The organism is Blastococcus sp. TF02-09, from assembly GCF_003319105.1.
Lineage (GTDB): Bacteria > Actinomycetota > Actinomycetes > Mycobacteriales > Geodermatophilaceae > Blastococcus.
Genome location: NZ_QOHH01000011.1, coordinates 1 through 54,967, shown reverse-complemented (window position 1 = coordinate 54,967; position 54,967 = coordinate 1). Strand labels below are relative to the sequence as shown.

At 74.0% G+C, this 54,967-nt stretch carries 62 protein-coding genes and 1 pseudogene (1 of these 63 cut by a window edge); 32 read left to right on the top strand and 31 right to left on the bottom strand.

The genetic code is table 11. The features are described 5' to 3' along the window. From DQ239_RS16120 to DQ239_RS16095, 6 genes are all read right to left on the bottom strand, one after another. Positions 1-21, bottom strand: partial view of an MBL fold metallo-hydrolase gene (locus tag DQ239_RS16120; protein WP_113835438.1) — the beginning only. 723 nt of this gene lie to the left of the window's left edge; the window shows 21 of its 744 coding nt (coding positions 1-21); it begins with the start codon at positions 19-21; its stop codon lies beyond the left edge, outside the window. Further along, positions 18-842 (bottom strand): glutamate racemase, encoded by an 825-nt coding sequence (gene murI / locus DQ239_RS16115; protein ID WP_113835437.1) that lies wholly within the window; start codon positions 840-842, stop codon positions 18-20. The genes DQ239_RS16120 and murI overlap by 4 nt, the downstream gene beginning before the upstream one ends. A gap of 13 nt (positions 843-855) precedes the next feature. Next, positions 856-1,596 carry a 3-keto-5-aminohexanoate cleavage protein gene (locus DQ239_RS16110; RefSeq protein ID WP_113835436.1) on the bottom strand — a complete coding sequence of 247 codons (741 nt, stop codon included), beginning with the start codon at positions 1,594-1,596 and terminating at the stop codon, positions 856-858. A 32-nt stretch (positions 1,597-1,628) separates the two neighbouring features. Next, positions 1,629-2,579: a cysteine synthase gene (locus DQ239_RS16105; RefSeq protein WP_113835435.1), complete on the bottom strand. Its 951-nt coding sequence runs from the start codon at positions 2,577-2,579 to the stop codon at positions 1,629-1,631. A 43-nt stretch (positions 2,580-2,622) separates the two neighbouring features. After that, the gene (locus DQ239_RS16100) at positions 2,623-2,901 is read right to left on the bottom strand and encodes a MoaD/ThiS family protein (RefSeq protein WP_091764346.1); all 279 of its coding nucleotides are present in this window, start codon (positions 2,899-2,901) and stop codon (positions 2,623-2,625) included. 172 nt (positions 2,902-3,073) lie between these two features. After that, positions 3,074-3,559 carry a M67 family metallopeptidase gene (locus DQ239_RS16095; RefSeq protein WP_113835434.1) on the bottom strand — a complete coding sequence of 162 codons (486 nt, stop codon included), beginning with the start codon at positions 3,557-3,559 and terminating at the stop codon, positions 3,074-3,076. Between the two features lie 92 nt (positions 3,560-3,651). Here DQ239_RS16095 and DQ239_RS16090 point away from each other — a divergent pair, with 92 nt between their 5' ends. Further along, complete coding sequence (locus DQ239_RS16090; protein ID WP_113835433.1) at positions 3,652-4,005, top strand: hypothetical protein; 354 nt, start codon at positions 3,652-3,654, stop codon at positions 4,003-4,005. Here DQ239_RS16090 and DQ239_RS16085 read toward each other — a convergent pair. Further along, a complete protein-coding gene (locus DQ239_RS16085) occupies positions 3,944-4,444 on the bottom strand; it encodes a DUF2017 family protein (RefSeq protein ID WP_113835432.1) in 501 nt (166 codons plus the stop codon). The genes DQ239_RS16090 and DQ239_RS16085 overlap by 62 nt on opposite strands. After that, entirely contained in the window at positions 4,441-4,737 is a 297-nt protein-coding gene (gene clpS, locus DQ239_RS16080; protein ID WP_113835431.1) for an ATP-dependent Clp protease adapter ClpS, read from the bottom strand. Before clpS ends, DQ239_RS16085 begins: the two co-directional genes overlap by 4 nt. 59 nt (positions 4,738-4,796) lie before the next feature. On the opposite strand from clpS, the gene DQ239_RS16075 reads away from it, so the two are divergent. Both DQ239_RS16075 and DQ239_RS16070 read left to right on the top strand, forming a co-directional pair. Beyond that, positions 4,797-6,104, top strand: coding sequence for a nicotinate phosphoribosyltransferase (locus tag DQ239_RS16075; protein ID WP_113835430.1), 1,308 nt, complete (start codon positions 4,797-4,799; stop codon positions 6,102-6,104). Between the two features lie 17 nt (positions 6,105-6,121). Further along, positions 6,122-6,688 (top strand): isochorismatase family protein, encoded by a 567-nt coding sequence (locus DQ239_RS16070; protein ID WP_113835429.1) that lies wholly within the window; start codon positions 6,122-6,124, stop codon positions 6,686-6,688. A gap of 21 nt (positions 6,689-6,709) precedes the next feature. Here the strand turns inward: DQ239_RS16070 and serB are convergent, their stop codons facing one another. From serB to DQ239_RS16050, 4 genes are all read right to left on the bottom strand, one after another. Next, complete coding sequence (gene serB, locus DQ239_RS16065) at positions 6,710-7,954, bottom strand: phosphoserine phosphatase SerB (protein ID WP_113835428.1); 1,245 nt, start codon at positions 7,952-7,954, stop codon at positions 6,710-6,712. 89 nt (positions 7,955-8,043) lie between these two features. After that, positions 8,044-9,801 carry a cytochrome c oxidase subunit I gene (gene ctaD / locus DQ239_RS16060; RefSeq protein ID WP_113835427.1) on the bottom strand — a complete coding sequence of 586 codons (1,758 nt, stop codon included), beginning with the start codon at positions 9,799-9,801 and terminating at the stop codon, positions 8,044-8,046. A gap of 90 nt (positions 9,802-9,891) precedes the next feature. Beyond that, a complete protein-coding gene (locus DQ239_RS16055; protein ID WP_113835426.1) occupies positions 9,892-10,755 on the bottom strand; it encodes a putative RNA methyltransferase in 864 nt (287 codons plus the stop codon). Further along, positions 10,752-11,261, bottom strand: coding sequence for a YfcE family phosphodiesterase (locus tag DQ239_RS16050; RefSeq protein WP_113835425.1), 510 nt, complete (start codon positions 11,259-11,261; stop codon positions 10,752-10,754). The genes DQ239_RS16055 and DQ239_RS16050 overlap by 4 nt, the downstream gene beginning before the upstream one ends. 77 nt (positions 11,262-11,338) lie before the next feature. On the opposite strand from DQ239_RS16050, the gene DQ239_RS16045 reads away from it, so the two are divergent. After that, on the top strand, positions 11,339-12,934 hold the full coding sequence (locus DQ239_RS16045; RefSeq protein ID WP_233489366.1) for an MFS transporter: 1,596 nt from the start codon (positions 11,339-11,341) through the stop codon (positions 12,932-12,934). Positions 12,935-12,981: 47 nt separating this feature from the next. Here DQ239_RS16045 and DQ239_RS16040 read toward each other — a convergent pair whose 3' ends face one another. The 3 genes from DQ239_RS16040 to DQ239_RS21015 form a co-directional block, all read right to left on the bottom strand. Beyond that, positions 12,982-13,944 (bottom strand): cytochrome c oxidase assembly protein, encoded by a 963-nt coding sequence (locus DQ239_RS16040; RefSeq protein WP_233489364.1) that lies wholly within the window; start codon positions 13,942-13,944, stop codon positions 12,982-12,984. A 161-nt stretch (positions 13,945-14,105) separates the two neighbouring features. Continuing rightward, complete coding sequence (locus DQ239_RS16035; RefSeq protein WP_113835424.1) at positions 14,106-15,023, bottom strand: cation diffusion facilitator family transporter; 918 nt, start codon at positions 15,021-15,023, stop codon at positions 14,106-14,108. Positions 15,024-15,130: 107 nt separating this feature from the next. Further along, a complete protein-coding gene (locus DQ239_RS21015; protein ID WP_233489362.1) occupies positions 15,131-16,567 on the bottom strand; it encodes a M23 family metallopeptidase in 1,437 nt (478 codons plus the stop codon). 326 nt (positions 16,568-16,893) lie between these two features. Between DQ239_RS21015 and DQ239_RS16025 the strand changes: the two genes are divergently transcribed. The 3 genes from DQ239_RS16025 (at position 16,894) to DQ239_RS16015 (ending at position 20,350) form a co-directional block, all read left to right on the top strand. Next, positions 16,894-18,036 carry an alcohol dehydrogenase catalytic domain-containing protein gene (locus DQ239_RS16025; protein WP_233489360.1) on the top strand — a complete coding sequence of 381 codons (1,143 nt, stop codon included), beginning with the start codon at positions 16,894-16,896 and terminating at the stop codon, positions 18,034-18,036. 186 nt (positions 18,037-18,222) lie between these two features. Next, complete coding sequence (locus tag DQ239_RS16020) at positions 18,223-19,428, top strand: MFS transporter (protein WP_113835422.1); 1,206 nt, start codon at positions 18,223-18,225, stop codon at positions 19,426-19,428. Between the two features lie 28 nt (positions 19,429-19,456). Next, entirely contained in the window at positions 19,457-20,350 is an 894-nt protein-coding gene (locus DQ239_RS16015) for an oxidoreductase (protein WP_113835421.1), read from the top strand. Positions 20,351-20,353: 3 nt separating this feature from the next. On the opposite strand, the gene DQ239_RS16010 is transcribed toward DQ239_RS16015, so the two are convergent. From DQ239_RS16010 to DQ239_RS15995, 4 genes are all read right to left on the bottom strand, one after another. Next, complete coding sequence (locus DQ239_RS16010; protein ID WP_113835420.1) at positions 20,354-21,673, bottom strand: D-arabinono-1,4-lactone oxidase; 1,320 nt, start codon at positions 21,671-21,673, stop codon at positions 20,354-20,356. Between the two features lie 66 nt (positions 21,674-21,739). Beyond that, positions 21,740-23,386: an ATP-binding cassette domain-containing protein gene (locus tag DQ239_RS16005; protein ID WP_233489358.1), complete on the bottom strand. Its 1,647-nt coding sequence runs from the start codon at positions 23,384-23,386 to the stop codon at positions 21,740-21,742. Between the two features lie 48 nt (positions 23,387-23,434). Beyond that, on the bottom strand, positions 23,435-23,671 hold the full coding sequence (locus DQ239_RS16000; RefSeq protein WP_113835419.1) for a hypothetical protein: 237 nt from the start codon (positions 23,669-23,671) through the stop codon (positions 23,435-23,437). 86 nt (positions 23,672-23,757) lie between these two features. Continuing rightward, positions 23,758-24,195: a DUF1801 domain-containing protein gene (locus DQ239_RS15995; protein WP_113835418.1), complete on the bottom strand. Its 438-nt coding sequence runs from the start codon at positions 24,193-24,195 to the stop codon at positions 23,758-23,760. A 212-nt stretch (positions 24,196-24,407) separates the two neighbouring features. Here DQ239_RS15995 and DQ239_RS15990 point away from each other — a divergent pair, with 212 nt between their 5' ends. After that, the gene (locus tag DQ239_RS15990; RefSeq protein ID WP_113835417.1) at positions 24,408-25,469 is read left to right on the top strand and encodes a winged helix DNA-binding domain-containing protein; all 1,062 of its coding nucleotides are present in this window, start codon (positions 24,408-24,410) and stop codon (positions 25,467-25,469) included. A gap of 42 nt (positions 25,470-25,511) precedes the next feature. Next, positions 25,512-26,087 carry a nitroreductase family protein gene (locus DQ239_RS15985; RefSeq protein WP_113835416.1) on the top strand — a complete coding sequence of 192 codons (576 nt, stop codon included), beginning with the start codon at positions 25,512-25,514 and terminating at the stop codon, positions 26,085-26,087. A 50-nt stretch (positions 26,088-26,137) separates the two neighbouring features. On the opposite strand, the gene DQ239_RS15980 is transcribed toward DQ239_RS15985, so the two are convergent. The 4 genes from DQ239_RS15980 to DQ239_RS15965 all read right to left on the bottom strand — a co-directional run bounded on the left by DQ239_RS15980 (position 26,138) and on the right by DQ239_RS15965 (position 28,834). After that, positions 26,138-26,563, bottom strand: a complete 426-nt coding sequence (locus DQ239_RS15980) for a DCC1-like thiol-disulfide oxidoreductase family protein (protein WP_233489356.1) — start codon at positions 26,561-26,563, stop codon at positions 26,138-26,140. 158 nt (positions 26,564-26,721) lie between these two features. Further along, positions 26,722-27,165, bottom strand: coding sequence for a nitroreductase family deazaflavin-dependent oxidoreductase (locus tag DQ239_RS15975; protein WP_113835414.1), 444 nt, complete (start codon positions 27,163-27,165; stop codon positions 26,722-26,724). Positions 27,166-27,174: 9 nt separating this feature from the next. Further along, positions 27,175-28,428, bottom strand: coding sequence for a glutathionylspermidine synthase family protein (locus DQ239_RS15970; protein ID WP_233489354.1), 1,254 nt, complete (start codon positions 28,426-28,428; stop codon positions 27,175-27,177). Positions 28,429-28,432: 4 nt separating this feature from the next. Then, positions 28,433-28,834, bottom strand: a complete 402-nt coding sequence (locus DQ239_RS15965) for a hypothetical protein (RefSeq protein ID WP_113835413.1) — start codon at positions 28,832-28,834, stop codon at positions 28,433-28,435. Positions 28,835-29,042: 208 nt separating this feature from the next. On the opposite strand from DQ239_RS15965, the gene DQ239_RS15960 reads away from it, so the two are divergent. The 10 genes from DQ239_RS15960 (at position 29,043) to DQ239_RS15920 (ending at position 37,366) form a co-directional block, all read left to right on the top strand. Beyond that, positions 29,043-29,954, top strand: a complete 912-nt coding sequence (locus DQ239_RS15960; protein WP_113835412.1) for a neutral zinc metallopeptidase — start codon at positions 29,043-29,045, stop codon at positions 29,952-29,954. Next, positions 29,951-30,730: an enoyl-CoA hydratase/isomerase family protein gene (locus DQ239_RS15955; RefSeq protein ID WP_113835411.1), complete on the top strand. Its 780-nt coding sequence runs from the start codon at positions 29,951-29,953 to the stop codon at positions 30,728-30,730. The genes DQ239_RS15960 and DQ239_RS15955 overlap by 4 nt, the downstream gene beginning before the upstream one ends. Positions 30,731-30,991: 261 nt before the next feature. Further along, complete coding sequence (locus DQ239_RS15950) at positions 30,992-31,768, top strand: hypothetical protein (protein WP_113835410.1); 777 nt, start codon at positions 30,992-30,994, stop codon at positions 31,766-31,768. A gap of 3 nt (positions 31,769-31,771) precedes the next feature. Further along, positions 31,772-32,308 (top strand): phage holin family protein, encoded by a 537-nt coding sequence (locus DQ239_RS15945; RefSeq protein WP_113835409.1) that lies wholly within the window; start codon positions 31,772-31,774, stop codon positions 32,306-32,308. Between the two features lie 38 nt (positions 32,309-32,346). Beyond that, the gene (locus tag DQ239_RS15940; protein ID WP_113835408.1) at positions 32,347-32,991 is read left to right on the top strand and encodes a DUF3618 domain-containing protein; all 645 of its coding nucleotides are present in this window, start codon (positions 32,347-32,349) and stop codon (positions 32,989-32,991) included. A 162-nt stretch (positions 32,992-33,153) separates the two neighbouring features. Further along, a complete protein-coding gene (locus DQ239_RS15935; protein ID WP_147252146.1) occupies positions 33,154-34,746 on the top strand; it encodes an ATP-binding protein in 1,593 nt (530 codons plus the stop codon). A gap of 227 nt (positions 34,747-34,973) precedes the next feature. After that, complete coding sequence (locus DQ239_RS15930) at positions 34,974-35,567, top strand: TasA family protein (protein WP_113835406.1); 594 nt, start codon at positions 34,974-34,976, stop codon at positions 35,565-35,567. A gap of 28 nt (positions 35,568-35,595) precedes the next feature. Next, positions 35,596-36,228 (top strand): signal peptidase I, encoded by a 633-nt coding sequence (locus DQ239_RS15925; RefSeq protein ID WP_199583065.1) that lies wholly within the window; start codon positions 35,596-35,598, stop codon positions 36,226-36,228. Beyond that, on the top strand, positions 36,225-36,698 hold the full coding sequence (locus DQ239_RS20150; RefSeq protein WP_147252145.1) for a hypothetical protein: 474 nt from the start codon (positions 36,225-36,227) through the stop codon (positions 36,696-36,698). Before DQ239_RS15925 ends, DQ239_RS20150 begins: the two co-directional genes overlap by 4 nt. Beyond that, complete coding sequence (locus DQ239_RS15920; RefSeq protein ID WP_147252144.1) at positions 36,692-37,366, top strand: Hpt domain-containing protein; 675 nt, start codon at positions 36,692-36,694, stop codon at positions 37,364-37,366. The genes DQ239_RS20150 and DQ239_RS15920 overlap by 7 nt, the downstream gene beginning before the upstream one ends. A gap of 60 nt (positions 37,367-37,426) precedes the next feature. Here the strand turns inward: DQ239_RS15920 and DQ239_RS15915 are convergent, their stop codons facing one another. After that, the gene (locus DQ239_RS15915; RefSeq protein WP_233489352.1) at positions 37,427-38,131 is read right to left on the bottom strand and encodes a response regulator transcription factor; all 705 of its coding nucleotides are present in this window, start codon (positions 38,129-38,131) and stop codon (positions 37,427-37,429) included. Between the two features lie 249 nt (positions 38,132-38,380). Here DQ239_RS15915 and DQ239_RS15910 point away from each other — a divergent pair, with 249 nt between their 5' ends. From DQ239_RS15910 to DQ239_RS15890, 5 genes are read left to right on the top strand one after another with little or no spacing between them, the layout of a single operon-like run. Further along, positions 38,381-39,451, top strand: a complete 1,071-nt coding sequence (locus tag DQ239_RS15910; protein ID WP_113835404.1) for a response regulator — start codon at positions 38,381-38,383, stop codon at positions 39,449-39,451. Next, positions 39,444-40,442 carry an ATP-grasp domain-containing protein gene (locus tag DQ239_RS15905; RefSeq protein WP_113835403.1) on the top strand — a complete coding sequence of 333 codons (999 nt, stop codon included), beginning with the start codon at positions 39,444-39,446 and terminating at the stop codon, positions 40,440-40,442. The genes DQ239_RS15910 and DQ239_RS15905 overlap by 8 nt, the downstream gene beginning before the upstream one ends. Next, on the top strand, positions 40,439-41,173 hold the full coding sequence (locus DQ239_RS15900; protein ID WP_113835402.1) for a PHP domain-containing protein: 735 nt from the start codon (positions 40,439-40,441) through the stop codon (positions 41,171-41,173). Before DQ239_RS15905 ends, DQ239_RS15900 begins: the two co-directional genes overlap by 4 nt. Further along, positions 41,170-42,645 (top strand): glycosyltransferase, encoded by a 1,476-nt coding sequence (locus DQ239_RS15895; protein WP_113835401.1) that lies wholly within the window; start codon positions 41,170-41,172, stop codon positions 42,643-42,645. Before DQ239_RS15900 ends, DQ239_RS15895 begins: the two co-directional genes overlap by 4 nt. After that, positions 42,642-42,911, top strand: coding sequence for a hypothetical protein (locus DQ239_RS15890; protein WP_113835400.1), 270 nt, complete (start codon positions 42,642-42,644; stop codon positions 42,909-42,911). Before DQ239_RS15895 ends, DQ239_RS15890 begins: the two co-directional genes overlap by 4 nt. A gap of 98 nt (positions 42,912-43,009) precedes the next feature. Here DQ239_RS15890 and DQ239_RS15885 read toward each other — a convergent pair whose 3' ends face one another. Genes DQ239_RS15885 through DQ239_RS20430 form a run of 5 tightly spaced genes read right to left on the bottom strand, consistent with a single transcriptional unit; the run spans position 43,010 to position 47,468 of the window. After that, complete coding sequence (locus DQ239_RS15885) at positions 43,010-43,519, bottom strand: class I SAM-dependent methyltransferase (RefSeq protein WP_113835399.1); 510 nt, start codon at positions 43,517-43,519, stop codon at positions 43,010-43,012. A 7-nt stretch (positions 43,520-43,526) separates the two neighbouring features. Then, positions 43,527-44,309 carry an isocitrate lyase/phosphoenolpyruvate mutase family protein gene (locus tag DQ239_RS15880; protein ID WP_113835398.1) on the bottom strand — a complete coding sequence of 261 codons (783 nt, stop codon included), beginning with the start codon at positions 44,307-44,309 and terminating at the stop codon, positions 43,527-43,529. A 9-nt stretch (positions 44,310-44,318) separates the two neighbouring features. After that, entirely contained in the window at positions 44,319-45,758 is a 1,440-nt protein-coding gene (locus DQ239_RS15875) for a glycosyltransferase family 2 protein (RefSeq protein ID WP_113835397.1), read from the bottom strand. Then, on the bottom strand, positions 45,748-47,073 hold the full coding sequence (locus DQ239_RS15870) for a HEAT repeat domain-containing protein (protein ID WP_158544861.1): 1,326 nt from the start codon (positions 47,071-47,073) through the stop codon (positions 45,748-45,750). The genes DQ239_RS15875 and DQ239_RS15870 overlap by 11 nt, the downstream gene beginning before the upstream one ends. A gap of 2 nt (positions 47,074-47,075) precedes the next feature. Then, positions 47,076-47,468 (bottom strand): hypothetical protein, encoded by a 393-nt coding sequence (locus DQ239_RS20430; RefSeq protein WP_158544860.1) that lies wholly within the window; start codon positions 47,466-47,468, stop codon positions 47,076-47,078. A gap of 265 nt (positions 47,469-47,733) precedes the next feature. Here DQ239_RS20430 and DQ239_RS15865 point away from each other — a divergent pair, with 265 nt between their 5' ends. The 4 genes from DQ239_RS15865 to DQ239_RS15850 all read left to right on the top strand — a co-directional run bounded on the left by DQ239_RS15865 (position 47,734) and on the right by DQ239_RS15850 (position 49,822). Beyond that, on the top strand, positions 47,734-47,940 hold the full coding sequence (locus tag DQ239_RS15865; RefSeq protein WP_113835395.1) for a (2Fe-2S)-binding protein: 207 nt from the start codon (positions 47,734-47,736) through the stop codon (positions 47,938-47,940). A gap of 7 nt (positions 47,941-47,947) precedes the next feature. Then, a complete protein-coding gene (gene bfr / locus DQ239_RS15860) occupies positions 47,948-48,409 on the top strand; it encodes a bacterioferritin (RefSeq protein WP_233489349.1) in 462 nt (153 codons plus the stop codon). Between the two features lie 171 nt (positions 48,410-48,580). Continuing rightward, positions 48,581-49,516 carry a siderophore-interacting protein gene (locus DQ239_RS15855; RefSeq protein ID WP_113835393.1) on the top strand — a complete coding sequence of 312 codons (936 nt, stop codon included), beginning with the start codon at positions 48,581-48,583 and terminating at the stop codon, positions 49,514-49,516. 60 nt (positions 49,517-49,576) lie between these two features. After that, on the top strand, positions 49,577-49,822 hold the full coding sequence (locus DQ239_RS15850; RefSeq protein WP_113835392.1) for a hypothetical protein: 246 nt from the start codon (positions 49,577-49,579) through the stop codon (positions 49,820-49,822). On the opposite strand, the gene DQ239_RS15845 is transcribed toward DQ239_RS15850, so the two are convergent. Next, positions 49,800-50,564 carry a MerR family transcriptional regulator gene (locus DQ239_RS15845; protein WP_158544859.1) on the bottom strand — a complete coding sequence of 255 codons (765 nt, stop codon included), beginning with the start codon at positions 50,562-50,564 and terminating at the stop codon, positions 49,800-49,802. The genes DQ239_RS15850 and DQ239_RS15845 overlap by 23 nt on opposite strands. 109 nt (positions 50,565-50,673) lie before the next feature. On the opposite strand from DQ239_RS15845, the gene DQ239_RS15840 reads away from it, so the two are divergent. The 4 genes from DQ239_RS15840 to DQ239_RS15825 all read left to right on the top strand — a co-directional run bounded on the left by DQ239_RS15840 (position 50,674) and on the right by DQ239_RS15825 (position 54,774). Continuing rightward, entirely contained in the window at positions 50,674-52,509 is a 1,836-nt protein-coding gene (locus DQ239_RS15840) for a hypothetical protein (RefSeq protein ID WP_113835390.1), read from the top strand. 46 nt (positions 52,510-52,555) lie between these two features. Next, complete coding sequence (locus DQ239_RS15835) at positions 52,556-53,008, top strand: hypothetical protein (RefSeq protein ID WP_113835389.1); 453 nt, start codon at positions 52,556-52,558, stop codon at positions 53,006-53,008. A 4-nt stretch (positions 53,009-53,012) separates the two neighbouring features. Next, complete coding sequence (locus tag DQ239_RS15830; RefSeq protein ID WP_113835388.1) at positions 53,013-54,317, top strand: hypothetical protein; 1,305 nt, start codon at positions 53,013-53,015, stop codon at positions 54,315-54,317. 124 nt (positions 54,318-54,441) lie between these two features. Continuing rightward, positions 54,442-54,774 (top strand): flagellar FlbD family protein, encoded by a 333-nt coding sequence (locus DQ239_RS15825; protein WP_158544858.1) that lies wholly within the window; start codon positions 54,442-54,444, stop codon positions 54,772-54,774. A gap of 33 nt (positions 54,775-54,807) precedes the next feature. Here the strand turns inward: DQ239_RS15825 and DQ239_RS15820 are convergent. Then, a pseudogene (locus DQ239_RS15820) lies at positions 54,808-54,967 on the bottom strand (IS30 family transposase); the annotation flags it as partial.

Below are 54,967 nucleotides of genomic sequence, written 5' to 3'. Positions count from 1 at the left end.
GCCCACGACGGTCAGCTTCATGCCGCCCCCACAGCACCTGCGCGCAGCACCGAGCCCACCTCGGGGCCGAGGAAGCGCCGGCCCAGCCGCGCGAAGGGCTCGGGGTCGCCCGTCGCGAGGAAGGCGTGCTCGGGCGGCGCCGGGTCCTCACGCAGCATCCCGCTGCTGGTCAGCACGCGGTAGACGTCCTTCGCGGTCTCCTCGGCGCTGGAGACCAGCGTGACGTCGTCCCCGAGCACCAGCGAGAGGACGCCGGTCAGCAGCGGGTAGTGCGTGCACCCGAGGACGACGGTGTCGACGCCGGCGGCCAGTAGCGGGTCGAGGTAGGACTGCGCCAGGCCCAGCAGCTGCCGGCCGCTGGTCACCCCGCGCTCGACGAAGTCGACGAAGCTCGGGCACGCGGCGCTGGTGACGGTGAGCCCGGGGACGGCGGCGAAGGCGTCCTCGTAGGCGCCGCTGGTGATCGTGGCCTGGGTGCCGATGACGCCGACCCGACCGCTCCGGGTGGCGGCGGTCGCGCGGCGCACGGCGGGGAGCACGACCTCGACGACGGGGACGCCGTAGCGCTCGCGGGCGTCGCGCAGCGAGGCGGCGCTGGCCGAGTTGCAGGCCACGACCAGCATCTTCACGCCGTCGGCGACCAGGTCGTCCATCACGGCCAGGGAGTGGCGGCGCACCTCGGCGATCGGCAGCGGTCCGTAGGGGCCGTGGGCGGTGTCGCCGATGTAGCGGATCGCCTCGCCCGGCAACTGGTCCAGCACCGCACGGGCGACGGTGAGGCCACCGACGCCCGAGTCGAAGATGCCGATCGGTGCGTCCGCACCCGGCTGCGTCGTCCCCATGTCGCCGGACAGGCTAACCGTCCGTCCCGCCCGCTGCCCGCACGGAGGCGAGGACGGCGGTCGCGGCGCGGACCAGCGCGGCGTTGTCCCGCGCCGGCGAGCCGTCGGGCAGGTGCAGGACGTCCTCCAGCCCGATGCGCGTGTCCAGCCCGCGGCGCAGCGCCAGCCGCAGGGCGGCCCAGCAGCTGGTGCCCTCGCCGTGCAGCAGCACCGGCGGACCGCCGGCGACGGCGGCCAGGAGCCGCTCCGCCTCCGCCTGCGCGCCGGCCTCGTCCAGGCCGTCGGGCAGCTCGAGCAGCACCCGCAGGCACCGGTCGCGGTGCGGCGACGCCTGCCACGCGGCCACCCCCTCGAGGTGCCACAGCCCCGCCTCCACCTGCACGCCGCGGTCCAGCAGTGCCGCGGCGACGTCGTCGGCGCCGTCCTCGTGCCAGTTGACCGATGCGAAGTCCGGCAGATCCGTCCAGGCACGGACGGCGGCGACCCGCGCGTCCGTATCGGGCAGCACCCAGGCGCCGGTGGTCACGCCGACCGGCACGCCGGGCACCGCGGCCCGCACGGCGGAGACGACCGCCGCGACGTCGGCGGCGTGCAGCGAGTCGGCCCCGGCGGCGTCCTTGGGATGCACGTGCAGGGCGCCGGCCCCGGCGGCGACGAGGGACACCGCGTCGCGGGCCACCGCCGCCGGGGTCACCGGCAGAGCGGGGTGGTCACCGGGTCGGCGGGCACCGTTCGGGCAGGCCTGGAGCAGCACGGCCCGCACCCTGCCAGGTCACACCGACAGGATCAGGCCCAGAGCTGGCCCTCGAGGGCGGCCGAGGCCTCCTCGAGGGTGCCGGCGTAGGCGCCGGTGGAGAGGTACTTCCAGCCGCCGTCGCAGACGATGAAGACGATGTCGGCCTTGCGCCCGGCCGCCACCTCCTTGTCGGCGATGCCCAGCGCGGCGTGCAGGATCGCGCCGGTCGAGATGCCGGCGAAGATCCCCTCGCGCTCCACCAGCTGGCGGGTGCGGTGGATCGCGTCGTCCGGGCCCACGGAGAACCGGGAGTCCAGCAGCGAGGCGTCGTACAGCTCGGGGATGAACCCCTCGTCGATGTTGCGCAGGCCGTACACCAGCTCGCCGTAGCGGGGTTCGGCGGCGATCACCTGGATGCCGGGCTTGTGCTCCCGGAAGTAGCGGGAGCAGCCCATCAGCGTGCCCGTCGTCCCGAGCCCGGCGACGAAGTGCGTGATCGAGGGCAGGTCGGCGAGGATCTCCGGTGCCGTGCCCTCGTAGTGCGCCTGCGCGTTCGCCGGGTTGCCGTACTGGTAGAGCATCACCCAGTCGTCGTGCTCGGCGGCGAGCTCCTTGGCCATGGCGACGGCCTGGTTCGAGCCGCCGGCCGCGGGCGAGGAGATGATCTGCGCGCCGTACATCTCCAGCAGCTGACGGCGCTCGATCGAGGTGTTCTCCGGCATCACGCAGATCAGCCGGTAGCCGCGCTGCCGGGCGACCATGGCCAGGGAGATGCCGGTGTTGCCGCTGGTCGGCTCGAGGATCGTCGAGCCGGGCTGCAGCCGCCCCTCCTTCTCGGCCGCCTCGATCATCGTGATCGCCGCGCGGTCCTTGATGGAGCCGGTGGGGTTGTGGTCCTCCAGCTTGGCCCACAGCCGGACGTCGGCGGTCGGCGAGAGGCTGGGCAGCCCGACGAGCGGGGTGCCGCCGAGCGAGTCGACGAGCGAGGCGAATCGGGCCATGGGAGCTCTTCCGGACGGAGGGGGCGGGGCGGGCGGGACGGCGTCAGCAGCCGCCCGCGACCGCCGGGAGGATGGTCACCGAGTCGCCGTCCTTGACCTGGGTGTCCAGGGCGCCGGTGAAGCGCACGTCCTCGTCGTTGACGTAGACGTTGACGAAGCGGTGCAGCTTGCCCTCCTCGGTGACGAGGCGGTTCTTCAGACCCGAGTGCTGGGCGTCGAGGTCGTCGATGAGCGCGGCCAGCGTGGCGCCGCTGCCCTCGACGGTCTTGTTGCCGCCGGTGTGCGTGCGCAGGATGGTCGGGATCCGGACCTGGATGGCCATGGCGTGCGTTCTCCTCGGGAGTTCGACGTGTCGTGGGCACGCTGCCGCGACGGGCAGCGGGTGGTGCGTCTGTGGCCCCAACGCCCGGCCGGCGTGGCTGATTCCGCCCGGGACGTGCTGGAACGGTCGCCCCGCGGCGTGCGAAGCGCGTCGTGGGGGGCGAGAGGGTCCTTCAGTCGTAGACGACGGTGGTCGGCGAGTGGCCGAAGAGGTAGGACTCGACGACCTCGACCTCCTCCTCGCTCACCTCGCCGTCGACGATCCGGTAGCTGCGGAACTCGACGTCGTCGCCGGCCAGGCCGGTCTGCTCGGCATGGTGCCGGGTGGAGACGAGGACGTAGTGGGTGCGCGGGTCGGCGGCGGGGCCGGAGGCGTAGCCGATGTCGGTGCGCGACGGGTAGGCCTCGGTCGCGGTGTGCGAGTGGTAGACGACGACCGGCCACTCGTCGCGGTCGTCCATCTCCCGGTACAGCCGCAGCAGGTCGGCGGAGTCGAACTCGTAGAACGTGGGCGACCGCGCGGCGTTCAGCATGGGGAGGAAGCGCTCGGGACGCTCGGTCCCCTCGGGGCCGGCGACCACGCCACAGGCCTCGTCCGGATGGTCCTTCCGGGCGTGGGCCACGATGGCGTCGTAGGTCGCGCGGTCGATGCGCAGCACGGGGGCAGTCTATGCGCGGGCTCCCGGCCCCCTCGCAGGGTCCCGCTCCGAGCGACGGGACGGGGGTCCGCCGTCCGCTACGGTCTCGGTCCGTGTGGGACGAAGCGCTGCTGATCGCCGGGGTCGTGCTGTTCCCGCTGCCCGCACTCGTCCTCGGCGCCCGGGGCCTGTTCCGGCACCGCGGCTACGTCACCGGCGACCCGGGCGACCGCGCCTCGGTCATCGTCCTGGTGGCGCTGCGGACGCTCGTCCTGCTGCTGCTCCTGGCGCTGTCCGCGATCACGCTCGTCTCGTGCGTCGGCGCCTGGGCCAAGGACGTCGAGCTGCACGGCCTGGTCTACGTGTTCTTCACCCTCGACCTGCTGCTCGCGGCGCTGGTGCTGCTCACCTTCGGCCGGAGCGAGCAGCGACCAGCGCGTCGACGAGCGACCCCTGCACGGCGGTGAGCCAGTAGTAGACGGCCAGCTGCTGGTCCTCCTCGCCGGCCACCTCCTCCGGCGGCTCGGTGTCCTCGGTGATGTCCAGCCGGGTGCCCAGGGCCAGGCGCAGGTCGTTGCTCGTGCGCAGCCAGGCAGCGGCCTGGTCGGCGTCCAGGCGCACCTCGCCGCCCTCGGCCGGGAGGGAGGCGCGCACCAGCGCGAGGTCGTCGGCCTTCGCGTCGCGCAGCGAGGACTCGGTCAGCTCGCGGTAGTCGGCGGCGAGCTCGGGGTCGGACCGGTGGCCGTCGGGGAACAGCCGGCCCAGCACGGGGTCGTCACCGACGTCGGTGGTGTCGGCGGTGAGCAGCTGCTCGAGCTGGTCGAGCAGCAGCCCGAGGATCCCGGCCTCGGCCGGTTCCAGCCGGGCGACCAGCTCACCGCTGCGCGCGGCCGCGAACGGCTTCATGAATCCCTCTGGTAGCTGGCCCACAGGCCGTAGGCGTGCAGCCGGCTGGTGTCGTGCTCCATCCGCTCGCGCGGGCCGGAGCTGACGATCGCCCTGCCGTCGTGGTGCACCTGCAGCATCAGCGCGGTCGCCGTCGCCTCGTCGTAGCCGAACAGCTCCTGCAGCACGAAGGTCACGTAGGTCATGAGGTTGACCGGGTCGTTCCAGACGATCGTCACCCACGGACGGTCGAGCTCGCTGCGCTCGTCGCTGGTGGTCTCCGGCGTCCACGTCGGAGCGAGAGGTCCGGCCACGGCTCCACCATAGGACGCCGATCTGCCCCGCTCACGGTGCCCGCCTACGCTTCCCGATCATGGCTGTGGACACCGGGCTGACCCCTCCCCCGGCCCCCGCGCTCTTCACCGACCGGTACGAGCTGACGATGGTCGCGGCGGCGCTGGCCGACGGCACCGCCGACCGGCAGTGCGTCTTCGAGGTCTTCGCCCGACGGCTGCCGCACGGCCGCCGGTACGGCGTGCTGGCCGGCACCGGCCGCCTGCTGGAGGCGCTGCCCCACTTCCGGTTCGGCGACGACGAGATCGCCGCCCTCCGCGCGCAGGGGCTCACCGACGCCCGGCTGCTGGACTGGCTGGCCGACTTCCGCTTCTCCGGTGACATCGACGGCTACGCCGAGGGCGAGCTGTACTTCCCGGGCTCCCCGGTGCTCACCGTGCGGGCCTCCTTCGCCGAGGGCGTGCTGCTGGAAACCCTCGCGCTGTCGGTGCTCAACCACGACAGCGCGATCGCCTCGGCCGCGGCCCGGATGATCTCGGCCGCCTGCGACCGGCCGTGCATCGAGATGGGCTCGCGCCGCACGCACGAGGAGGCCGCGGTCGCCGCCGCCCGCGCCGCCCACCTCGTCGGCTTCGCGACCAGCTCCAACCTGGAGGCCGGCCGGCGGTACGCGGTGCCCACCACGGGCACGAGCGCGCACGCCTTCACGCTCCTGCACGACGACGAGCGGTCGGCGTTCGAGGCCCAGGTGGCAGCACTGGGCACGGGCACCACGCTGCTGGTGGACACCTACGACGTCGAGCAGGGCATCCGGACGGCGGTCGAGGTGGCCGGCCCCGAGCTCGGCGGCATCCGGCTGGACTCCGGCGACCTGCCGACGCTGGCCACCCGCGCCCGGGAGCTGCTCGACGAGCTCGGCGCCACGAGGACCCGGATCGTGGTCACCAGCGACCTGGACGAGTACGCCATCGCCGGCCTGGCCGCGGCGCCGGTCGACGGCTACGGCGTCGGCACCTCGCTGGTCACCGGGTCGGGCGCGCCGACCGTCGGCATGGTCTACAAGCTCGTCGAGCGCGACGGCGTGCCGGTGGCCAAGCGGTCCGAGGGCAAGCGCTCGGTCGGTGGGCGCAAGTCCGCCGTCCGCCGGCACGACGCCGACGGCGTGGCGACCGCCGAGCTGGTCACCGCCGGCCCCGTCGCCCCGCGCCCCGGCGACCGCGACCTGCTCGTGGCCCTGGTGCGGGACGGCGAGATCTGCGACCCGGTCTCCCCGGCCGAGGCGCTGGAGCGCGCGAAGGCCCACCACCTGCAGGCCCGTGCCGCGCTGCCGCCGGAGGCGTTCGCCCTCTCCCGCGGCGAGCCGGTGCTCGACACCGCGACCGCCTGAACGAGCTGGAGGACCTCGTGACCCGTGCGCTGATCGTCGTCGACGTGCAGAACGACTTCTGCGAGGGCGGCAGTCTCGCCGTCGCCGGTGGTGCGGCCGTCGCCGCCGCCGTCACCGAGCACATGGCCGCCGGCGGGTACGACCACGTCGTCGCCACCCGCGACCACCACGTCGACCCGGGCGCGCACTTCGCCGAGGCGCCCGACTTCGTCGAGAGCTGGCCCCGGCACTGCGTCGTCGGCACCGCCGGGGTGGAGCTGCACCCGGCGCTGGACCGCGGGCCGATCGAGGCCGTCTTCGACAAGGGCGAGCACGCCGCGGCCTACTCGGGCTTCGAGGGTGCGGCGGACGGCGTCGCGCTGGCCGACTGGCTGCGGCAGCACGGGGTGGACTCCGTCGACGTCGTGGGCATCGCCACGGACCACTGCGTCCGGGCCACCGCGCTGGACGCCGTCGCCAACGGCCTGGCGACCCGCGTCCTGCTGCACCTCACCGCCGGCGTCTCCGAGCCGACGACCGAGGCCGCCCTGGACCAGCTGCGCACCGCCGGCGTCGAGCTGGAGGGGACGGTCCACCGCCCCTGACCTCCGGCTCGGCCCACGTGGTCAGCCGGCGTCCAGGACCTCGTCGCGGGTGAAGCCGAGCACCTGGAGGACGGCGTCCAGGTAGGGCTGGTTGAGCGCGGTGTGGGCCTGCTCGCGCACGAACGGCTTGGCGTTGAAGGCGATGCCCAGCCCCGCGGTGTTGAGCATGTCCAGGTCGTTGGCGCCGTCGCCGACCGCCACCGTCTGGTCCAGCGGGATGCCGTGCTCCGCGGCGACCCGGGCCAGGACGCGTGCCTTGCCGGGCCGGTCGACGATCTCCCCGACCAGCCCTCCGGTCAGCCGGCCGTCGACGACCTCGAGGGTGTTGGCCGCGGCGAAGTCCAGGCCCAGGCTCTCGGCGAGCGGATCGGTGATCTGCGTGAAGCCGCCGCTGACGATGCCGCAGCGAAAGCCGAGGCGCTGCAGCGTGCGGATCAGCGTCCGCGCGCCGGGGGTGAGCACCAGCGCCTCGCGGACCTCGTCGAGCACCTCCACCGGCAGCCCCGCCAGGACGGCGACCCGCTTGCGCAGCGACTCGGCGAAGTCCAGCTCACCGTTCATGGCGGCCGCGGTGATCCGGGCGACCTCGGCCGCCCGGCCGGCGCGGGCCGCGAGCTCGTCGATGACCTCTCCGCGGACGAGGGTGGAGTCGACGTCGAGCACGATGAGCCGCTTGCTGCGCCGCGCCAGCCCCACCTGCTCCACCGCGATGTCGGTGCCGGTGGTCGCGGCGACCGAGGCCAGCTCGGTGCGCAGGGCGGTGGCCTCCGCGCCCGAGACCGTCAGCTCGAAGCTGGTCACGGGGTAGTCGGAGAGCCGGCGGACGGCGTCGATGTTCCCGCCCACCGCGGCGATGCCCCGGGCGGCCCCGGCGACGGCGTCGGGTGTCACGGGGCGGCCCAGGAGGATGACGTGGTGCGGGCGGCCGGCCGGCACCGACGTGGGACCGGCGGCCGGCTCGACGTCCACCCGGAGCCCGACGTCGGCGGCGACGGCAGCGGCCAGCGGTCGGAGGTGGTCCAGCAGCTCGTCCTGCCCCACCGCCGGGGCGGCCTCCGAGGGCAGCACGCCGACGACGACGCCCAGCACCAGCTGGCCGTGCACCACGACCTGCTCGACGTCGAGGACCTCGACGGCGGGCGCGCCCTCGGCCAGCGCGGCGAACAACCGCGCGGTGACCCCGGGCCGGTCGGCGCCGCTCACGGTCAGCAGGGCGCGGGCAGCCCCGGGGACCTCGGTCGTTCGGGAAGTGGGGTCCAGCGGCACCCGGCCATCGTGCCGTACACCTCGGCCGCTGACGCCGAGAGGCCCGGAACCTCGACGGGTTCCGGGCCTCTCGGGCTCAGCGCTGTGGATCAGGTGGGGTCGGGGTCGTTCGGCCCCTGGCGCGGGCCGGTGCCGGGCACCAGCTCGCTCACCCCGCCGTAGGGCTCGTGCCGCTTGCCGGCGTGCGCCTCGGCGTGCAGGCGCTCGACCAGGTGCGGGTAGTGCGCCTCGAACGCGGGGCGCTCGGAGCGGATCCGCGGGATCTCCACGAAGTTGTGCCGCGGCGGCGGGGACGAGGTCGCCCACTCCAGGGAGTTGCCGTGACCCCACGGGTCGTCGCGCAGGGCGAGCTTCCCGTACTTCCACGACCGCACCACGTTGTAGATGAAGGGGATCACCGAGGCGCCGAGCACGAAGCTGAAGATCGTCGAGATCATATTCAGCGTGGTGAAGGTGTCGGTGGCCGCGTAGTCCACGTAGCGGCGCGGCATGCCCTCGTTGCCCAGCCAGTGGTGCACCAGGAACGTGCCGTGGAAGCCCACGAACGTCATCCAGAACTGCAGCTTGCTCAGCCGCTCGTCCATCATCCGGCCGCACATCTTGGGGAACCAGAACGCGACGCCGGCGTAAGCCGCGAAGACGACGGTGCCGAAGACGACGTAGTGGAAGTGGGCGACGACGAAGTAGCTGTCGGAAACGTGCCAGTCCAGCGGCGGGGAGGCCAGCAGCACGCCGGTCAGCCCACCGAGCAGGAAGGTGATCAGGAAGCCGACCGACCACAGCATCGGGGACTCGAAGGTCAGCTGGCCGCGCCACATGGTGCCGATCCAGTTGAAGAACTTGAGCCCAGTCGGCACCGCGATCAGGTACGTGAGGAACGCGAAGAACGGCAGCAGCACCGCGCCGGTGGCGAACATGTGGTGGGCCCACACGGCCAGCGAGAGGAAGCCGATGGCGAGGGTGGCGCCGACCATGCCCTTGTAGCCGAACAGCGGCTTGCGGGCGAAGACCGGGATGATCTCGGTGACGATGCCGAAGAACGGCAGCGCGATGATGTAGACCTCGGGGTGCCCGAAGAACCAGAACAGGTGCTGCCACAGCATCGGCCCGCCGTTCTCGGCGGAGTAGACGAGGGCGCCGAGGTTCCGGTCGGCTAGCAGCGCGAGCAGCGCCGCGGTGAGGATCGGGAAGGCGAGCAGGATCAGGATCGCCGTCACCAGGGTGTTCCAGGTGAAGATCGGCATCCGGAACATCGTCATGCCCGGCGCGCGCAGGCAGACGATCGTGGCGATGAAGTTGACGCCACCGAGGATCGTGCCCAGACCCGAGACGGCCAGGCCGCCGATCCACAGGTTGGCGCCCACGCCGGGGGTGTGCACGACGTCGGAGAGCGGCGTGTAGGCCGTCCACCCGAAGTCCGGCGCCCCACCCGGGGTGAGGAACGAGGACACCACCATCGTGGAGCCGAACAGGAACAGCCAGAAGGAGAAGGCGTTCAGCCGCGGGAACGCGACGTCGGGCGCACCGATCTGCAGCGGCATGATCAGGTTGCCGAACGCGAAGAACAGCGGCGTCGCGAACATCAGCAGCATCAGCGTGCCGTGCATCGTGAACAGCTGGTTGTACTGCTCGGGCGACAGGAACTGCAGCTCCGGGCGACCCAGCTCGGCCCGGATCAGCATGGCCATGAGGCCACCCAGGATGAAGAAGACGAACGACGTCGTCAGGTACATCAGGCCGATGGTCTTGTGGTCGGTGGTCCGCAGCAGGTTGGACAGCCGCGAGCCCTTCTCGACCACGTGAGCCGGGCTCGGCCGACTCACGATGGGCGCCGGTGCAATCGTCACGCCCCGCAGCTTAGACAAGGCCCCCGCCGTCCCCGCCGCGGGACGGGGTGGGCGCGTCGGAGCTCACATCCGGCCCTCTCCCCGACCGCGTCACGGGCGACGGTAGACGGCCACCTGCACCGCCACGGTGACCTCCACCGGCTCGGGCAGCGCGTCGATCCGACCTGCACGGATGCCGGCCGGGAGGTGGCGCGCGTGCGGCCCCATGCCCACCAGCGTCCCCACGGCGGAGCGGTCCAGCCCGAGGACGTCGCGCCGCTCCGTGACCCCCACCGGCACGAGGTGCGGCTCGAGCGAGCCGGCCAGCCGGCTCGCCTTGTCCGGGTCCACCCGGAGCAGACCCAGCGGCCCGACCAGCTCGCCCAGGTGGTCGGCGGCCGGCGTCACCACCACCAGCCGGCCTTCCGGGTGCAGCACCCGCGCGATCTCCGGGCCGTTGCGCGGCGCGAACACGACCAGCACCCGGTCGACCGCGCCGTCCCGGACCGGCAGCCGGGCCCAGGTGTCGGCGACGACCGCCATGGCCCGGGGATGGGCGCGGGCGGCCCGGCGGGCGGCGAAGGGAGAGGAGTCCAGCACGACGCCGGCCGCCCCGGGGACGCGGTCGAGCACGGCGGCCAGGTGGTGGCCGGTGCCGCCGCCCAGGTCCAGCAGCACCCTCGCCTGCGCTCCCCCGCCGTCGAGCACCGCATCGCCCAGCGCCTCGCTGATGCCGGCGTAGGAACCGGCGGCCAGGAAGGCCACCCGGTCGGCGACCATCTCCGCCGAGTCACCCGAGGGCGCCCGGTGCCCCGGCGGCAGCAGCGTGACGTGCCCCTGGCGCGCCCGGTCGAAGGAGTGCCCCGCCGGGCAGCGCAACAGCGCGCCGTCGCCACCGACCGCCAGGGTGCCGGCGCACACCGGGCAGGCCAGCGCCGCCACGGCGGCCGCCGGCAGCTCGGGCCGGACGGTCACGTGCGCGGCGGCACGGCGTGGAAGACGACGTCGCGCAGCTGCCCGGCGTCGGCCACCGCCGTGACGAAGGTGCCGTGCGGCTGACGGCGCCGGTCGGTCGGCGACCCGGGGTTGATCAGCCGGAGCCCGGACGGGGCCGTGGTGTCCCAGGGGATGTGGCTGTGCCCGAAGACCAGGACGTCGGCGTCGGGGAAGCGGGCGGCGCACCGCAGCTCCCGGCCCTTCGCCTCCCCCGTCTCGTGGACGACGGCGAAGCGCACGCCCTCGATCTCGGTGCGGGCGACCTCGGGCAGCCGCTCGCGCAGCGCCCCGTGGTCGTTGTTGCCGTACACCGCCACCAGCCGCCGCGACCGCTCCTCGAGGAGGTCCAGCAGCGCCACGTCGACCCAGTCGCCGGCGTGGACCACCACGTCCGAGGTCACGATTGCGTCCCACAGGGAATGAGGTAGTTCACGGGCCCGCTTCGGCACGTGCGTGTCCGAGGTGAACACCAGCGAGACAGGCACGCCGACATCGTCGCAGGCCGCAGCGTCGCTGCCTCGGCCGGCGATCCCGACCCACCCGCCCGAACGATGAGGACCCCGTGACAGACCCCGAGCACACCACGGCCGCCGGCGCGGTAGACGCGCCCGCCGACGCGCCCTACGAACGCCGCTGGCTGGCCCTCGGCATCATCTCGATGACCGTCCTGCTGGTGGTCCTCGACGCCACGATCGTCAACATCGCGCTGCCGGCGGTCAGCTCCGACCTGGACATCAGCACCGCCAGCCAGCAGTGGATCGTCACCGCCTACACCCTCACCTTCGGCGGCTTCCTGCTGCTCGGTGGACGGATCGCCGACTTCGCGGGCCGCAAGCGCGCCTACCTCGCCGGCGCGGCGGGCTTCGCGCTCGCCTCGGCGCTCGGCGGCGTGGCGCAGAACGAGGCCATGCTGTTCGGCGCCCGGGCGCTGCAGGGTGCGTTCGCCGCGCTGCTGGCCCCGGCGTCCCTCGCGCTGATCACCGTGCTGTTCACCGAGCCGAAGGAGCGGGCCAAGGCCTTCGGCGTCTACGGCGCTCTGGCCGGCGGTGGTGCCGCCATCGGGCTGCTGCTGGGCGGCGTCCTGACCGAGTACGCCGACTGGCGCTGGTGCTTCTGGGTCAACCTGCCCATCGCCGTGCTGGCCATCGTGCTGGCCCTCCGGTTCGTGCCGGAGAGCAAGGCCCCGGGCGACACCAGCTACGACATCCCCGGCGCGGTGCTCATCACCGCGGGCCTGGCCTCGATCGTCTACGGCTTCACCCGCGTCGCCGAGGCCGCGCAGAGCAACGCCGCCGAGGCGCGGGCCGCCAACCAGGCGGCCCAGCAGCAGGGCAGCACGACACTGGTGTCGCCGGAGAGCGGCTGGGCCGACGGGCTCGCCTGGGTGTTCATCGTCGGCGGCGTGGTCCTGGTGGCCCTCTTCGTCGTCCTCGAGCTGCGGACCCGCAACCCGCTGCTGCCGATGCGCATCGTCCTTGACCGGAACCGGGGCGGGGCCTACCTGACCTCGACGCTCGTGGGCGCCGGGCTCATCGGGGCGTTCTTCTTCCTGTCGCTGTACTTCCAGCAGGTGCTGGGCTACACGCCGGTGCAGGCGGGTCTGGCGTCGCTGCCGACGACCCTGGGCGTGTTCATCGCCGCGGGTGCGGCCAGCGTCCTGGTGCCGAAGATCGGCCCCCGGCCGCTGATGATCGCCGGCGGGCTGTTCGCCGCGGCCGGGCTCTTCACGCTGTCCTTCGTCGGCGTCGACACCGAGTTCTGGCAGCTGCCGCTCCCGGGCGAACTGCTGCTGGGCCTGGGTCTGGGCTTCACGTTCGTGCCGCTGTCCAACCTGGCGCTCGTCGGCGCCGGGGCGCGTGACGCCGGCGCTGCCAGCGCGATGCTCAACGCCACCCAGCAGGTCGGTGCCTCCATCGGCACCGCCGTCCTGGCGTCGCTGTCGGTCGCGGCGATCAGCTCCTACACCGCCGATGCCCTGGCCTCGGGCGGCGACCCGCGCGACCCGGCCATCGGCCTGGAGGCGCAGGTGGAGGGCTACACCACGGCGTTCACCTGGGCGTCGGGGCTGCTGGTGATCGGCGCGCTCGTGTCGGCGTTCCTGGTCAAGGCCACCAAGGAGGACCTGCCGGCCGAGGACGCCGTCGTCCACGCAGGCTGAACCACTGACAGCGGCGCGCGTCCCTGCTCGGACGCGCGCCGCTGTCGTCAGCGCTCGGCCAGCGCGCGGAGGCGGGCGTTGTAGGCCTTCAGCTCGGCGTCGCCGTCCCGGTCGGCCGCGCGGTCGAGCGCCCGGGCCCGCCGCTCGTCGGAGCCCATCCACGAGACCAGCACGACGATCAGCACGATGACGGTCGGCAGCTCGCCGAAGGACCAGGCGATGCCGCCCGCGACGGTCTGGTCGCCGATGGGGTCGACCCCCCACGACGCCGGCGGGTTGGCGAAGCTGTCCACCAGCAGCCCGCTGGCCACCATGACCGCGACGCCGAAGAACGCGTGGAACGGGATCGGGATGACCAGCTCGAGGATCCGCGTCGGGTGGGCGTGGGTGCCCGGCCACGGGTCCTGGGCGATGATCGGGCCGAAGAACAGCAGCCCCGTGACGACGAAGTGGGCCAGCATGAACTGGTGCCCCGCCGGGTTGCTCATCAGCGCGTCGAACACCGGCGTGAAGTAGATGCCGTAGAGGCTGGCGATGAACAGCGGCACGGTGAAGCCCGGCGAGGCCAGGAACCGGGTGAACCGGCTGTGCAGGAAGTTCAGCAGCAGGGCGCGCGGCGCGGCGGCGGCGCCCTGACCACGGGGCAGCGTGCGCAGCGCCAGCGTCACGGGCGCGGCCACCAGCAGCAGGATCGGCGCGATCATCGCCAACACCATGTGCTGGACCATGTGCAGGCTGAACAGCACCATGCTGTAGCCGTTGAGCCAGGTGCCGGTCACGGCGGCGATGCACAGCGTCCCGGCCACCCACGCCGCGGTGCGCCACCAGGGCCAGGCCACACCGGTCCGCCGCAGCCGGACGACGGCGCCCAGGTAGGCGACCAGCCCGACGAGGCTCAGGACGGCGAGCAGCGACCAGGGCTCCAGGTGCGGCAGGAACATGCGGCCCCAGGTGGGCGGCTCGTCCGGCACCCACATCCCCGAGTGCCCGTGCCCGGTCCCGTGCTCCACCGACGCCTCCGTCTCCCTGCCGGCCATTGCTCCACCACTGTCCCACCTTCGCTCCCGACGCTCCCCGGGAGCGGGCCGCTTGTGGGGCGTTGTTCGCGCTGAGGGGGTTCCGCAGGACCCGCAGAGCACGAACAACACCCGGGAAGAAGCGGGGTCCTTCTTCAGTCGTGGACCGGTGCCTCGTGGCCGGCGTGCGAGCGCGCCTCCAGCTGGAAGGTGCAGTGCTCCACGTCGAAGTGCGAGCCGAGGCACGCGCACAGGGCGTCCAGCACCCGCCCGCCGTGCCCGGCCGCGAGCGCCTCGTCGGTGACGACGACGTGCGCCGAGAGCACCGGCAGCCCGGACGTGATCGTCCAGGCGTGCAGGTCGTGCACCCCGACGACGCCGTCCACCTCGAGCATGTGCTCCCGGACGGTGCCGAGGTCGACCCCGCGGGGTGCGGCCTCCAGCAGCACGTCGAGCGCCTCGCGCAGCAGGTGCCAGGCCCGCGGCAGCACCAGGGCGCCGATGAACAGCGAGGCCACCGTGTCGGCATGGGTCCAGCCGGTGACGGCGATGACGCACGCGGCGACGATGACCGCCACCGAGCCGAGGGCGTCGGCCAGCACCTCGAGGTAGGCGCCGCGCAGGTTGAGCGACTCGTCCCTCCCCTGGTGCAGGACGGCGAGCGACACGAGGTTCACCACGAGGCCGACGGCGCCGACGGCGAGGACCAGGCCGGTCGCGATCTCCGGCGGGCTCCCGATCCGGCGCACCGCCTCGACGAGCACGTAGCCGGCGACCCCGAGCAGCAGCAGCCCGTTGGCGACGGCGGCGAGGATCTCGGCGCGCTGCCAGCCGAAGGTGCGCCGTCCGCGGGCGGGCCGCTGGGCCAGGGTGACCGCGGTCAGCGCCAGCGCGATGCCGACGGCGTCGGTGGCCATGTGACCGGCGTCGGCGAGCAGGGCCAGGGAACCGCTGAGCAGGGCGGCCACCACCTCGGCGGTCAGCACCGCGACGGTCAGCCCCAGCACGACGGCCAGTCGTCGGCGCCGGCCCCCGGCCGCGGTGCCGGCGGCGTGAGCGTGGTCGTGCCCCATGGGTCCCTCCCTCCGGTCCTGGTCCCGGTTCGGAAGTCTGCCGGACGCCGGACGCCCCCGGCCGGAGGAGTCCGGCCGGGGGCGTCGGGATGCAGCGATGCGGGGCGTCAGAGCTGGATGCCGCGCTCCCGCAGCCACGGGAGGGGGTCGACCTTGGTGCCGTTCATCCCGCCGACGTGCACCTCGAAGTGCAGGTGCGGGCCGGTGGACTGACCGCGGTTGCCCAGCAGCGCGATCGTGTCGCCCGCGCGGACCACCTGGCCCGGCTCGACGAGGATCTCGTCCATGTGGCCGTAGACGGTCACGTCGCCGCTGTCGTGCTGGATGTAGACGACCAGGCCGTACCCGCCGGCCGGACCGGCCTGCAGGACGACGCCGTCCATGACCGCGTACTCGGGCGTGCGCATGGGCGCCGCCAGGTCGATCCCGGCGTGCAGGGTGCCCCAGCGCGAGCCGAAGCCGCTGGTCAGCCGGGCGCCGTTCACCGGGGCCACGACCTTCGGGCGGGCCGCCTCGGCAGCGGCCACGGCCGCGAAGAAGTCCGCCTTGGCCTGGGCGTCGACCGCCGCGGCCGACGCGGCGTCGCGCTCGTTGCGGCTGGCCACCAGCTCCTGGAGCAGGCGGGTGGACTCGGCGTCGGCCAGGGCCGCCGTCGACTCCGCCTCGATGCCGAGCTGCTCGGCGACGCTGACCGTCTCGGCGACGGCCGGCGCCTCGGCCCGCGCCGCCGGGTCGGCGTCGACGAGCGCGCCGATGCCGAGCGCACCGACGAGACCCGCGGCCACGACGTAGGCGGAACGGCGGCGCGTGACCGGCATGCGGTGGCGCCCGGTCCGGCGGCGGGCGCGGTCGGAGGTGGTCGCCAGGGCGACCTCGGCCGGCCCGGTCTGCAGCTGGGCGAGCGCCTCGTCGACGAATGCCGGCACGTCGACCGACGCGGGCTCCTCGGCCACCGGCGCCGTCACCGCGGCCTCGGCCACAGGAGCGGCGTCGGCCACAGGAGCGGTGTCGGCCACGGGAGCGGTCTCGACCTCGACGGGCGCGGCCGGCCGGGGGCGCGGACGGGGTGCCGGCTCCACGGGCGCGGGCGTCACGGTCGCGGCCGGCGCCGGCTCGACGGCCCGAGGCGCGGCGGGCGTCGGCTCAGCGGCCGACTTCCTCGTGGCACCGGTCCGGGTGGCCCCGGCCTTGCTCGCCGCTGCCGCCTTCGCCGCGGTGGCGGCCCGTGCCGCAGCGGTCCGGGCCGTCGTCGCCCCGACACTGGCCGCCTTCGCGGCGGCAGTGCGGGCGGTGCCGGCCTTGGCCGCAGCGCTCCGGGCGGCGGTCACGGCCTTGGCGCCGGGCCGGCGGGAACCGTCAGCCGCGCTCCCCGTGCGCGGCGCCTTCCCCCGGCGCTGCTGCGGGACCTGCGGGGAGACCGTCCCGTCGACCGTCCCGGCGGTGCGCCGCGTGGTGCCGCGGGCCGCTGCGGGGGTCGTGGCCGGCGTCGCGGGAGCGACGTCCCGGCCGGCGTCGACGGGTCGGTCGTGGTGGAGCGAAGTCATGCACCTGGGGCTTCCGTAGGGGGCAGTGCCGTGCCCCCGGGGAGAGGAGCGGGACACATGTAAACACGATGTGACCGGTTCGTGATCTACGTCGCGGGCTACTGACCTGCAGTTCTGTGGGCTGAGCCACGGAAATTCACGGCTGTGGTTCGGCGCTTCGTGACGCCTGTGCGACTGAACGTGAGGGGCGCGCCGCTGCTGGTTGAAAGTTGCGCGAGATCGCTCGTCCCCGGGCACAGAGCCGTCGGAACAGCCGGATTCCGGCCCGATCGAGGGAGACGAACCGTATGCGCGCAGTGACCTGGCACGGCCGAGGGGACGTCCGGGTGGACACCGTCCCGGACCCGACGATCCAGGACCCCACGGACGTGATCGTGGAGATCACGTCGAGCGGCATCTGCGGCTCGGACCTCCACCTGATCGAGGTCATGGCGCCGTTCATGTCGGTGGGCGACGTGATGGGTCACGAGCCCATGGGTGTGGTCCGCGAGGTGGGCCGCGACGTCACCGCGCTCAAGGCCGGTGACCGCGTGGTCGTCCCGTTCAACATCTCCTGCAATACCTGCTGGATGTGCTCGCAGGGGCTCAACTCCCAGTGCGAGACGACCCAGAACCGCGACCAGGGCTTCGGCGCCTCGCTCTTCGGCTACACGAAGCTCTACGGGCAGGTGCCCGGCGGGCAGGCGGAGTACCTGCGCGTGCCCTTCGGCAACACGCTGCCGATCAAGGTGCCCGACGCCCCGCTGGACGACCGGTACGTCTACCTCTCCGACGTCCTGCCGACCGCCTGGCAGGCGGTGCAGTACGCCGGCATCCCGCAGGGCGGCAGCGTGCTCGTCCTCGGTCTCGGCCCGATCGGCGACATGAGCACCCGCATCGCCAAGCACCTGGGCGCCGGGCAGGTCATCGCCTCCGACGTCGTCCCCGAGCGGCTGGCCCGGGCCCGGCGCAACGGCATCACCGTCATCGACTCCACCGACCAGGCCGACGTGGTGGCCCAGGTGCGCGAGCTGACCGACGGCCGCGGGCCCGACGCGGTCATCGACGCCGTCGGCATGGAGGCGCACGGCTCGCCGGTGGCCTCGGCGCTCCAGAAGGCCACGGCGATCGTCCCGGACGCGATCATGGAGAAGGTCATGCAGGTGGCCGGCATCGACCGGCTGGCCGCGCTGAACACCGCGATCGAGGCGGTGCGCCGGGGCGGCACGATCTCGTTGTCCGGCGTCTACGGCGGGGCGACCGACCCGCTGCCGCTCATGCGCATGTTCGACAAGCAGATACAGCTGCGCATGGGCCAGGCCAACGTCTGGCGCTGGGTGCCCGACATCCTGCCGCTGCTGCTCGAGGGCGACCCGCTGGGTGTCGACGACTTCGCCACCCACCGCGTGCCCCTGGAGCAGGCCCCCGAGGCCTACATGAACTTCCGCGAGAAGAAGGACGGCACCGTCAAGGTGCTGATCCAGCCCTGACCACCACACCGGGGGCGGGCCGACGCCTGCCCCCGGTGTGAGCAGCCGCACCGCCGCACCGGGCATGCCCCGGGGTGGCGGGCCGCTGCACCCTGCAGAGAAACGAGGCACCCCCGCCTCGGCCCGGCCCCCAGGACGACGCCGTCCGCCGGCTCGCCGCCCGCCCGCGTCCCTGGAGTTCTTCCCGTGCCCCGCGCCCTGCTCGCCCTCGCCATCGGCGCCTTCGGCATCGGCACGACCGAGTTCGTCGTCATGGGCATGCTGCCCGAGATCGCCGACGGCCTCGACGTGTCGGTGTCCGCCGTCGGTCTGCTCATCTCCGCCTACGCCATCGGCGTCGTGGTCGGCGCCCCCACCCTGACCGCGCTCGGTCTGCGCTTCACCCCGCGGCAGACGCTCGTCGCGCTGATGGTGGTCTTCGTCCTCGGCAACCTGCTCGCAGCGTGCGCGCCGACCTACGGCGCCCTGGTCGCGGCGCGGGTGCTCACGGCCCTGGCGCACGGCTCCTTCTTCGGCGTCGGCGCGATCGCCGCCCGCCGGCTCGTCGCCCCCGAGCGCGCGACGCAGGCCATCTCCCTGATGGTCACCGGGCTGACGCTGGCCAACGTGGTCGGCGTCCCCGTCGGCACCTGGGTGGCCCAGCAGACCAGCTGGCGGCTGGTGCTGGCCGCGATCGCCGGCATCGGCGTCCTGACCATCGCCGGGCTGCTGGCCTGGCTCCCCGCGGACCGGGGGGAGCCCACGGACCTGCGCACCGAGCTGTCCGCGTTCCGCAGCCGGCAGGTCTGGCTGGTCCTCGCGCTCACCATGGTCGGCTTCGCGGCCACCTTCGCGGTCTACAGCTACGTCGCCCCGATCCTCACCGACCTCGCCGGCCTCTCCCCCGGCAGCGTCACGCCGGTGCTCGCGCTGTTCGGCCTCGGCACGACGGTCGGCACCCTGCTGGGCGGTCGCCTGGGCAGCCGTTTCGACTTCGGGTTCGTCGCGCTCGGCATGCTCGGGGTGGCCGTCGTCCTCGCGGTGTTCGCCTTCTCCGCCCGCAACGCCATCGCCGCCGTCGTCCTGCTGGTGCTGTTCGGCACGCTCGGCTTCGCGATGGGGCCGATCGTGCTCAACGGCGTCATCGAGGCCGCCGCCGTGCCCGGCGGCAGCCTGGTGTCGGCGGCCAACCAGGCGGCCTTCAACGTGGCCAACGCCCTGGGCGCGGCGCTCGGCGCCCTGGTCATCTCGCAGGGCTACGGCCTCACCGCCCCGATGTGGGTCGGCGCCGGTCTGGCCGTCGCCGGCGCCGGCATCGCGCTGCAGGTGCGGCGCGGCCTCCGGCGGCCGGCTACCGGGCCCCTTGCCGTCCCCGTCGGCCCGGAACCCGTGGGCGCCCGCCGGGGCGCATGACCGGCCGGCTCCGGGTAGGGAGAGCGGCATGAGCATCGGCACCGCAGAACCCTCCGGCAGCTACCCCCTCGGCGACCGCGCCGTCTTCCGCCTCGGCTACGGCGCGATGCAGCTCGCCGGCCCGCACGTGATGGGCCCGCCGGCCGACCGCGAGGAGGCGATCGCGGTCCTGCGCCGCGCGGTGGAGCTGGGCGTCAACCACATCGACACCAGCGACTACTACGGCCCGCACGTGGTCAACGAGCTCATCCGCGAGGCGCTGCACCCCTATCCCGAGGAGCTGGTGCTGGTCACCAAGGTCGGCGCCCGGCGGACCCCCGAAGGCGACTGGCCCGAGGCGTTGTCGCCCGACGAGCTGCGCTCCGCCGTCGAGGACAACCTGCGCCACCTGGGCGTCGAGGCGATGGACGTGGTGAACCTGCGGATGCCCGGCTTCGCCGCGCCGGTGCAGCGCTCGCTGGCCGAGCCGTTCGAGGCGCTGGCGCAGCTGCAGCAGGAGGGCAAGGTGAAGCACCTCGGCGTCAGCAACGTGACGCCGCAGATGCTCGCCGAGGCCCGCGCCATCGCGCCGGTCGTCTGCGTGCAGAACCACTACAACCTGGTGCACCGCGACGACGACCCGCTCATCGACGCCCTCGCCCGCGAGGACATCGCCTACGTGCCGTTCTTCCCGCTCGGCGGGTTCACGCCCCTGCAGTCGGCCGCGCTGGAGACGGTGGCGCGGCGGCTGGAGACGACGCCGATGCAGGTCGCGCTGGCCTGGCTGCTGGCGCGGTCGCCCAACGTCCTGCTCATCCCCGGGACGTCGTCGGTGGCGCACCTCGAGGAGAACATGCTGGCGTCGGCCCGGGTGCTCGGCCCGGAGGAGCTGCACGAGCTCGACCGGATCGGTGGCACCGGCGAGCCCGACGTCGACCTGTAGGCGTCAGCCGCCCACGGGGCCGAGGACCCGGTCGAGGTGCGCGTTGCCGACCACCCCGGCCGGGTCCAGCCGCGCCCGCAGCGCGGTGAACTCGTCGAACCGCGGATAGCGGGTGCGCAGCGTCGCTGCGTCCGGGCCGTGCAGCTTGCCCCAGTGCGGCCGGCCGCCGACGCTGCCGGCCAGCGACTCCAGGGCGGCGAACCACGAGCCGGGGTCGGTGCGGGCGGGCACGTGCGCGGCGATGTAGGCGGTGTCGCGGCCGGAGGCGGTGGACAGCGGGATGTCGTCCGCGGCGGCGACCCGGACCTCGACCGGGAAGGACGCCAGGAACTCCCCCGCCTTCGCGATCCGGTGCAGTTCGGTGAGGATCGCTGGGACCTCCGCGCGCGGGACGGCGTACTCCATCTCGACGAAGCGGACCCGGCGCCGGCTGACGAACACGCGGTGGGAGGCCTCGGTCCAGCTGCGCGGGGCCACCCCGGACGCGACGGCGGCCAGCCGCGGGATGGCCGCGGGCCTCCGCCGGCCGGCGGCGACGAGGACGGCGAAGGCGCCGTTGGACAGCACCTCGTCCTGCCAGAACGCCCGCCGGCGCGGCAGCGGTGCCAGCCCGGCGTCCAGGGGCACGCGGGTGTTGCGCTTGGTCAGGCAGTTGCTGGTGTGCGGGAACCAGTAGAACTCCACGTGGTCGGTGGAGTCCATGAACTCGTCGAACCCCTCGAGCAGCTCGCCCAGCCGGGCCGGCCCCTCCTCCGCCCGCAGTGCGAACGCCGGCTCCGCCTGCAGGGTGACCGTGTCCAGCACGCCGAGCGCGCCCAGTCCGATGCGGGCGGCGGAGAAGACGTCGGGGTGCTCGTCGGCCGAGCAGTGCAGCCGGGAGCCGTCGGGCAGCACCAGGTCCAGCGCCCGGAGCTGGGTGGCCAGGCCACCGAAGCGGGCGCCGGTGCCGTGCGTGCCGGTGGACAACGCCCCGGAGACGGTCTGCCGGTCGATGTCCCCGAGGTTGGTCAGCGACCAGCCGCGGGCGGCGAGCTCGGCGGTGAGCCGGTGCAGCGGCATCCCCGCCTGCACCGTGACCAGCCCGTCGTCGGTGACCTCCACCAGCGCGGCGTGCCGGTCGAGCACCAGCTGGACGTCCTCGGGCCGGCCGATGGCCGTGAACGAGTGCCCCGAGCCGATGGGGCGCACCCGGAGGCCGGACTCCCCCGCCCGCACGAGAGCGGCGGCGATCCCGTCGGCGTCGGCGGGCCGGACGACGTCCACCCCGGACGCCCGCTGGTTGCCCGCCCAGTTCCGCCACTCCGCCCGGACCTTCGCGACCATCGGCGAATGGTGGCACCCGGCGGCGCGTCACGTAGCCATCCGCCGATGATCAACAAGCAGGCGGTGTCAGCGGGCGCGGGCGACCCGCGTCTCGTCGAACACCGGCTCGGCCGACTCGTAGACCCGGCCGTCGGAGCCGAAGACGAGGAAGCGGTCGAAGGAGCGGGCGAACCACCGGTCGTGGGTGACCGCGAGCACCGTGCCCTCGAACGCCGCGAGCGCCTCCTCCAGCGCCTCGGCCGAGAGCACGTCGAGGTTGTCGGTGGGCTCGTCGAGCAGCAGCAGCGTGGCGCCACCCAGCTCGAGCATCAGGATCTGGAAGCGCGCCTGCTGACCGCCGGAGAGCGTCCGGAAGGGCTGGTCGGCGGCCCCGTGCAGCCCGTAGCGCCGCAGCGCGGCCATGGCCCGACCGCGGTCGATCCCGGCTCTCCCACCCGCCCCAGGCCCGGTCTCGCCGTGCCAGAGCAGGTCGACCGGCGTCCGGTCCTGCCACTCCGGATGGGCGTGGGTCTGGGCGAAGAAGCCGGGGACGACGCGGGCGCCCAGCCGCCAGGAGCCGGTGTGCGCCACCTCCTGGCCGGCGAGCAACCGGAGGAAGTGCGACTTCCCCGCCCCGTTGGCCCCGAGGACGCCGACCCGGTCGCCGAACCACAGCTCGGCGTCGAAGGGCTGCATCAGGCCGGTGAGCTCGAGCCCCTCGGCGATCACCGCGCGGACGCCCGTGCGGCCGCCGCGCAGCCGCATCGCCACCTTCTGCTCCGGTGGACGCTCCGGCGGTGGGCCGGCGGCCTCGAACTTGGCCAGCCGGGTCTGCATCGCGTGGTACCGGTTGGCCATGTCCGGGGAGTTCGCCGCCTGCTGCTGCATCGTGCGCACCAGGTCGATCAGCCGCTGGTGCTCCTCGTCCCAGCGGCGGCGCAGCTCGGCCAGCCGCTCGTGCCGCGCGCTGCGGGCCTCGGGGTAGGAGGCGAACCCGCCACCGTGCACCCACGCCGTCCCGCCCTCGACGGTGATGACCCGGTCGGCCACGCGGGCCAGCAGCTCGCGGTCGTGGCTGACGAGCAGGACGGTCTTGCGGGTCTCGAGCAGCCGCTCCTCCAGCCAGCGCTTGCCCGGGACGTCGAGGTAGTTGTCCGGCTCGTCGAGCAGCAGCACCTGGTCGGGACCACGCAGCAGCGCCTCCAGCGCGAGCCGCTTCTGCTCACCGCCCGACAGCGTGGACAGCTCCCGGTACTTGCACCGGTCGTAGGGGACGCCGAGGGCGGCGACGGTGACGGTGTCCCAGGTGATTTCGATGTCGTAGCCACCGACGTCGCCCCAGTGCGCCAGCGCGTTCGCGTAGGTCATCTGGGTCGGCTCGTCGTCGGTCTCCATCATGGCCAGCTCCGCCGCCTCGACCGCGTGCCAGGCCTCGCGGACGGCCGGCGGCGCGAGGTCGACCAGCATCCGCTGGACGGTGGTGTCGTCACGCACCGAGCCGATGAACTGGCGCATGACGCCCAGCCCGCCCGTGCGCGCGATCGCGCCGGCCTCGGGCACCAGGTCACCGGCGATGATCCGCAGCAGCGTCGTCTTGCCGGCCCCGTTCTCGCCGACGAGGGCCGCGCGGGCGCCCTCGCCGACGCGGAACGAGACGTCGTCCAGCAGCACCCGCCCGTCGGAGAGGATGTGCCGGACCGCGCTCACGTCGACCGAGCCAGAACCGATGCCCACCCGGACATCCTCCCGGCCGGGGCAACCCGGTTCCGCGGGGGCCGGGGCTCAGCCGACGTGCGTCCCCAGCCGGTAGCGCGCCAGCCGCTCCACGAGCTCGGGCAGCGCACCGACCGGCGAGCCGCCGAGGTCCCGCCGGCTCTCCCGGACGACGCGCACGACGAGCTGGGGCCGCACCCGGCCGGCGTACTCGCCCCGCAACCGGTCCACGGCCTGCTCCACGGCGGCGTCCCAGGGCAGCTCGGAGGAGGAGTCGGAGCTGCTGGGTGGGACGGTCAGTGTCATCGACGGGCTCCCGGGGAGAGGGATCAGCGCCGGCTTCTCCGACGCCTCCCTCACCGTGCCGGGACGCACCCGGGCGCACCAGGGACCTAGGACACGCCCCCGGTGAAGTACTCGTTGCGCCCGGACGACGTGCTGGCGACGGCGTCGCGCAGCAGGGCGCCGAGCGCGTCGGTGTCCACGCGGTCCAGGGAGGTGAAGCGGATGCAGCTCTTGCCGCAGGAGACGGTCCCGAGCCGGTCGGCGCGGTCCTCGGCGAGGTACCCGCCGTCGACCACCGCGCAGACGTAGAGGGAGAGGTGCCGCTTCTGGGCGGCCAGGGCGATCAGCGGCCAGCTCGTCGTCGTCCTGGCCGAGCGCGGCCGGTAGGGCATCAGGCCGTACCCCAGCATCTGCCCGGCGCCGGCGGGCACCAGCGAGCGGTCGATGCCGGGCGCGGCCTCCTGCACCAGCGCGTCGACCCGGCGCAGCTCGGCCTCGCGCGGACCGGCCGCGGCGAACCAGGCCTCGATCCCGTCGGCCGCCACGACTGCCTCAGCCGAGGGCGAGGGAGAGGACGGTCGCACCGGCGGCCAGGACGATGGCGAGGACGAGGACGGCGGCCACGACGCGTCGGCGCCGTTCCGCGCGTGGCCCCCACATCCCTGACACCCCGCGCACGCTACCCCCCGGACGGCGTCGGCTCCGGGATCGTGCCCGCGTCCTGGAGATCGTCGGACCCCGGTGCCACGGTGTCCCCGTGACTCCGGGATCCGAAATAGGCCTGCTCCGGCTCGTCGCGCAGCGGGTGGCCGGCCCGCGCGCGGCCACGCCGGCCGAGGCCGTGCGCCGGCTGACGGCCGTCCAGGGGCAGGACTACCCCGGCTCCGTCACCTCCGTGGCGCTCCGCACCGCCGGCCGCTCGCGCGCCGAGGTGCTCGAGGCGATGGACCGCGGGGAGATCGTCCGGTCGTGGCCGATGCGCGGCACGCTGCACCTCACCCTCGCCGAGGACCTGCCCTGGATGCTCGACCTGCTCGGGGAACGCGCGCTGGCCGGCGTGGCCAAGCGCCGGGCGCTGCTGGGCCTGAGCGACGACGACGTGGCCCGCGCGTGCGAGGCGGCCGTGGCCGCGCTCTCCGGCGGGCGGCGGCTCTCCCGGGCGCAGCTGCTGGCCGCGATCGATGCCGGCGGGGTGCCCGTCACGGGCCAGCGCGGCTACCACCTGCTGTGGTTCGCGGCCCAGACCGGCCACACCTGCCTGGGCCCGACCGTGGACGGCGAGCAGCAGTTCGTGCTGCTGGACGAGTGGGTGCCGCACCCCCGCCGGCCGGCGCGCGAGGAGGCGCTCGGCGAGCTCGCGGCCCGCTTCTTCTCCGGGCACGGGCCGGCCACCGTGCAGGACCTCGCCCGCTGGTCGGGGCTGACCGTCCGGGACTGCCGCGCCGGCCTCGCGGTCGCGCGGGACCAGCTGGAGTCCCTGTCCGTCGACGGCGTCGAGCACTTCCTCGACCCCGCCACCCCCGAGCTGCTCGCCGCCTGCCGCGAGGAGGCGCGGAGCACCGTCCTCCTGCCCGGCTTCGACGAGTTCGTGCTCGGCTACGGCGACCGCAGCGCCGTCCTCGACCCGGCCCACGCCACCCGCATCGCGCCGGGCGCCAACGGGATGTTCCTGTCCACCGTCGTCGTGGAGGGGCGGGTCGTGGGCACCTGGCGGTACGAGGGCCGCGGTGCCCGCCGGGCCGCCGTCGGCACCGCCTTCGACCCCGCGGACGCCGCACTGGTGGCCGGCGTCCCAGAGCTCGCCGCCGCCCTGCCCTGACGAGGGCCGCGCCCCGACCACGCCCCGTGTCACGCTGCTCCGGTGAGCCGCTCTCCCGATCCGGTCCTGCATCCGCTGCTGTCGGGACGGTGGAGCCCGACGACGTTCGACCCGACGGACGTGATCCCGGCATCGGAGGTCGACCTCCTGCTCGAGGCGGCCCGGTGGGCCCCGTCGGCGGGCAACTCGCAGCCCTGGGCGTTCATCGTCGGACGGCGCGGGGACGCGACCCACGGACGGTTGGTCCGCCACCTCGCCGGGAGCTCCGCTGCCTGGGCCCCCACCGCCGGGCTGCTGATCGCCAACCTGGCCCACCGTTCCGTCGAGGGCACCGACTGGGAGTACTCGGAGTTCTCGCTGTACGACCTGGGCCAGGCGGTGGCCCACCTGACCTTCCAGGCCGCGGCTCTCGGACTGTCCGTCCGCCAGTTCCGCGCCTTCGACCGCGAGGCCCTCGCGAGCGAGTTCTCCGTCCCGCACCACTGGGAGGTCACCACGATGGCGGCCATCGGGCGCGTCCCCACGGCAGGGCGCGCAACGCGCCAGGGGAAGCACGACGGCGGGCGACCGGACCGGCAGCGCCGTCCGCTCGGCGAGCTCCGCTGGGGCCCCGCCTGACGCGTCCGCGGCACGGGCCGAGAGGGTCGCGAGGACCGTGCCGGCGGGGGTCAGGGCCGGCCGGTCGTTCCCGTCGGCGTGCCAGGGGCCGTCGTCGAGAGGGGTGGCACGGCCACCCGGCAGGCGGCCGTCCCACCGGGCAGGCGGTACCGGTGGGCGGCCACCAGCCGGTAGACCGACGGCGCGACCCACCGGATCGGCGGGATCGAGAGCAGCACGCCGAGGAGCCGCAGCGCCCGCCAGGCTCCACCGGCCGCGCGGAGGGCGGCGGCCACCGCCGGAGCACCTCCGGTCACGGCACCGTCGGCGCTGACCCAGAGCACCTCACGTCGAGCTCGTTCCGTGGTCGCCCCCACCGCGGCGAGGTCGAACGACTGCCAGGGGATGACGGCGCAGTCGGCGGGAAGGATCCGTCGGGCCACGGCGGCACAACGGCTGCAGAACGCGCAGTCGCCGTCGAAGACCAGGCTGGGCACGGACACCTCCTCAGGGCCAGCGGCCGCCCGGGAGTCTGTCGGCGAGACGGGGCGGTGTCCACCACCGGGCCGCGCGGTGTCCGGGGGATGGTCGCCAGGACCACCGCCCCGACGGCCTCGAGGCGGTGGTCGGGCCGGCAGGACCGACGCCTCAGGTGTCAGCGGCGCTCGACCAGGAAGATCGGGAGGCGGCGCTCGGTCTTGCGCTGGTAGTCGGCGTAGTCGGGGAAGGCCGCGACCGCGCGCTCCCACCACTCCTCGCGCTCGGGGCCGTCGAGCTCCCGCGCGACGCCGTCCCACGGCTCGGGCCCGTCCTGGACGGTGACCTGGTCGGGAGCGGCACGGAGGTTCGCGACCCAGGCGGGGTTGGTGGGTGCTCCGCCCTGCGAGCCGACCATCAGGTAGGCGCCGTCCTTCTCCACCTTCATGAGCGGCTGCTTGCGCACGTTCCCGCTCTTCGCCCCCCGGGTGCTGAAGATGACGACCGGCAGACCGCGGTCGAGCAGCGTGTTGCCCTCCCGGCCCCCGGTGCGCTCGTAGAGCTCCACCTGGTCGCGGACCCACTTCTGCGGACTCGGTACGTACTCACCCTGCAGCGGCATGAGCCGAAACTATTGCGTCCGCCGCCGCCCGTCCTGCGGAGCGGAGAAGTCGATGGCGTGCGGGACGAAGAAGCTCAGGTTGTCGGTGATCAACCCGTCGCTCTCGCGGATGCCCAGCCCGGCCGGCTCGCCGTCGACGACCCACGCGCCCAGCACGGGGTGGTGCGGGCCGTCCACGCCGGCGAAGTCCGGCAGCGGCGCGAACTCCTGCACCACGAAGCCCTCGGTGCCGTACCGCCCGGGCAGCTGCGCGGTCACCGCGCCGTCCCGCACGATCGCCACGTTGGCGCCCTCCCGCCCCCACAGCGGCTTGCGGACGTAGGTCTGCCAGGACGACGGCATCTCGTCGGCGAAGTAGGCGGGCAGCAGGTACCGCCCGAGCACCGGGTCGCTGCCGAACAGCTGCCAGAGCACCGGCAGCAGCGCCTTCGTGCTCCACAGCATCTTGTAGGCGGGCTCCACCCACGTCGTCCCGCCGGGGCGCATCCCGTCGGCGAGCACGGCCGGGCCGAACTCGTCCTCGATCAGCCACTCCCAGGGGTAGAGCTTGAAGACGACGTCGAGGTGGCGCCCCTGCGGGTCGTAGAACCGCCCGTCGCCCGAGTCCAGCACGATGTCCTCGACGACGAGCTCGATCGCCTCGTAGCCGGCCTGCACCACGGTGTCCATCAGGTAGGCGACGGTCATCCGGTCCTCGCCGGACGTCTCCTCGCTGGTCCACGCCAGGTGCACCCGCGGCCGGACGCCGGTACGCCGCTCCCACTTCGTCAGGTTGCGCTGCCAGGCGGCGACGAGGGTGTCGTGCAGCGCGTTCCACTGGTCGCGCCCCTGGCCGGTGAACAGGTGCCAGTTCCACTGGGTCACGGCGGACTCCACCAGGCCGGTGGGAGTGTCGGCGTTGAACTCCAGCAGCTTGGGCGGGCCCTCGCCGTCGTAGCGCAGGTCGAACCGGCCGTAGATGCTCGGCGGCTCCTCGGCCCACGTGCGGCGGATCGACGGCCGGGCCATCGGCGGGATGTGCAGCCGGTCGAACAGCTCGTTGTCGACGACGTGGTCGCCGGCGGCCACGCACATCTGGAACAGCTGGCGCACGGCGCCCTCGAGCTCCTCGATCTCGGCCATGGAGAAGTCGTAGAACGGGCCCTCGCGCCAGTAGCTGCGCACCTCGCCGCCGGGCAGGTGGGTGCGGTTGTAGACCAGGCCCTGCGACTCGATCTCCGCCTCCCAGCCGGGGCGGACGATCCCGCTCTCGATCCGTCTCAACGGTTCAGCTGCCGGCGCCCGTACCGGCCCTGTCGCCGATCCCGCTGCCGATGCCGCCGCTCACCCGCTGGCCGGTGCTCACCTTGCCCGTGGCGGGCAGGCCGGCGCGCTGCCGGGCGGCGGAGTCACCGGGGTTGATCCGGGTGCCGCCCGAGGGCAGGACGGTGCCGACCGGGAGCCCGGGACGGAAGCCGCCGAGGTAGAGGAAGAACAGCCCGCCGCCGAGGCCTCCGCCGCGGTCGTCGTCGCAGAGGTCCTCGTCGACGATCTCGCCGTTCTCGTCGGTGCAGTAGGCGACCTGCTCGTCGTCCTCACCGCCCGCGCCGCACCCCGCCATGAAGCCGGTCGCGGCGGTGGCGAGCACCGTCGTCGTGAGGGCGGCGCGGACGCGGTTGGAGACCGCCATGGACGTGTTCCTCCTCGGGTTGCCCCTGACAGTAGGACCTCCCCCGGCGGAACCGCTCGGGTCCTCCCCCGGGGCCCGCCCGGGTGCCTGCGTCGTGCCCTCGGGTCGCGGAGCCCACCCCCGGGATGGCACCGTTCCCAGGCGGCCGGATCCCCGGACGCGCAGCGAGCCGCCCGGCCCGGGCGAGGACCACGGAGGACCACCGCGCATGAGGTACCGGGAGAGCGGCAGCCTGGACACGTCCGGGGTGCGGGACGCCCGGGGCGGGGGCGGTCTGCGCGGCGGCGGGGGCCGGGGCCTCGCGGTGGGTGGCGGCGGGCTGGGCATGGTCGGGCTGGTCGTCGTCGTCCTGCTGCAGGTCCTCGGTGACGGCGGAGGCGGTGTCCCCACCTTCTCGGGCCTCGGCCAGGACCAGTCCGTGGACAACTCGGCGCTGGCGCAGGAGTGCCGGACCGGCGCCGACGCCAACGACTCGGTCGAGTGCGCCGTCGTGGCCGACGTCGAGTCCATCCAGGACTACTGGACCGGGGTGCTCGGCGGGCGGTACGAGCGCACCGAGACGACCTTCTTCACCGGCTCGATCCAGACCGCCTGCGGCGCGGGGTCGAGCGGGTCGGGGCCGTTCTACTGCCCGGCCGACCAGCTGGTCTACATCGACCTGACCTTCTTCGACCAGCTGCGCGAGCAGTTCGGCGCCCAGGGCGGGCTGTTCGTCGACGCGTACGTCCTCGCCCACGAGTACGGCCACCACGTGCAGAACCTGCTCGGCACCAACGCTCGGGTCACGCCCGGCGAGAGCGGGCCGACCAGCGGCTCGGTGCGGCTGGAGCTCCAGGCGGACTGCTACGCCGGCGCGTGGGCGACGCACGCCGAGACCGTGCCCGACGACTCGGGTCAGCCGCTCATCGCCGACATCACCGACGACGACATCGACCGGGCGCTGGATGCCGCCGCCCGCATCGGCGACGACTACATCCAGGAGAACCTCGGCAGCGGGACGGTGGACCAGGAGGCCTTCACCCACGGCAGCTCGGAGCAGCGGCAGAAGTGGTTCCGCACCGGCTACGAGACCGGTGACCCCGCCCGCTGCGACACCTTCGCGACCGACGACCTCGGATGAAAGAGAACCTGCCGCTCCGCCGCGAGGGGCACACCGCCGTGCTGACCATCGACCGGGCCGCGAAGCGCAACGCGATGACCGCGGAGATGTGGGCGGCGCTCCCCGACGTGCTGGCCGGGCCGGCGGCCGACCCCGAGGTGCGGGTGCTCGTGGTGACCGGCGCCGGGCCGAGCTTCTGCGCCGGCGCCGACATCGCCGGGCTGCTGGGCGGCCCGGACCCGCAGGACCCGATGGCCGAGGTGCGGGCGCACAACCTCGCGGCGCAGGCGGCGCTGCGGGCGTTCCCGAAGCCGACGATCGCGATGATCCGCGGGCACTGCATCGGCGGCGGGGTGGAGATCGCCGCCTCGTGCGACCTGCGCTTCGCCGACCGCTCCAGCGTCTTCGGGGTCACGCCGGCGAAGGTCGGAATCGTCTACCCGCCGTACTCGACCCGGGCCCTGGTGGACCTGGTCGGCCCGGCGACGACGAAGTACCTGCTCTTCAGCGGCGAACTGCTCGACGCGGACGACGCGCTGCGCACCGGCCTCGTCGACCGGCTGGTGGAGCCCGCCGACCTCGAGGACGAGGTGCGCCGGTTCGCCGAGGTGCTCGCCGCCCGCTCCGCGCTCACCCAGCGCGCCACCAAGGAGATCGTGGCCGCGCTCACCGCGGAGGGCGACGCCGAGGCGCTCGCCGCACCGCGGTACCGGGAGACGATCAGCGCCGGTGAGCTGCCGGAGGGGGTCGCCGCCTTCGCCGAGCGACGCCCGCCGCGCTTCGGCTGGACAGGCTGACCCGCCGATCCCGTTTCACCGCCCGTACGGGAGGGGTACCACCCCGTCGCGGCGCTCCCCACGGGGTCTGCCCGGACCGACATCGCTGTCGTGCCCCGGCGCCCCGTCGCCCCTGCCCTGACGCATGGATGCGTCGGGCGACGAGACCGGTCACGGCCTCCCCTGGATCAAGAAGATCACCTTCCAGGTGTGGCGGTACCGCTCGGGGGTAGCGCCTTCCTGACCACGAGAACTGCCCACGAACACTGCCGAGGAGGACCGATGACTCACTCCATCGACGCCCCGCTGCCCCCGCCCACCAGCACGGCGGGGAGCACGGGCCAGAGCTCGCCCAGCAAGGCCGACGTCGCCAAGGACGAGGCCAAGAACGTCGGCCAGACCGCCGCCCAGGCCGGTAGCCAGGTCGCTTCGACCGCTGCCGACCAGGCCAAGGAGGTCGTGCACGAGACCCAGCGCCAGGCGCAGGACCTGCTCAAGCAGGGCCAGTCGCAGCTCAAGGACCAGACGGTCGCCCAGCAGCAGAAGGCCGCCCAGGGCCTGAGCTCGCTGGCCACCGAGCTGCGCGGCCTCGCCGACGGCACCAGCCAGGGCGCCCCCGGGCCGGCCCGGGACCTGCTCCAGCAGGCCTCCGGCTACATCGAGACGTTCGCCGACAAGCTGCAGAACCGCGAGCCGGCCGAGCTCCTCGACGAGGTCCGCAGCTTCGCGCGGCGTCGTCCGGGCATGTTCCTGCTCGGTGCGGCCGCCGCCGGCATCGTCGCCGGGCGGCTGACCAGCGGCGTGCGCGCCGCTCACAGCGACTCGTCGTCCTCGGGCAGCGCGGGCACGTACCCGAGGACGAACTACGTGGACTCGACGCCGACCTACTCGGACACCACGTCCACCTACACGGGCACCAGCGCCACGTACTCGACGGCCGGCTCGGCGCCGCTGCCGCCGCCCCCGTACGGCACGGTGCCGCCGGAGGGCAGCGTCGTGCCGCCGACCACCCCGGCCGGCTGGGACGACCCGGCGCGGCGCCCCGGTGGGGTGGGCTGACGCATGTCCACCCCCTACTCGGGAGCCACCCCCGCAGGCGGCCAGCCGGGGTACGGCGGACCGATCGACCCGTCGACCGGTCAGCCCTACGCCGCAGGCTACGGCTCGAACCACGCCGTGAGCGGTCAGATCGGCACGCCCATGACCGATGATGGTCACCCCGACGTCGAGGGCACCTCGGTCGGCGCGCTGATGGGCGAGGTCGCCAAGGACCTCTCCACCCTCATGCGCCAGGAGCTCGAGCTGGCCAAGGCCGAGCTCAAGGCCGAGGCGGTCAAGGCCGGCACCGGCGCAGGCCTGTTCGGCGCAGCCGGCTTCGCCGCCTACTTCATGGTCCTCTTCCTGTCCGTGGCCCTGTGGTGGGCGCTGTCCCACCTCGTCGGCCACAGCTGGTCGGCGCTGATCGTCGCCATCCTGTGGGGCATCGTCGCCGCGGTGTCCGCGCTGATGGGCAAGAAGAAGTTCCAGCAGGTGAATCCGAAGCCCGAGCGCACCGTCGACACGCTGTCGCAGGTGCCCGGCGCCCTCAAGCCCAACTGACCACGCCGACCTCCCACACTCCCGAAGGAGTCGCAGACATGACCAGCAGTGATCCGGACGTCATCCGGCGGCAGATCGAGGACACCCGGCGCGAGCTCAGCTACGACGTCGACGCCCTCAACGAGAAGGTCAACCCCGCCCGTGTCGTGGACCGGCGCATGACCGCCGCGAAGGGGCGCGTCGCCGGCCTCAAGGACAAGGTGATGGGCACCGCCCACGACACCCGTCAGTCCGCCCACGGGGCCGCCGGTTCCGTGCAGGGTGCCGCTAGCAACGCAGCCGGCACCGTGCAGGACGCCGCGTCCAGCGCAGCCGACGCCATCCAGAACGCTCCCGACGCGGCCATCCGGCAGACGCAGGGCAACCCCCTCGCCGCCGGGCTGATCGCCTTCGGGGTCGGCTGGCTGGTGTCCAGCCTGCTGCCGGCCACGCAGAAGGAGCAGCAGCTCGCGCAGCAGGCCGAGACGGCCGTGCGCGAGAACAAGGACGCCCTTCTGGCCCCGGCCAAGCAGGCCGCCCAGGAGATCGGCGACCAGCTCAAGCCGGCCGCCCAGGACGCCGTCGAGTCGGTCAAGTCCACCGCCCAGGACGCCGCGGAGACCGTCAAGAGCGAGGGGCAGTCCGCTGCCCAGGACGTGCAGGGCCAGGCCCAGCAGTCCAAGGAGACGGTGCAGAACCAGTAGTCCGGCACCTGATACACCCGGGTCCCCGACCCGACAGCACCGCGCCCCGCCGGGTCCGCCCGGCGGGGCGCAGTGCTGTCCGGACCGCCCGCCTCACCCGGTCGGGTGAGGCCGGGGCCGGCAGGGCTGCTGCGGCCGCCGCGGGACGCCGACGTCCGGGACATGACCGCCGCCGTCCTGGACCGGGGCCACCCGGCCGCCGCGTGGCGGGCGACGCTGCGTGGCCCTGTCCCCGCCACGCTGCTCACCCTCCTCGCGGTGGCGGTCCTCGCCACCGGCGTACTGCCGGTCGTCCGCCCCGGCGCGGTGCTCGCCGGTCTCGCGGCGGCCGCGCTCGCCGTGGGCACCGACTGGCTCACCCGCGCGACGCCGTCGGCCGTGCGCACCGTCGTCGTCCCGCTCGCCGGGACGGCGTCGGTCGTGCTGCTGCACGCCGGCACGCAGTCGCCGGCGCTGTTCCTGCTGGCCCTCGCTCCCGCGAGTGCTCTGGCGGGCACCGCGCAGCACCTGGGCCGGCAGGCCCGCGCCATCGACCGGCTCCAGACCGAGCAGGCCGCACTGCTCGAGCAGGTGCAGAGCCGCGCCGACGAGCTGGACCAGGCCTCGCGCATCCTGGCCGCCCGCGCCCAGACCATGACCAGCGTCATCGACGCCGTGACCGAGCAGTCGATCATCGGCACCGACCCCGACGGCACGATCCGCGTCTGGAACCCGGGCGCGGAGAAGCTGCTGGGCCTCCCCCGTGCCGACGTCGTCCGCCGCCGCTCGATCCTCGACTTCCACCTCGCCGAGGAGCTCGAGGACGCGCTCGGGCACGCCGACGACGTCGACGGGCTCCGCGCGCTCGTGCAGACCGCCGAGGAACAGGGCAGCGACGTCCGCGACTGGACCTACGTGGGCGCCGACGGCCGTCAGCGCACCGTCTCCGTCGCCGTCACCCCCCGCACCGACGACCGCGGCGTGCACGCCGGCTGGAACTTCGTCGGCACCGACATGACCGACGTCCGGGCCACCGAGCGGATGAAGGACCAGTTCGTCAGCCTGATCTCCCACGAGCTCCGCACCCCGCTGACGTCGATCCTGGGCTACCTCGAGCTGGTCCTCGACGACGACGACCGGACGCTGACCGACGAGCAGCGGCAGTACCTGGCGACGGTGCAGCGCAACGCCGACCGGCTGCTGCGCCTGGTGGGCGACCTGCTGTTCACCGCGCGCGTCGAGGCCGGCCAGTTCACGCTGCAGTCCGAGGACGTCGACCTGGTCGCGATCGTGCGGGCCGCCGAGGACACCGCCCGCGTCGCCGCCACCGGCGCCGGGGTCGAGCTGCGGGTGGAGGCGCCCGCCGAGGGCCTCGTCGTCGCCGGTGACCCGGTGCGGCTGGGCCAGGCCTGCGACAACCTCGTGTCCAACGCCGTGAAGTTCACGCCCTCGGGCGGCTCGGTGACCCTCGCCGTCACGACCGGCTGGCAGTCCCCCGACGGCGCTGTGACCCCCGACGAGCGCCCCGGTGCGGTGCCGGTCGCCCAGCTGGCGGTCCGCGACACCGGCATCGGCATCCCCAACGACGAGCAGGGCAAGCTCTTCACCCGGTTCTTCCGCGCCTCCACCGCCCAGCGCAACGCCGTCCCCGGCGTGGGTCTGGGCCTGTCGATCACCAAGGCCATCACGACCGCGCACGGCGGCACGCTGGACCTGGTCAGCGTGGAGGGCGAGGGAACCACCTTCACCCTCACGCTCCCCCGCGACATCCGCTGACGACGACGCCAGAAGCGCCCCCGCCCCCTCCCGGGCCGGGGGCGCTCTGCTTTTCCGCAGAAAAGCAGCCCGCTTCTCCGCGGAAAAGCAGCCCGCTTCTCCGCGGTAAAGCAGGGTTTCTTTTCTTGCGGATTCCTTGCGGATTCCGGGCGGGTGGCCTGCGGAAGGGCCTCCAGAGTTCTCCTTGTCGCCGGATAGGCCGGTGGCACGGACACAGGGAGAACGACATGAGCGCCACCTCCACCACCCGCAAGGTCGTCGGCTCGCTCGGCGTCATCGGCGCGGCCGCTGCCGTCGCCGGCATGGGCACCTTCGGTTCCTTCACCGACAGCACCACCCCGGTCGCCACGACCATCAACTCCGGCACCGTCTCGATCGACCTCGCCAAGGCCTCGACTCTCGACTTCGCCGCCGCGGACCTGATCCCCGGCGACTCGGTCACCCGCACCTACACGCTGAAGAACGACGGCAGCAGCGACCTCGGCACCATCAGCCTCGCCTCGGCCGCCACCACCAGCAGCGTCCTCACGACGGACGTCATCAACGGCCTGCAGCTGTCGGTCCGGTCCTGCCCCGTCGCCTGGACCCAGAGCGGCAACGCCTTCACCTGCGCCAGCGGTGAGAAGACCCTCCTCACCTCGGGCCCTGCGGTGAGCACGGGCACCCTGAACGCCCCCGCGTCCCTGGTCGCCGGCAAGTCCGACAACCTGGCGATGACCTACGCGCTGCCGCTGTCCGCCGGCAACGAGTTCCAGGGCAAGCAGGCCGCCTTCAGCCTCACCTTCACCGCCACCCAGCGCACCGCGCCGGCTGCGCGCTGACCCGGCTGATCCGACCGGAGATCACACCATGACCGCCGTCCTCCCCGTCCGTGGCCCGGGGGCAGCACAGCTGCTGCCCCCGGCCGAGGACACCCGTTCCGCGCACGACCGGTTCGCCGGTCCGGCCCGCACGCTGGGCCTGCTCGCCCCGTGGCTGGTCCGCGCGGTGGTCGGGCTGGCCGTCGCGGTCTTCGCGTTCCTCGCCGTGGGCCCCCACGTCCTCGGCTACCGCACCATGACGATGCTCACCGGTTCCATGGCCCCGATGATCGAGCCCGGCGACGTCACCGTCGTCACCCCGATCGCCGTCGAGGACGTCACCGAGGGCATGGTCATCACGTACCACCAGCCGATCGGCGACCGCTCGATCGTCACCCACCGGGTGATCGAGGTCGACCGCAGCGCCGACGGCCGGGTCAGCGTCCGCACCCAGGGCGACGCCAACGAGGCGGCCGACCCGTGGACGGCGACCCTCGAGGGCGACACCGCCTACCAGGTCCGGGCCGTGGTGCCCGAGCTCGGCCACGCCATCCAGGCACTCCGCGCCCCCGTCCTCACCCAGACGCTGCTGTACGGCGTCCCGGCCCTGCTGGCCGGCTGGGTGCTGCTCACCATCTGGCGCCCCACCCCCGAGACCACCGACGAGGAGGACCTCTCGTGAACCGCCTCCGCCGTTCCGCCGTCCTGCTCGGCCTGACCGCCGCCGTGATCGTGGGCAGCAGCATCCCGGCCTCGGCCACCTTCACCGACGCCGTCTCCACGAACACCGCCGTGCTGCAGGCCGGCACCGTCGCCGCGCCCGCCGCGGTGACCGTGGACGACTACTGCTCCACCACCTCCTACAGCTACTGGAACGGCACGTCGACCGTCACGGTGACCGACTACTGGTACAACGCCACCGTCAGTTGGCCGGCCAGCACCACCCAGCGCGGCGTCACCGGCTACCGGGTCATGGCCCACCTGAACAACGGCCAGTCCGTCGTGATGGGCGAGACCGGTACCACGAACCGCTCGGTCAGCGCCCGGGTCGACCGCGGCTACCTGGGCTACCAGCCCCGCGTCTCGGTCATCACGCTGACCAGCTACGGCTGGACGACCGAATCGGCACGGACGGCGGTGCTGACGTGCTGACCGCCCTCGTCGTCGACGCCGACGCCCTCGCCCGCCGCCGGGTCATCGGGCTCCTCCGCCTCGGCGGGTGGGACGCCCAGGAGGCCCCGGACGTGGCCACCGCCCGGCACCTGGCCGCCGCCACGCCGCACGACCTGGTCGTCACCGACGTCACGGTCGCCGGGGACGACGGGCTGGAGCTGCTCCGCCGGCTGCGCCGCGACGGCTCCCGGGCCCGCTTCCTGGTCGTGACGGCGCAGCCGTCGCCGACCACGTCCGCCGAGGCCGCGGACGCCGGTGCGTGGGCCTGCTTGCCCAAGCCCGTCGACCCCGACGCGCTCCTCGACTTCCTGCGCAGCCGGACCACGGGGCCGGCTGCGCAGGGGAACCGCTACGAGATCCACGAGGTCGACGACCTGCACGAGGTCGACCTCGACGACCACCTGCTGGACCGACTCCAGGAGATGTACGTGAACGCACTGCCGGACCGCGTGTCGGCCATCGACATCCACACCCGCGAGGGCAACAGCCCCGCCGTGGCCTCGGCCGCCTACACCCTGGCCGGCACCAGCGGCCAGCTCGGGCACCCCGAGGTCGCCTCCATCTGCCAGGCGATCGCCACCGATGCCCGGCGCGGCGTCCTGGCCCACTCCCGGGTGCAGCACCTGCACGCACTCGCCGGCGTCTGAAGAAGGAGAACGCGCGAGCCCCCGCACCGTCCGGTGCGGGGGCTCGCGCGTTCGGTGGATTCAGGCGGCGACGAGGCGGTAGCCGACGCCGCGGACCGTGCGGATCTCCGGGGAGCTCAGTCCGGCGGCGACCAGCTTCCGGCGCAGGTTGGACATGTGCGCCTCGACCAGCCGGAGGTTGCCCTCCCAGTCGGTCTGCCAGACCTCGCGCAGCAGCGTCTCGCGCTGCAGCACCCGGCCCGGGCGGGAGGCCAGCGCGGCGAGCAGGTCGAACTCGGTGCGGGTCAGGTCGACGACGGCGCCGTCGACCCGCACCTCCCGGGTCTCCTCGTCCACCTCGAGCTCGGCGAGCCGGCGGACCGACTCCTCGGCCGCGGCCGCCGGCTGCGGGGCCGGCGCGGTGCGCGGGAACCGCAGCATCGCCTGCACCCGCGCCACCAGCTCGCGCGGGGAGAACGGCTTGGCCATGTACCCGTCGGCGCCGACGGCCAGCCCGATGAGCAGGTCGACCTCCTCGGCGCGCGCGGTGAGCATGAGGACGTAGCAGGCGGTCTCGGCGCGGATCTGCCGGCACAGCTCGGTGCCGTCGGTGTCGGGGAGCCCGAGGTCGAGCACGATGAGGTCCGGCGGCTCGCGCCGCACCTCCGCCATGCACTCCGCTCCGGTGCCGACCGCGCGCACCTGCATCCCGGCGCGCTCCAGGACGGTGGAGACCAGGGTGCGGATCTCCTCGGTGTCCTCCACGACGAGCACGGACCCAGCCACGATCCTCCTCCTCCTCCGATACCTCTTCACGGGCCCGCGACCGATGAGTCGGGGTCACCTGGGTGAGTGATCGGCCTGCGCGCCGCGCAGCTTGAGCCGAGCGGGGACGACGCGGCGCCGTGGGCTCACCCCTCCGGGTGACGCCGGGTGCGCCCGGCTCAGCAACACCCTCGCGGGGGCCGTTGCCGAGTGCGGGGCACGACGTGTCCTCCTCCCCCCGGGGAGGTGCTCACCCGCTGAGGAGCTGGCATGGACGGCGACGTCCGCGTCCTGGTGGTCGACGACGACCCCGACATCGCGCAGTTCGTGCGCACCGTCCTGACGAAGGCCGGGATGCACGCGGTGGCCTGCCTCGACCCGTTGGAGGCCCTGGCCCTCGCGGCCCGCGAGCCGTTCGACGCCGTCGTCACCGACATCGAGATGCCGGGCATGAACGGCCTGGAGTTCCTCGGCCGGCTGCGCGAGCTGCAGACCGACCTGCCCGTGGCCGTCATGACCGCGCACGCCTCGGTCGACTACGCCGTCGAGGCACTGCGCCGCGACGCCGACGAGTTCCTGGTCAAGCCGGTACGCCGCGACGACGTGGTCGCGACCGTGCGCCGCCTGGTCGAGCTCGGCGCCGCCCGGCGGGCCACCACCCGGCACCAGACGGTGCTGGCCATCGGTGCGCACCCCGACGACGTGGAGCTCGGCATCGGCGGCACCCTGGCCGCGCACCGGTCCGCCGGTGACCAGGTCGTGATCCTCACCCTGTCCCGCGGCGCCCGCGGCGGCGAGGCCGGCGACCGCATGGGCGAGTCCATGGCCGCGGCGGAGCTGATCGGCGCGCGACTGTTCATGGAGGACCTCGAGGACACCCGCATCAGCGAGTCCGACCCGACCGTCTCGATCATCGAGCGCGTCGTCGCCCAGGTGCAGCCGACCATCGTCTACACCCACTCCGCGCACGACCGGCACCAGGACCACCGCGCCGTCCACCGCGCGGCCACCGTCGCCACCCGTTCGGTGCCGACCTTCGCCTGCTACCAGAGCCCGTCGGCGACGGTCGACTACCGGCCCACCCGGTTCGTGAGCATCGACGGCTTCACCGACACCAAGCTCGCGCTGCTGGCCTGCTTCGGCTCGCAGTCCGGCATCCGCAGCTACATGCAGGACGACTTCGTCCTCGCCACCAGCCGCTACTGGTCCCGCTACGGCGGCGGCCGGTACTGCGAGCCGCTCGAGGTGATCCGCGAGGCCAGTGGCGTCGTGGGTGCCCAGAGCGACGCCCGCTCCATCCCCGTCCAGTCCTCGAACTTCACGGAGCGCTCCGGTGTCTGACTCCTCCCCCGTCCGCGTGCTGGTGACCGGTGCCGGAGGCCCCGCGGGCATCGCCGTCCTCCGGTCCCTCGCCCGCCGTCCCGACGTCACGCTGCTGGCCGCCGACATGGACCGCTACGCCAGCGGCCTGTACCTGGTCGACCCAGGCGCCCGCTTCCTGGTGGAGCCGGGCCTGGCCGACACGTTCGTCGACTCGCTGGTGGCGCTGTGCGAGCGGGAGCGGGTCGACGTCCTGTTCTCCACCGTGGACGTCGAGCTGCCGCGCATCGCCGCCGAGCGCAAGCGCCTGGACGCCATCGGCACCGCGCTGGCCGCCCCGAGCCTGGAGACCCTCGAGGTCTGCCTGGACAAGTTCGCGCTGGCCCGCCGCTGCGCCGACGTGCTGCCCACGCCGCGCACCGAGCTGCTCGGCGCCACCGACCCCGCGTCGTGGGACTACCCGGTGATCGTGAAGCCGCGCCGCGGCGCCGGTTCCCGCGGCGTGCACCAGGTGGACGACGCCGAGGCGCTGCGCGCACTGGGCGCCGACGAGGACACGCTCGTGCAGGCGCTGCTGCCCGGCGACGAGTACAGCGTGGACACGCTGGCCGACGCCGACGGGCACGTGGTGGCTGCGGTGCCGCGCTCGCGCCTGCGGGTCGACTCCGGCGTCTCCGTGGCCGGCTGCACCGTGGCCGACCGCGAGCTCGAGCAGACCGCCCGCCAGGTCGCCGAGGCGATCGGCCTGGTCGGGGTGGCCAACGTGCAGCTGCGCCGCGACGCCGAGGGGCGCGCCGCGCTGCTCGAGGTCAACCCGCGCTTCCCCGGCGCGATGCCGCTCACCGTGGCTGCCGGCGTGGACATGCCCTCCCTGGCGTTGGACCTGGCCCTGGGCCGGCCCCTGCCGGACGCGGTGCCCTTCGCCGAGGTGGCCGTGGTCCGCTACCTCGAGGACGTCTTCCTCGACCCGGCCGACGCCCTCCCCGCCCCGTCCGACGGGACCCGGCCGTGACCGCCGCCCTGCTCCGCACCGACCACCACGTGCACTCGACGTGGTCCGACGACGCGGTGAGCACCACCGCGGCGAACCTGGCCGCCGCCCGCGACGCCGGGCTGGCCAGCATCCGCATGGTCGACCACGTCCGCACCTCCACGACGTACGTGCCGGAGTTCCTGGCCGAGGTCGCGGCGCTGCCCCCGGTCGAGGGCCTGGAGGTCCTCACCGGGGTCGAGGCCAAGATCCTCGACTCCTCCGGCCGGCTCGACGTCCCGTCCGACCTCGTGGTAGGGGACGGCGGCGTGGACCGCGTGCTCATCGCCGACCACCAGTTCCCCGGGCCGGACGGTCCGTGGAGCCCGCGGCGGACCAGGGAGGAGATCGACGCGGGACTGCACCCGCAGGACGCCCTCGACCTCCTCGTGACGGCGACCGTGCGCGCGATGGGGCAGGTGCCGCGCGCCCAGCTCGCCCACCTGTTCTCGCTGCTGCCCAAGATCGGGCTGCACGAGAGCGCGCTGTCCGACGAGCACCTGAGCGCGATCGCGACGGCCGCCGTCCGCACCGGGACGACGGTCGAGGTCAACGAGAAGTGGCGCTGCCCCGGCCCCCGCGCGGTGCTGGCGTTCGCCGTCGCCGGCGTGACGCTGGTCGGCTCCACCGACAGCCACGAGGCGTCGTCGGTGGGCCGCTACTCCTGGGTCGCCGGCAGCGTCACCACCGAGCACCTGGCGGGCGTCCGATGACCGACGTCCTTCCCGACCTGCCCGGCCTCGGCCGGGACGTGCTGGTCGGCGTCTTCCTGCTCTTCGTCGGCTTCGGCGCGATCCCCGTGCTGGCCGGGCTGGCGCAGTTCCTGCTCATCCCCGTGCACGCCGTGCGCAACCACTACCGCGAGACCGGGCCCTACCTGCCCAACGTGGCGGTGCTGGTGCCGGCGTGGAACGAGGCGGCCGTGCTGACCGCCTCGGTCGAGCGGCTCATGGCGCTGGACTACCCGCCGGACCGGCTGCGCGTCTTCGTCGTCGACGACGCCAGCACCGACGACACCCCCGCCGTGATGGCGCGGCTCGCCGACCGCTTCCCCGGGCGGGTCGTGCACCTGCGCCGCGAGAAGGGCGGCGAGGGCAAGGCGCACACCCTCAACCACGGGCTGCGCGAGATCCTGGCCGACGACTGGATGGAGGCGCTCCTGATCATGGACGCCGACGTCATCTACGCGCCGGAGTCGCTGCGCAAGATGACCCGCCACCTCGCCGACCCCACCGTCGGCGCGGTCACCGCCTACATCCGCGAGGGCAGCGAGGACACCCGCGGCGTCACCCGCTTCATCGGGTTCGACTACCTGGCGGCCCAGGCGGCCTCCCGGCGGGCGCAGAACGTCGCCGGCGCGATGGCCTGCCTGGCCGGCGGCGCGCAGCTGCACACCCGGGAGAACCTGGAGGCCATCGGCGGCCAGATCGACACCTCGTCGCTGGCCGAGGACACGGTGACCACGTTCCGCACCCAGCTGGCCGGGCGCCGCGTCGTCTTCGAGCCGCACGCCCGCGTGCTGGCCGAGGAGCCGGCCGGCATCGACGCGCTGTGGAAGCAGCGGCTGCGCTGGGCGCGGGGCAACGTGCAGATCACCTCGATGTACCGCCACCTGTGGTTCCGGAAGTCGGTGCACCCGGGGCTGGGCGGCTTCTTCTTCGGCATCTTCTGGTTCGCGATCCTGCTGCTCCCCGTGGCGATGCTGCTGACCTCGATCGGCCTCGTCGGGCTCTACCTGCTCGACAGCGACCTGGCGGCGTCGGTGTTCGGTGCCGCGGTCTTCGTCCCCGTGGCGACCTTCGTCTTCATGGTCACCATGACGATCTCGGTCGACCCGCGGGTCGGGCTCAAGGTCTGGAAGGAGGCGCTGCTCTTCCCGGGCGCCGTCTCCTTCGCCGTGCTCATCGGAGCCACCTTCCCGCCGCTGGTCCCGGGAAGTGCCGGCGACAGCAGCGGCTGGACGCTGTTCGTCTACAGCTGGCTGGTGCTCTGCGTGCCGATGGCCTTCCTGGTCCGCAAGCTCGAGCTCACCCGCTGGGGCCGCCGGCTGGCACCGATCGGGCTCTACCTCGTCGGGTTCGGCCCGATGATGTGCGCGATCACCGTGGACGCCTACCTCAAGGAGTTCCGCGGGGCCGCGATGACCTGGGACAAGACCGAGAAGACCGGAAGGGTCATGGCATGAGCAGGGGACGTACCACCAGCGACCGGGCGGCGGCTGCGGTCACGGCGAACCTGGCCTCGCGCCCGTACCGTGTCTCGCCGCCGGTCGTGCTGACCGCCGCCGAGCTCGCCGCCCGCGGCGGGGTGCTGCCCGTGTGGGCCGACCCGATGGCGATGGCCGACGAGACCGAGGTCGACCGGCTCCAAGAACGTCGGCTCTACGCCGGCCTCGCCGCGGCGATCGCCGTCGTCGTCCTGCTCTGGACGGTCCGCGCCCTGGTCATGTGACCCCCGCGCCCCGGCCACGATCAGGTGACCTGATCCCAGCGCGTCCTCCCTCACCGTGCACCGTGAGGGAGGACGCGCCGCGGTGAGGGAGGACGACGTCAGGGGGCCTGCAGCTCGACCGCCGCCGACGCGTACGGCGCGGTCGCGGCGCGGTGGACGGCGACCTGCCCGATCCCCCGCTCGGCGGCGAGCCGGGTGATCGCCGCGGTCACCGGCTCGAGCGCGTCGGGCGTCATCACCGAGAAGGCGACGACGACCCGGCCGCCGGGACGCAGCACCCGCGCGACGACGTCCCAATCCGGGGCCGGCGGGGTCCAGAACGCCCGCACGTCGAAGGAGACGACGACGTCGAAGGCGGGCCCGCCCAGGTCGGCGTCGGTGAGCCGGCCGGTGAGCACCCGCACCCGGCCCCGCGCCACGGCGTCGGCGTTCCGGCGGCCGGCCGCGGCGGTCATGGTCGCGGACCGGTCGACGCCGACCACCTCCCCCGCCCGATCGGCGAGCAGCGACAGCAGGACGCCGTGCCCGCACCCGACCTCGAGCACGCGGTCCCCCGGCGCCGGCGCCACCACCCCGGCGGCCCAGGCGAGCCGCTCCGACGCGCGCACCCGCGGGTCAGTTCAGCGGACGGGTCGACGGCGGGAGCGAGCCACCCGCGAGGAGCTCGGCAATGGCGTCCTGCAACGCGGTGAGCGCCACCCGCTGGGTGTTCGGGCCGGTCGAGACGCGGGCCACCCGCAGCTCCCGCAGCTCCCGGATCGACGGCGACCGGCCGGGGATCGCGATCACGCTCAACCGCCCGGGCCCGAACGCCTCGGCCAGCACGGCGATCTCCTCGCGGTCGACGGCGCCCGGGACGAAGACCACCGGTGCGCCCACCTCCAGGTAGGCCCGCCCACGACGCACCGCCTCGGTGAGCACCTCGGTGCGGTCGGCGGCGGCGTCGGCACGGAGCAGCGCGTCGGTGCGGGCGTTGAGCACGAAGCCGATCCCGGCGTCCCACCCGGCGGCGAGCACCGCCTCGACCGCGGCGACGGCGTCGTCGAGCGGCCGCAGAGCGTCCTCGAGGTTCCCGCCGACCGCCCCGGCCTCGATCGCCCGCCGCGCGGTCTCCCCCGGGTCCCCGTAGCCGGCCTCCATGTCCATGGAGACGGGCAGGTCCACGGCGGCCGCGATGCGGGACACCATGTCCAGGTGGACGTCCAGCGGGATGTGCTCGCCGTCCTCGTAGCCGAAGGTCGCCGCGATGGAGTGACTGGCGGTGGCCAGGGCCCGGACGCCGTCGGTACCGGCGACCACCCGGGCGGAGACGACGTCCCACACGTTGGCGAGGACCAGCACCTCCGGGGCGGTGTGCAGGTCGAGGAGGGTCCGGGCGCGGTCCGCGAGATCGGGCACCGCCCGAACCTAGCCAGCCGGTGCCGTGGTGGCGAAGCCCTTCCGAGGCATGGCCCCCCACTGCTCGGTGCCGGGGACGAGGGCCCGCATGCGCCACCAGAGGGTGATCGGCCGGTAGACGAACGGCTCGGCGAGCGCGACCAGCAGGAGCCGGGCCAGGTCGCCCCGCGCCCCGTACCGACCGAACCGGCGTTCCTGCAGGTACACGGCGACGGCGGTGGTCAGCCACCCGGCCAGCACGGTGCACCCGGCCATGGCGGCGGCGACGACGGGGTCGAGGTGCCCCGTCAGGGCCGCCACGACCAGCGTCAGGTAGCCGACCGCCTCCATGACCGGCGCCACCAGCTCGAAGGCGGTCAGGTAGGTCAGCCCGAACATGCCGAACCCGCGGTACCGGGGGTTCCCGATGAGCCGCCGGTGCTCGCGCAGGCAGCGGACCAGCCCGCGGTGCCAGCGCATCCGCTGCCGTCCCAGCACCTGGAGAGTCTCGGGCACCTCTGTCCACAGCACCGCCTCGGGCACCTGCAGCACCGGGCCGCCGCCGACGGTCCGGCCGCTGTCCAGCGCCTGCTGCGCCAGCCGGATGGTGATGTCCAGGTCCTCGCCCAGGTGGCCGACGGTGAAGCCGCCGACCTGGCGCACCTCGTCGGTGCGGAACAGCCCGAACGCCCCCGACACCATCGTCACCGACGCCAGCGCGCCCATCCCGGCGCGGCTGACGAGGAAGCTGCGCAGGTACTCGAGCAGCTGGCAGGCCGCCAGGAAGTTGCGCGGGACCCGCGGGCGGACCACCTGCCCGTTGACCACCACGCAGTCGTTGACCGGCAGGATCGTCCCGCCCACCGCCACGGGGTCGCCGGGGTGGTCGCGGAGCGCCACGCAGGCCCGGGCCAGCGCGTCGGGCTCGACCAGTCCGTCGCCGTCCCCGACCACGACCAGCGGGGTGTCGACGACGCTGACGCCGACGTTGACGGCGTCGGCCTTGGACCCGCCGGCCTCCTTGTCGAGTACCCGCAGCGGCAGCACGCCCCCGATCGGCTCCCACACCGCGCGCACCGGCCGGCCGGGGAGCGCGGCGAAGGCCTCGGGCGGGAGGTGCACGGGCAGCAGGTCGAAGGCGGCGACGAGGCGCTCGAGGGTGTCGTCGGTCGACCCGTCGTTGACCACGACCACCTGCAGCGCCGGGTAGTCCAGCGCCAGCAGCGAGGTGATCGCGGGAACGATGACCGGGCCCTCGTTGTAGGCGGGGACCACGACGGTGACGGGCACCGGATCGGCGGTGCGGCGCAGCTCCGCGAGCCGTCCCGCGCGCCGCGCCGGGCCCAGCCGGGCCAGGGACAGCGCGGCGGACGCCGAGACGAACAGCATGATCGCCTGCAGGGCCACGGTGTAGCCCAGCCCGACCGCCGCCGAGGCGACCAGCAGACCGGACAGCCGGTCAGCGAGCACGGGAGGCCCCCACGACCTCGGCGCGCGGCGGCACGGGCACCAGGTCCCGCGGCAGCGGCACCGGGGGGACGACCGGACGGACGCTGACGACGTCCTCGGTGGAGGTCAGCAGCGCACCGAGCCGCTCGCGGACGCCGGGGTGCGGGAAGCTCCGCGCCGCCTCCGTCAGCAGCCGCGTCGTCGACGTCCGCTGCGCGAGGGCGGCCACGGCGGCCTCCGCGACGGCGCGACGGGCCGGGTCCTCGGCCACCAGGTCGGTGAGCAGGCCGGTGCCGACGAACGCCTGCTGGAGACCGGTCGCCGCCGCGGTCGTGACGAACTGCGGGCTGTGGCCGATCAGCTCGGTGAGGACGGTGACGCCACCGGGGACGGAGGCCAGCGCCGCCGCCGCCCGCTGCCGGACCGACCAGCGCGGGTCGTCCAGCAGCGCGACGAGCGCCGGCACCACCTGCGGGACGCCGATCCGGCCGAGCGCGGTCGCCGCGTGCGCCCGCACGTCCTCGTGGGGGTCGCCCAGCGCGGCGAGCAGGCCGGGCACGGCGAGCGTGCTCGCGCCGCGGGTCAGGCCGCGGGCCGCCTCCACCCGCACGGCGCTGTCCGGCGCGGCCAGCGCCTCCATCTGGACGGGCTGGGCGAGCATCTGGTTCCCGCAGGCAGCCAGGACCCGGAGCATCCGGGGCGTGCGCTCCCCGGCGCGGATCCGGTCCAGGACGGCGGGCGCGGCGGCAGGGCCCAGGAGACAGACCAGGTCGGCGAGACGTTCCGCGGCGCGCTCGTCCTCCTTGCCGATCATGCGCAGCAGCGCCGGGGCGGCGCGGTGGGCGTCCAGCCGGACGTAGGCGGTGGCGGCCGCGATGCGGACGTCGGTGTCCTCGTCGCGCATGGCGGCGTGCAGCGTGTCGACGACCGACCACAGGCGGAGGGCGCCGATCGTCTCCGCGGCGGCGGTCCGCCGGTAGGGATCGGGGTGGCCCAGCTGCGCCACCAGCTCCGACACCAGGCCCGTGGTCTCGACGAGATCGGCCAGCCGCCGGTCGGACTCCCCGCGGACGGTGCCGGCCACCGAGACGGTCAGCTCCAGCAGGAGCCGGCGACCGGCCCGGCGGCGGGCCAGGTGCTCCAGCCGGTCCCGGGCGGCGTCGGCGTCTCCAGATCCCAGGACCACGGCGACCAGGTCACCGCGGATTCTGATGCGCAGTGCCGTCCGGCGACCGCGGGTGAAGGAGCGGGTGCGGCGCACGACCCAGACCGACGCGACCGTGGCGGCAAGGGCCGCGGTCAGCAGGGGCAGCGTGCCGAGCAGGATGCTGCGCACCGTCACACCCCCATCCAGGTGCGGCGCACCACCGCGGCGAGCGCGGAGCGCAGCTCCCCGGCGTGCACGGGCAGGGCGAGCACGATGTCGGCGCCGGCGTCCAGCGCGGAGATGCGGGCGACCGGGCTGTCCTGGTCGACGAGGGCCACGCGCGCGGCGTAGGGCACCGCCTCCGCGCAGATGCCCAGGGCCGTGGGCAGCGAGGCCCCGGGCAGCGGGGCCACGAGGACGACCGCGGCGGGAGCGGGCGCGACGGCGAGCCGCCGGACCAGGACGTCGACGTCCTGGACCACGTCGACCGCGGCGCCGGTGCCGCCGATGATCTCGGCGAGCACGAGCGCCGACACCGGGTCCGGGTCGGCGACGACCACGGGCACGGGGAGCGCGGGGAGCACGGATGCCTCCGGGAGGACGACTGGCCTGGCCGGTCCGGCGACCGGTTCGGTGTTCGACGTCCTGATCGGCGCGCGCCCTCACCTGCTTGAGTGAGCCTGCCACCCCGCGCGCGAGATCCCCCCATCGGGTGAGCGCCGGCCGGGCGGGTCGCTGACCAGCGGGGCTGGCGTCTGCGGCCCAGGTAAGGCTAACCTCCGTCGCGGCGCCCGGGCTCCGGTCCGGGCGGCCGCTCCCCCGCCGCCTCCCGGTTAGGTCGACGCACGCATGTACGTGTGCCACTGCAACGTGGTGAGTGACCGCGACATCGTCGAGGCCATCGCCAATGGCGCCCGCTGCGTGGCCGACGTCGCCCGCGCGACCGGCGCCGGCCGCACGTGCGGCGGCTGCGTGGACACCATGCGCGAGCTCGTGTGCCAGCATTGCCCGGTCATGTCCGAGCGACAGCTGGGAGTTGCAGGTGCAGCCCGTTAGTCCCCGAGTGGTCGAACTGCTCAACGATGCGTTGACCTTCGAGCTCACCGTCACCAACACGTACTTCCTCAACGCCCGGATGCTCGACGCCTGGGGTCTCCCGAAGCTGGGCAAGGTCTTCTACGACCTGTCCATCGACGAGATGCGCGACGCCGACTCGCTCATCCAGCGCGTGCTGCTCTTCGACGGCCACCCCAACCTGCAGCGGCTGGGGTCCATCCGCGTGGGCGAGACCGCCGAGGAGATGCTCGTCCTGGCCCTCGACAGCGAGAAGGCCGCCGTGGCCCAGTTCAACGCCTCGGCCAAGGAGTGCCACGAGCTCGGCGACCACGGCACCGCCTCGGTGTTCGAGGAGATGGTGCTCGACGAGGAGAAGCACGCCGACTGGTTCGAGGCCCAGCTGGGTGCCATCGAGCGGGTCGGCGCGGCGCAGTACCTCGCCGCGCAGATCTCCACCGAGACGCCCTGATCGGACAGCACGAGGGCCCTCTTCCCACCCGGGGGGAGGGCCCTCGCTGTGTCACGGGGGCCAGGTGAGCTGGATCCGGAGGCGACCGTGTGCAACACTCGGCACGAAGCCAGGTGAGGCTAGCCTAAGTCGGCTTCGCCGCCCGACCCGCCGCCCACCGGGAGCGCACGCATGACCGTCGAGACAGTGCAGGTCCCGGTCTACCGGCCCTTCGCCGCTCAGGTGTCCCGCCTGCAGCGGCTGAGCCCCAGCTTCCTGCGGGTGACCTTCACCGGTCTCGACTTCGACGAGTTCGCCAGCAACGGCCTCGACCAGCGGATCAAGGTCATGCTGCCGCTGCCCGGGCGTGGCATCGACGACTGCCCGTCCGACCCGGACTGGTACGGCGCCTGGCGCGCACTGCCCGCCGACCGCCGGATGCCGCTGCGTACCTACACGGTCCGCGGCGTGCGGCCCGACCGGCGCGAGGTGGACGTCGACGTCGTCCTGCACGGCGCGACCGGTCCCGCGTCGGCGTGGGCGGAGTCCGCCGTCGTCGGCGACGAGGTCGTCCTCATCGGGCCGAACGCCCGCTTCCCCGGCCCGACGGGCGGCTTCGAGTGGCACCCGCCGGTCGACGCCTCCTGCCTGCTCCTCGCGGGCGACGAGACGGCGGTGCCGGCGATCTGCGCCATCGTCGAGTCGCTCCCGGCCGGCCGGCGGGCCCGCGTGCTGCTCGAGGTGCCCGAGGCCGGGGACGCGCTCAACATCGCGGCGCCCGACGGCGTCCAGGTCACCTGGCTGCCCCGCTCGACGGGCGCCGGCGCGTCCGCACCGCGCGGCTCCCTGCTCACCGCCGCCGTGGTCGAGGCCGCCGCGGAGCTCGCCGACGTGCTGGCCCCCTCCCCCGGCGCGGCCCTCGAGGACGTCGACGTCGACAGCGGCATCCTGTGGGAGGTGCCGGCCGAGGCAACCGCCCCGGCCCGTTCCTCCGGCGTCTACGCCTGGCTGGCCGGCGAGGCGGGCGTGGTCAAGGGCCTGCGCCGGCACCTGGTGCAGGAGCTGGGCATCGACCGCCGCTCGGTGGCCTTCATGGGCTACTGGCGCGAGGGCCGCGAGAGCGACTGACCCTCCGGTCGGGAGCGGCTCCGTTTGACACCCTGTCAGCAACCGGTGTCACATGGAGGAGTGAGCGCTGCCTTCGACGTCCTGGCGATGGACGGCCTCGCGGTCATCGGCACGCTGGGGTTCTTCGTCCCGGCCGTCATCCTGGTGACCGTGGTCGTCGTCGCCGTCGTGCGCGACCGGCGACTGGCCGCGCAGGAGGAAGCGGCGGAGGCCGCCGAGCAGGCCCGGGCGCGCGAGGCGCTGGGCGACTACGAGGACATCCAGGCCCGCCGGCCGGACCGGCCTAGGACTCCTCCAACCGACTGAGCGCGGCCTCGACGGCGTCCCGCACCGTGCCGGCCATCTCGGTGCGGAAGGCCGCCAGCAGCGCCTGCGCCGCGACCGGCTGCAGCCGGGCGACCGTCGCGCGGATCTCGTCGATCTGCTCGGGCGGTGCGCCGGCGTCGACCCACGCCCGCCAGCGGGTGTCGACGAACATCTGCACGTAGGTGCGCGCGATCTCCCGCACGTGCTCGGTGACCTGCATCTGGGCGGCGACCAGCGCCGGCACCGGGACGCCGAGGGCCAGCACCTGGATGCCGGCGGTGAGCAGCGCGGGGTCCAGCACCCGGAGACGGGTCTCGTCGACCCGCTCCACCAGCCCGAGCGCGACGAGGCTGTCGACGACGGCCGGGTCCTCCGGCACCCCGGCGCGGGCGGCCAGCTCGACCCCGGTGGTGATCTCGGGCTCGGGCGGCAGCCAGGGCGCGAGCAGCGCCCGGTGCAGGGCCAGGGTCACCGAGCTGCCGTTCGGCGGCGCGGCGGTGAGGGTCCGCTCGATCATCGCGAGGGTGTAGCCCTCGGCCAGCATCTCGCGCACCAGCAGCAGCCGGGCCACGTGCTCCCGGCCGTAGTAGCCGGTGCGGCCGACCATCCGCGGGGGCGGGAGCAGCCCGCGGGCGGAGTAGGCCCGCACGTTGCGCACCGTCACCCCCGCACGGGCGGCGAGCTGGTCGACCGTGAGCTCGCGGTCCTCGCCGTCCGGCGTCGTCTCTGCTGCCGTGACCACGCCCACCTCCTCCCCGCGCATCCCCACGGTAAACGGCTCGTTCTATGTAGCAGTTGTCGATGTCACGGTTGAGGTGTTCCATGGCCTCACACCAACTGAGGGGGTTCGCGTGCTGCTCGCCGCTGAGACACGTCCCGCCGGAGGGGCCGCGCTGGGCGAGGTCGCCCTCGCCACCGCCATCGGGGCCGGCCTGACCGCCGTGCTGCTGGGCCTCGTGTGGGCGCACCGGACCCGCCGTTCCACCGTGCTCACCCGGGTCGGGACCAAGCTGGGCTCGGCCACCGGCGTGCCGCCCTGGGTCGCACTGCCCACCATCCTGACCACGATCTCGCTGCTCGTGGCCCTGCTCGGCATGCTCTGGGACATCGCCCTGCACATCGGGGTGGGCCGCGACGAGGGCCCGCTGGCCAACCCCGCGCACTTCCTCATCCTTTTCGGGCTCTTCGGCGTCTTCGCCGGCGGTGTCCTGGCCTGCGCCATGCCGCTGGACGAGAAGCCCGGCCCGGCCGCCGTCCGCTTCGTCCGCGGCTGGGACGTCCCGGTCGGCGGCATCCTGCTCACCGTCGCCGGCTTCTACGCGCTGCTCGGCTTCCCGCTGGACGACGTCTGGCACCGCCTCTTCGGCCAGGACGTGACCCTCTGGGGCCCGACCCACCTGATGCTCATCGGCGGCGCCGGCCTGTCGATCGTCGGCCTGCTGGTGCTCGAGCAGGAGGGCCACGGCACCCTCTCCACCGACGACGGCGACCTGAAGGCCGGGCGCGCCGCCCGCTTCGTCCGCCAGGCGGCCGCCACCGGTGGCCTGCTGCTGGGCATGTCGGTGTTCCAGGGCGAGTACGACTTCGACGTCCCCCAGTTCCGGCTGGTCCTCGAGCCGTTCATGATCGCGGGCGCGGCGGGCATCGCGCTGGTCGCCGCCCGGCTGTTCATGGGCCGCGGCGGGGCGCTGGCCGCGGTCGGGTTCTTCCTCGTCATCCGCAGCGGCATCGCGCTGGTGGTCGGACCCGGGTTCGGCGAGATCACCCCCACCTTCCCGCTGTACCTCGGCTCGGCGATCGTCGTCGAGGTGCTCGCGCTGGTCGTCCCGCTCGTGCGCCGTCCCGTCCTGTTCGGCGCCGTGGCCGGCGTCGGCATCGGCACCGTCGGCCATGCCACCGAGGCCGCCTGGACGCACCTGGTGCAGACGCTGAGCTGGAACGGCGACACGCTGGTCGAGGGCACGCTGATGGCGATCGTCGGTGGCGTCGCCGGCGGTCTGCTCGGCTCGTTGCTGGCCCTCGGACTGCGCCGCCGCCTGCCCCGCCCGGCCGTCGCCCGCGGTGTGCTGCTCGGCAGCCTCGTCGCCCTGGCGGCGTGCGTGGCCAACGGGCTGATCGCGAACGTCCCCGACGACCTCGACGCCACGTTCGCCATCACCGACGTCGCGACCGACCCCCGCACCGCCGACATCACCGTCCAGCTGGACCCCGCCGACTTCGTCGACGACCCCGCCTGGGTGCAGATCACCTCGTGGCAGGGCGACGGCCTGGTGGTCAACGCCCTCGAGCGCACCGGTGAGGGTGAGTACCGGACCACCGAGCCGGTGCCGCTGCACGGGACCTGGAAGACGCTGCTGCGGGTGCACGACGGCCGCACGCTCACCGCGATCCCGATCTACCTGCCGGCCGACGAGGCCATCGGCGAGGAGGAGATCCCCGCCGAGGACGGCATGACCCGCTCGGCCATCCCGGAGATCGACATCCTGCAGCGCGAGCTCAAGGACTCCGGCGGTGGCGTGTGGCTGGTCGCCAACCTCGTGGTGCTGGTCTGCACGCTGGCGATCATCGCCGCCATGGCGTGGGGCGTGGCCCGCTACTCCCGCCGGGCGGCTGCGCTCGAGCCCTTCCCGGACACCCCGGCGGACGCGCCGGCCGACGAGTCGCGGACCGCCAGCGGCGCGGTCTGACCGGCCCGGCACGCACCGACCCCCGAGCCCATCGGAGACTCCTGACGTGATCCGCCGTCCCGCGCGGCTGTCCCGTGCCCTCGCGGCGCCGGCCCTTGCGCTCCTCCTCCCCCTGGCTGCCTGCGCCGGTACCGACGCGTCCGGCGAGGCAGCGGGGACGACGTCCGGTTCGTCGGCCCCCTCGGGCGCGAGCGCGACGCCGGACGCCCCGCAGGAGTCCGCCCCGCCGGAGGAGGCGGGGCAGCGCATCGAGGTGTCGGTGGCCGGCGGTCAGGTGTCCGGCGACACCGGCCGGGTGCCGGTGACCGCGGGCACCCAGGTCACCCTGGTGATCACCGGCGACGCCGCCGACGAGGTGCACGTGCACGGCTACGACCTGACCGCCGACCTGGTCCCCGGGACCCCGGCGGAGCTCTCCTTCGCCGCCACCATCCCCGGGGTCTTCGAGGTGGAGCTGCACGAGGCCGGGACGGCGCTGCTGACCCTGCAGGTGAACTAGTGCCGTGACCGTCCTCGCCCACGGGGTGGGGTCGCGCACGGACCTCCCCATCCCCATCGGGTTCGCCCTCTACGGCGCCGGTGCGGCGATCCTCGCCAGCTTCGCCGTCCTGCTGCTGTTCTGGCGCACCCCGCACCTCGGTGGGGCCGACTCGGGACGCCCGCTGCCCGCGGCGTTCCAGCGGCTGCTCGACGGCTCCGCGGTGCGGCGCGGCCTGCAGGCCGGTGCGCTGCTGGTCGCCGCGTTCGTCGTGGCCGCCGCGCTGGCCGGTCCGGACGACACCTCGCGCAACCTCGCGCCCTGGGTCCTGTACGTCACCTTCTGGGTGGGGCTGGTGCCGGTCAGCCTGCTGCTCGGCCCGGTGTGGCGGGTGGTCAACCCGCTCCGGCTGCTGCACCGGCTGCTGCGCCCGCTGAGCCCCGATGCACCCGGCGCGGCCCGGCTCCCGTCGCTGGGACTGTGGCCCGCGGCCGGCGCGCTGACCGTCTTCGTCTGGCTGGAGCTGGTCTACCCCGACCGCTCCGAGCCGGTCACCGTCGCGGTCTTCCTGCTCGGCTACGCCGTCGTCCAGCTGGCCCTGGCGCAGTGGTTCGGCGAGGACTGGTTCGCCTCCGGCGACGGGTTCGAGGCCTACTCCACGCTGATCGCCCGGCTGTCCCCGTGGGGACGGCGGAGCGACGGCCGGTTGGTGCTGCGCAACCCCTTGGCCAACGCGCTGGCCACGCCGTCCCAACCCGGGCTCGCCGCGCTGGTGATGGTGCTGCTGGGCTCGACCGCCTTCGACGGGCTGACCCGCACGGTCTGGTGGCAGACCGGCCCCGGTGCGGCGAACGACTGGTTCTCCGGCACCGTCGGGCTGCTGCTGTCGATCGCCCTCGTGGCCGGGTTGTACGTGCTGGGCACCCGGCTCTCCGGGCGCCTGGCCGGGCAGGACGTACGCATCCAGCCGGCGCGGTACGCCGCCACGGTCATCCCCATCGCGCTCGGCTACACCGTGGCCCACTACTTCAGCCTGCTCATGCTCGACGGGCAGACGACCTGGATCCTGCTCAGCAACCCCTTCGGCGCCGACGGCGTGGACCTCTTCGGCACCTACGGCAACCGGGTGGACCTCACCGCCGTCAGCGCCGACCTGACCGCGCTGGTCCAGGTCGGCGCCATCATCACCGGGCACGTCGTGGGCGTGGTCTTGGCCCACGAGCGGGCACTGCGGTCGGCCCGGCGGGCGCGGGCGTCGGACCAGCTGCCGCTCGTGCTGGTGATGGTCGTGTTCACCCTCGGCGGGCTGGGCCTGCTCTTCGGGTTCTGAGCCGCCGCCCGTCCGGGTGACCTGCCCCGGCGTGGGCTCCATCTGCGCAGTCCGGCTGCCGATGGAGAGAGAGCCGTGTCCGGTGCCGCCGGGGCCGGTTCCCCGACCAGCGAGAGGACCGCTCGTGATCGCAGTGACCTGTCGCAACGGCGAGCACTTCACCATCGACCCCGCCGAGATCGAGCGCGTCGAGGCCGTGCCGGACACCGTCGTCCACATGGTGGGCGGGCGCACCTTCGTGCTGGCCGCGAGCCTCGACGAGCTGCTCCGGGACATCCGCGACGCGCGCGCCGAGCAGCTGGTCGCCCAGAAGCGGCTGGCCGGCGGCACCGCGGAGTTCGCCGACTCCGCGTCGACCGTCCGAGCCGCCGCGCACCTCAGGGTGGAGCGGCGGGCGCGCCACCGGGACGGCGACTCCCCCGGCTCCCCCGCCGACCGCCGTCCGCCGGACGCCTGAGCCTGCTCTTCCGCGGAAAAGCAGCCGGCGGATTCAACTGGTCGTCGCAACACCGGCTTGTTGATCTTCGGAGAGTAGTCGGGCGAGGACCTCGGCTGGGGTCTTGAAGCCCAGGGTCTTGCGGGGTCGCCCGTTGAGCTTGGCGGCGATGCGGTCGAGATGGTCGGCGTCGTGGACGGCGAGGTCGCTGCCT

Coding starts and splice junctions, on each gene's coding strand:
- DQ239_RS15865 (WP_113835395.1), top strand. CDS start 47,734: ATGTACGTGTGCCACTGCAACGTGGTGAGTGACCGCGACATCGTCGAG.
- murI (WP_113835437.1), bottom strand. CDS start 842: ATGGGGACGACGCAGCCGGGTGCGGACGCACCGATCGGCATCTTCGAC.
- DQ239_RS15925 (WP_199583065.1), top strand. CDS start 35,596: ATGACCGCCGTCCTCCCCGTCCGTGGCCCGGGGGCAGCACAGCTGCTG.
- DQ239_RS15910 (WP_113835404.1), top strand. CDS start 38,381: ATGGACGGCGACGTCCGCGTCCTGGTGGTCGACGACGACCCCGACATC.
- DQ239_RS15890 (WP_113835400.1), top strand. CDS start 42,642: ATGAGCAGGGGACGTACCACCAGCGACCGGGCGGCGGCTGCGGTCACG.
- DQ239_RS16000 (WP_113835419.1), bottom strand. CDS start 23,671: ATGACACTGACCGTCCCACCCAGCAGCTCCGACTCCTCCTCCGAGCTG.
- DQ239_RS15960 (WP_113835412.1), top strand. CDS start 29,043: ATGAGGTACCGGGAGAGCGGCAGCCTGGACACGTCCGGGGTGCGGGAC.
- DQ239_RS15930 (WP_113835406.1), top strand. CDS start 34,974: ATGAGCGCCACCTCCACCACCCGCAAGGTCGTCGGCTCGCTCGGCGTC.
- DQ239_RS15940 (WP_113835408.1), top strand. CDS start 32,347: ATGACCAGCAGTGATCCGGACGTCATCCGGCGGCAGATCGAGGACACC.
- DQ239_RS15935 (WP_147252146.1), top strand. CDS start 33,154: ATGACCGCCGCCGTCCTGGACCGGGGCCACCCGGCCGCCGCGTGGCGG.
- DQ239_RS15895 (WP_113835401.1), top strand. CDS start 41,170: ATGACCGACGTCCTTCCCGACCTGCCCGGCCTCGGCCGGGACGTGCTG.
- DQ239_RS15945 (WP_113835409.1), top strand. CDS start 31,772: ATGTCCACCCCCTACTCGGGAGCCACCCCCGCAGGCGGCCAGCCGGGG.
- DQ239_RS16015 (WP_113835421.1), top strand. CDS start 19,457: ATGAGCATCGGCACCGCAGAACCCTCCGGCAGCTACCCCCTCGGCGAC.
- DQ239_RS16085 (WP_113835432.1), bottom strand. CDS start 4,444: ATGAAGCCGTTCGCGGCCGCGCGCAGCGGTGAGCTGGTCGCCCGGCTG.
- DQ239_RS16105 (WP_113835435.1), bottom strand. CDS start 2,579: ATGGCCCGATTCGCCTCGCTCGTCGACTCGCTCGGCGGCACCCCGCTC.
- DQ239_RS15855 (WP_113835393.1), top strand. CDS start 48,581: ATGACCGTCGAGACAGTGCAGGTCCCGGTCTACCGGCCCTTCGCCGCT.
- DQ239_RS16100 (WP_091764346.1), bottom strand. CDS start 2,901: ATGGCCATCCAGGTCCGGATCCCGACCATCCTGCGCACGCACACCGGC.
- DQ239_RS16010 (WP_113835420.1), bottom strand. CDS start 21,673: ATGGTCGCGAAGGTCCGGGCGGAGTGGCGGAACTGGGCGGGCAACCAG.
- DQ239_RS21015 (WP_233489362.1), bottom strand. CDS start 16,567: ATGACTTCGCTCCACCACGACCGACCCGTCGACGCCGGCCGGGACGTC.
- DQ239_RS16035 (WP_113835424.1), bottom strand. CDS start 15,023: ATGGGGCACGACCACGCTCACGCCGCCGGCACCGCGGCCGGGGGCCGG.
- DQ239_RS16075 (WP_113835430.1), top strand. CDS start 4,797: ATGGCTGTGGACACCGGGCTGACCCCTCCCCCGGCCCCCGCGCTCTTC.
- DQ239_RS15950 (WP_113835410.1), top strand. CDS start 30,992: ATGACTCACTCCATCGACGCCCCGCTGCCCCCGCCCACCAGCACGGCG.
- DQ239_RS15955 (WP_113835411.1), top strand. CDS start 29,951: ATGAAAGAGAACCTGCCGCTCCGCCGCGAGGGGCACACCGCCGTGCTG.
- DQ239_RS15965 (WP_113835413.1), bottom strand. CDS start 28,834: ATGGCGGTCTCCAACCGCGTCCGCGCCGCCCTCACGACGACGGTGCTC.
- DQ239_RS15975 (WP_113835414.1), bottom strand. CDS start 27,165: ATGCCGCTGCAGGGTGAGTACGTACCGAGTCCGCAGAAGTGGGTCCGC.